The following is a 41,152-nucleotide window of genomic DNA, read 5'->3' as shown; positions in this document are numbered from 1 at the left end:
AGGGGTTGTCTCGACACCCTCATATCTTGCAGTTGAATTCGCCGAGAGAAACCCCTCATCCGGCGCTTCGCGCCACCCTCTCCCGCAAGGGGAGAGGGGAAGCACGCGCTCCGGGCTACGCATTCCCTACGCCTTCGGCATCGCGCCCACATATGATGAGCTCGGCCGGATCAGCCGCCCGGTCCGCTGCTGCTCGCGCGCATGCGCCGTCCAGCCGGCTGCGCGCGCCACCGCGAAGATCGGCGTGAAGGCCTGCCTCGGAATCGCCAGCGCATCGAGCAGGATCGCGGTGAAGAACTCCACATTGGTCTCCAGCGGCCGGTCCGGATTCTTCTTGCGCAGCGCGCTGCGGATGTAGGCCTCGACCTCGCCGGCAAAGGGCAGGGCGGCGCCGTCCGAAGCCAGCGCCTCGATCGCGGTCTTGAGCACGTCGGCGCGCGGATCGCGCACGCGATAGACGCGGTGACCAAAACCCATCATCCGCTCGCCGCGCGCGAGTGCCGCGTCCACCCAGGGCTGGATGCGCTCGCGCGAGCCGATCGCGTCGAGCATTTCCAGCACCGGTTCCGGCGCGCCGCCATGCAGCGGACCCGTCAGCGCGCAATAGCCGGCGGTGACGGCGGCAAACAGATCTGCGTGCGTTGAGGCCACCACGCGCGCGGTGAAGGTCGAGGCGTTCATGCCGTGGTCGCTGGCGGTGACGAGATAGGCGTCCAGCGCCCTGACCTCGCGTGGTTCGGGCGCGCGCCCGTGCAGCATGCGAAGCGTATCGGCAGCCTGGCTAACGTTCGGATCGGGCGCCACGGGATCGAGACCCCTAGCCCGGCGGACGAGCGCGCCCGCAATCACCGGGAATGCGCCGACGATCGTCGCCTCATGGGCGAGCCCGTGCTCGGCGCGAACTCCCGCGACCGCCGCGCGAAATCCGTCGATGATGCCCATGCCGCGCGTTGCCGGCAGCAGCTCATCCAGCCGCGCGAAGGCGCGCTCGCGTGCGGCGCCCAGGCTCGCGCGCACATCGGCTTCGCTCAGCGTGGTCGTGCTGGCGCCGTTCCAGAGCCGGGCGGTGACGCCCTCAAAGCTCGACTGGCTCGCCAGTCGGCCAACATGCTCGCCGGCGATGATCAACTCGCCGCGCTCGCCGTCGACATGGCTCAGCACGGTTTCGGCCGCGGGAACGCCGTCCAGCCCGATCTGGCTCTTGGTGAGGTGGATGTTCATGGCCCAAATCTCCTTTGCACCAGCCAAAGATCAGGCCTCTCGACAGATTGATCAATCTTGATTACATCAATCAATATGAAAAATTCGGAAGGTCTCTACCTCTCCGCCCGGGAAGCCGCCGCCGAGCTCGCGATCTCGCCGGCCACGCTCTACGCCTATGTCAGCCGCGGCCTGGTCCGCTCCGAGCCGACGCCCGACTCGCGCAAGAACCGCTATCGCGCCGAGGACGTCCGGGCGCTGAAGGAGCGTCGGGTGCCGTCGCCGGAGCCGCGCGGCCTGCGCAGCTTCGATGCCGATCTGCCGGTCATGGACACGGAGATCTCCACCATCACCGAGGAGGGCGCGATCTATCGCGGCGTCAATTGCGTCGATCTCGCGGAGAACGACACGCTGGAGCACACGGCGACGCTTCTGTGGGACGTCTCCGGCGTCGATCCCTTTGCGCCGGACAATTTTCCCGCGGTGTCCGATGAGATGCGCCTGATCGCGCAGGCCGCGCGGCGCGCCGCGCCGATCGATCGCGCCATTGCCGTGCTGGCGCTCGCATCGAGCGCCGATCCCCGCGCCTTCACCCGCGCGCATGATGGACGTGCGATGGTCGGTGCGCGCATCGTCCGGCTCCTGGTCGCGACCATGCTCAATACGGAGCCGTCCGCCGAGCCGCTGCACCAGCAGATCGCCAGTGCCTGGGCTCCCGACAACAAGCACGCGGCCGATCTCATACGCCGCGCGCTGGTTCTGCTCGCCGAGCATGAGTTGAACGCGTCCACCTTCACCGCGCGTTGCGCAGCCTCGACCGGTCTTAATCTTTATGATTCCGTCATCGCCGGCCTCGCCGCGCTGAAGGGACCGAAGCACGGCGGTGCCGGCGTGCTCGCCTCGCAGCTCGTCAAGGCGCTGGTCGATCGTGACGTCGAGCCAATGGTCCGCGAGCGTGTCGCGCTCGGCGAACGCTTTGCCGGCTTCGGTCACGGCGTCTACAAGCGGGGCGATCGGCGCGCGCAATCGCTGCTCAACGCGCTCTCTCGCGCAGGCGCACCGCGTAAATTCACCAAGGAGGTGCCCGAGCGGATCGCGGAGGCGACCGGCGAACTCGTCAATATCGACTACGCGCTTGCGGTGCTCGTGCACGCGCTGCGCCTGCCTGGCGGCAGCGAGCTCGCCCTGTTCGCGATGGCCCGCAGCGTCGGCTGGATCGCGCATGCGAGCGAGCAGTTGCAGTTCGGCAAGCTGATCAGGCCACGGGCGAGGTATGTGGGACCGGCGCCGGGGCGGAGGGGAGGCGCTGCTAGCTAGGATCGCTGCTGCGGTCGTCTTGGCGGAAGCCCGTGCTCGGGTACCTGATCAATCCGCAAGCCCTAACACGAACGCCAAAGCAATCCCGATCCGCGCCATATCCTGGCTGCCGAGGCGCCCGATCTTCTGTCCGATCCGTTCGCGTCTCACGGTGATCGGCTTGTCGGCCATCGCCTGCGATCTCAGTCGTAATCCATTTTCGCGGGTTGGCTCGATAGTCACCCGAAAATCCGGGGCGTGCGCCAGTTCGGAAGTCAACTGGCAGATCACGACGGAGGCATGAGTTTCAGGGAAAGCGTCGCTCTGCACGATGACCGCCGGGCGGGGTTTGCCATAGTCGCCCGTTGCAGCGACGGTCACGACGTCACCGCGTTGCATCTGCATCAAACTCGGAGACCGACTCGATCCACTGCAGCGCGTTGCGCTCGCGATCGGGGTCGAGGCTGGCAACTTGCTTCGCCACCCGTCGTCGAACTGACCGCGAGCGAGCATCAGCTACGACCAGGCGCAGTTCGCGCAAGCCCCGCAGCCGCCTCCGCTGGCGCATCATTTTCATTCTTTCAGCGGGTGCAGTCATTGGAAACGATCCCACGTAACGCGTTACAATGTAACGCGTTACGGCTTAGAGGCAAGGGCCGCCACGTTGCGAAGTCCCCAAACCGCAGTGCGCCGCTCGACGCTATCACCCTCGCGGCTTCGCCACCGCCACGCCGCCGCCGTTCCGGCGGCGATAGATCCAAACCGCCAAGCCTACGACGATTGCCACGCCGACCACGGTCAAAATCCACATATGCTTATACGGATGCCCATGGTGCGGCAGCCCGGCATATTCGTGCAGGGCCGACACCGCCAAAACGCCCGGCAGCACATGCGCCGGCGCCCAGACCAGGATCGCCGGGATGTTGATGGCGTAGAAGCGGGCCGGGGGCATGCCGAGCGCGCCCGCCGTGACCGGGACGAAGGCACGGATCGGCGGCACGAAGCGGGCGAAGAACACCGCCCAGATGCCGAAGCGGTGGAAGAAATTCTCGCTCTGTTCGACCACACGCGGATACTTGGTCAGCGGCCAGGTGTTGAGGATCTCCCGTTGTTGCCGGTGTCCGATCCAGTAGGCCGAACCATCGCCGAGCACTGCGCCGAGCGCCGCCGCCAGCAACACCCATTGCAGCTTGAGCTCGCCGCCTGGGACTAGGGCGCTCAGCGCCAGGATGATCGTCGAGCCGGGGATGACCGACCCCACCACCGGAACCGCCTCGAGCAGGGCCGCCAGGAACAGGGTCAGATAGGCCAGCCACGCATGGGCCGAGACGAATGAAATGAGGGGATCGAGAAAGGACGTCACATCGTCTCTGTGGTGGGATTGGGCCTTGGGGTTCGAACCCTATATCCAGACCCTACATAAGTAACGAGCGGCGGTAAAAGTGCCACCCGCGGGAGCAAGGACGGTGCCTTCGGCACGAAATTCAGGCGTGATTCGCAGGGCAGCCTTCCAAAAATCGCGTTCCTTGCCTATCTAGATGAAAAGACAACGGAACTTTGATCGGGGGGCGGGCTTCTGCCCGCCCGTTGTCTCTGATAGGTTCGCGATCGCACCCAGCCGCAGCCAACGTGCAATAACTGGTCTCGGGATCGCCCGGGACCTCGGAGGATTGATGACGACCGCCGCGATGTCCAAAGTTGAGGAAGTTTCCGGTTTGCCCGACATGAAGGTGTCGGTGCGCCAGGTGTTCGGGATCGACAGCGATCTCGAAGTCCCCGCTTATTCCGAAGTCGATCCTCACGTCCCCGAAGTCGATTCCGATTACCGCTTCGATCGTGCCACCACGCTCGCCATTCTCGCCGGCTTCGCCCACAACCGCCGCGTCATGGTCACGGGCTATCACGGCACCGGCAAATCCACCCATATTGAGCAGGTCGCCGCGCGACTGAACTGGCCCTGCGTGCGCGTCAACCTCGACAGCCACATCAGCCGTATCGACCTCGTCGGCAAGGACTCGATCGTGGTCCGCGACGGCAAGCAGGTCACCGAATTCCGCGACGGCATCCTGCCCTGGGCGCTCCAGCATAACGTCGCGCTGGTGTTCGACGAATACGACGCCGGCCGCCCGGACGTGATGTTCGTGATCCAGCGCGTGCTGGAAGTCTCCGGCCGCCTGACGCTGCTCGACCAGAACAAGGTGATCAAGCCGCATCCGGCATTCCGCATGTTCTCGACCGCCAACACCGTCGGCCTCGGCGACACCTCGGGCCTCTATCACGGCACCCAGCAGATCAACCAGGGTCAGATGGACCGCTGGTCGATCGTCACCACGTTGAACTATCTCAGCCATGACGAGGAAGTGGAGATCGTGCTGGCCAAGGCCAGGCACTATCGCACCACGGAAGGCCGCGACATCGTCAACAAGATGGTTCGCCTTGCCGACCTCACCCGCAACGCTTTCGCCAATGGCGATCTGTCGACGGTGATGAGCCCGCGCACGGTGATCACCTGGGCGGAGAACGCCGACATCTTCAGCGACATCGGCTTTGCGTTCCGGGTCACCTTCCTCAACAAGTGCGACGAGCTCGAACGTCCTCTCGTTGCCGAGTTCTACCAGCGCTGCTTCAACGCGGAGCTGCCGGAATCGTCGGTGAACGTGGCGCTCAGCTGATCTCTCTTGCGATATGTCGTCCCGACGAAAGCCGGGACCCATACCGCGAGGTCTCACGGTGAAGCGACGCTGCTAATTTCTCCTGACGCAATGATTGCCGGTGGTTATGGGTCCCGGCCTTCGCCGGGGACGACGGGTAAGGGCGAGATGAGCACCACCTCCAACTCCAAATTCCGCAACACCAAGGAAGCCCCGACCGAGCCGTTCAAGCGCTCGGTGGCCTCCTGCCTGAAGGCGATCGCCAAGGCGCCCGAGCTCGACGTCAGCTTCGCCGCCGAGCGTCCCGGGCTCGCGCCGGGCAAGGCGCGGCTGCCCGAGCCCGCGCGAAAGATGACCAGGCGTGATGCCGCCATCGTGCGCGGCCACGCCGATTCCATCGCGCTCAAGCTCGCCTGTCACGATCCGAAGGTGCATCGCAAGCTGATGCCGGGCAATCCGCAGGCGCGCGGCGTGTTCGAGGCGGTGGAGCAGGCCCGTGTCGAGGCGATCGGCGCGCGGCGCATGGCGGGCGTTGCGAAAAACCTCACCGCGATGCTCGACGACCATTTCCATCGCGGCAAGTTCGACGAGATCACCGATCGCGCCGACGCGCCGCTCGCCGACGCGCTGGCGATGCTGGTGCGCGAGCGCCTGACCGGCATGGCGCCGCCGACGGCCGCCAAGAAGATGGTCGATCTCTGGCGCCCTATTCTCGAAGACAAGATCGGCAGGCGGCTCGACCGGCTCGATACCGTGGTCGAGGACCAGACCAGGTTCGGCGATGCCGTGCATGATCTGCTGACGGCGCTCGAGATCGGCGACGAGCGCAGCGCCGACAGCGAAGACAATGACGAGAACGACGAGAACCAGGACGGCGACAACGATCAGTCCGGCGCCGAGGGCTCGCCCGATTCCGACGCCGCGCAGGAGATGAGCGCCGATCAGGCCCAGGCGTCGAGCGAGGAGATGAGCGAGAGCGCGATGGAAAGCGCGCAGGCCTCGACCTCCGACACCTTCGACGACGGCGAGCTCGGCGACGACGAGACGCCGGGCGAGGCGACGCGGCCGAATTCGCACGGCAAGAACGAGCCGCGCGGGCCGGAATATCACGCCTTCGCGCCGAAGTTCGACGAGGTCATCGCCGCCGAAGACCTCTGCGACCATGACGAGCTGGAGCGGCTGCGCGCCTATCTCGACAAGCAGCTCGCGCATCTGCAGGGCATCGTCGCCCGTCTCGCCAACCGGCTGCAGAGGCGCTTGATGGCGCAGCAGAACCGCGCCTGGGAGTTCGATCTCGAAGAGGGCATTCTCGACCCCGCGCGGCTGTCGCGCGTGGTGACGGATCCCTATCACCCGCTGTCCTTCATGCACGAGAAGGAGGCGACGTTCCGCGATACCGTGGTGACGCTGCTGCTCGACAATTCCGGCTCGATGCGCGGGCGGCCGATCACGGTCGCGGCGACCTGCGCCGACATCCTCGCCCGCACGCTGGAGCGTTGCGGCGTCAAGGTCGAGATTCTCGGCTTCACCACGCGCGCCTGGAAGGGCGGGCAATCGCGCGAGGCGTGGCTTGCCGCTGGCAAGCCGGCCAGCCCCGGCCGCCTCAACGATCTCCGCCACATCATCTACAAGTCGGCGGACGCCCCCTGGCGTCGTGCGCGGAAAAACCTCGGCCTGATGATGCGCGAAGGGCTGTTGAAGGAGAACATCGACGGCGAGGCGCTGGATTGGGCGCACAAGCGCCTGCTCGGCCGGCCCGAACAGCGCAAGATCCTGATGATGATCTCGGACGGCGCGCCGGTCGACGATTCCACGCTGTCGGTCAACCCCGGCAACTATCTCGAGCGGCACCTGCGCCACATCATCGAGGAGATCGAGACCCGCTCGCCGGTCGAGCTGATCGCGATCGGCATCGGCCATGACGTGACGCGCTATTATCGCCGCGCGGTGACGATCGTGGACGCCGAAGAGCTCGGCGGCGCCATCACCGAGAAGCTCGCCGAACTCTTCAGCGAGACCAACACCGCGCCCACGCAGCCGGCCAACCGCCCGCGCCGCAAACTGCATTCGTGAGCAACCATCGATCCCGCCGCAGCTTCATCGGCCACGCGGCGGCGGGATTTTCCACTCTCGTACTGTCTCGCCTGGCGCAGGCACAGCCCGGGCCGAAGCCGGCGCTGATCGAGCACGCCGTCGCCGCGCCCGTTGGCATCGAGGTCAACGCGCGGCCGATCCCCAATTTCGAGCCGCGCGACCGCGCGCGCACGCGGTTCGGTTCGCTGGACTATCGCGGCGGCCTGGTGCTGACCTCGCCGCATCGCGGCTTCGGCGGCCTGTCCGGCTTCCGCTTCCTCGACAGCAAAGGCGAGCGCTTCCTCGCGATCTCCGACCAGGGCACCTGGTTCACCGGTCGCATCCGTTATTCCGGGCGGAGCATGACGGGTCTCGACGACGTCGAGGCCGCGCCGGTGCTCAATGCGGAGGGGCGGCCGATCACGGAGAAGCGGCTGTGGTACGACACCGAGTCGCTCGCGCGTGACGGCGACCTCGTCTATGTAGGGCTCGAGCGCGTCAACCAGATCATGCGGTTCGATTTTGCGAAGGGCGGCACACGCGCGCGCGGCGAGGTGCTGCCGACCCCGCCGGCGGTGCGCAAGCTGCCCTACAACAAGGGGCTCGAGGCGCTGGTGTTCGTTCCAAAGGGGCAGCCGCTCGCGGGCACCTTGATCGCGCTGTCGGAGGGCGGCTTCGATGCCGACGGCAATCTGATCGGATTTTTGCTCGGCGGCCCCACACCGGGCCAATTCAGCATTCGCCGCACCGACCAGCAGCTCATCAGCGACGCCGTGCTGCTGCCCTCGGGCGATCTCCTGATCCTCGAACGCAAATTCTCCTGGTTCACCGGCATCGATATCCGCATCCGCGCGATCCCCCTGAAATCGATCGCGCCGGGCGCATTGGTCGACGGCCCCGTGCTGTTCAAGGCCGATCTCGGCCACGAGATCGACAACATGGAAGGCATCGACGCCCACGTCACGGCCGACGGCGAGACCGTGCTGACGCTGGTGTCCGACGACAATTTCTCGATGCTCCAGCGCACGCTGCTGCTGCAGTTCGCGCTGGTGGAGTAGGGCGGCGCGGCCGCAATGCATCCCCCGCGAGCCGCCATGCCCCCCGCGCGGCTGGCAATCGGCGCATCGCCCACTACACTCTCTCCATCTCCCTGCCCTCCATCCTTTTCGGAACTCCCCCGCATGAGCGCCCTGTTTTCCCCGATCAAGCTGCGCGGCCTGACTTTGAAGAACCGCGTCGTGGTGTCGCCGATGTGCCAATATTCGGCGGAGGACGGCGTTCCCACCGACTGGCACTTCACCCACATCAACAATCTCAGCCTGTCGGGCGCGGCGATGTTCTGCATCGAGGCGACCCATGTCGAGGCGATCGGCCGCATCACGCCGGGCTGCCTCGGGCTCTACAGCGATGCCGCCGAGGCCGCGCTGAAGCAGATCCTCACCTCGGTGCGGAAACATTCCTCGACCGCCGTCGCAATGCAGCTCGCGCATGCGGGCCGCAAAGCCAGCAGCGCGCGGCCGTGGGACGGCGGCCAGCTGATTCCGCAGGATGCGGGCGGCTGGCAGACCGTGGCGCCGTCGGCGCTGCCGCACAAGGAAGGCGAGGCCGCGCCGCTGGCGCTCGATGCCGCGGGCCTCAAGCGCATCCGCGAGGCCTTCGTCGATGCCGCCAAGCGCGCCGATCGCATCGGCATTGACGCGATCGAGCTGCACGGCGCGCACGGCTATCTCCTGCATCAATTCCTGTCGCCGATCTCGAACAGGCGCACCGACGAATATGGCGGCTCGCTCGAGAACCGCATGCGCTTCCCGCTGGAGGTCTACGACGCGGTCCGCGCCGTATTCCCGCACGACAAGCCGGTCGGCATGCGGGTGTCGTCGACCGACTGGGTCGAGGGCGGCTGGGATCTGGCGCAAACGCTTGAATTCGCCAACGCGCTGAAGGCGCGCGGCGTCGACTGGATCGATGCCTCCTCCGGCGGCGTCTCGCCGCTGCAGAAGATCGCGCTCGGCCCCGGCTATCAGGTGCAGTTTGCCGAGGCCATCAAGCGCGAGACGGGTTTGCCTACCATCGCCGTCGGCCTGATCACCGAGCCGAAGCAGGCCGAAGAGATCGTCGCATCCGGCAAGGCCGACATGGTCGCGCTCGCCCGCGGCTTGCTCTACGACCCGCGCTGGGCCTGGCACGCCGCAGCCGAGCTCGGCGGCGAGGTCGAAGCCCCGCCGCAATACTGGCGCTCGCAGCCCTCGACCCAGAAGGCGCTGTTCGGCAAGACGACGTTCGGGGCGCGGTGAGGGGGCGAGTGTGGCGCGAGGACCGCGCCGCAAACTCGTCATTGCGAGGAGCCCTTGCGACGAAGCAATCCAGGCTGTGTCCGCGGAAAGAGCCTGGATTGCTTCGCTGCGCTCGGCAGCCATGCGACACACGCCAAGGTCGTTGCTCCGCGTACCTTTTGGTCCCGTGCCGTTCCGCCTCACGCATCCGTAAACCCTCTCAGCTTCCACCCCACCCAAATCTGGCCTAACCTCGCGTGCGTCCAACGCCTCGCGGAGGCCCGCCATGCGATTTCGTGTTCGAAAAGTTGCCCACGTCATCGAGCGCGTGGGCCTTGCGATGGCGGGCGCGGCGTGCGGGCTGTTTGTCGGCGCTTATGTGGGATCGGCGATCCCCGCGCTCACCACCGAGGGGTTCCTGCTGCTGATGATGGTGCTGGGCTTCGTCGGCTTCTATCTCGGCATCGACACGCCGCAATTGCCGTTCGACGAGGCCCACGGCGACATCGACGCCGCGGAACTGTTGAGCGCCGCCGGCACGCTCTGCGCCACGCTCACCGCACTCGCCTCCGTCGCCATCATCGTGCTCCGCCTCGATCCGCACATCGCCTGGAGCTGGTTCGCCTTGTTCGGCTGGATCGCCGGCGTCGCGATGCAGATCGTCGCGGGCGCAAAGGCGCGGATGCGGAAGCCGTGAATTTGTTGTGTTGGGAGAGATCGCGCCGCAAGTACACTGCGTTCCCTCCCCCTTGTGGGGGAGGGCTAGGGAGAGGGGTAGCCACACGGCGTGCTCTGTCGAATGAAGCGACACTCTGTTGCCATCGCTTCGCACGTAACTAACACCTTTTGCTGGGCCACCCCTCTCCCCAACCCTCCCCCACAAGGCGGGAGGGAGCCGAGCGGAGTGTGGAGCGCGGCCTTGTTCAGCAGCTGGAAGGAGTCAAAACACCACGCCCACCTTCGAGCCGCGCTTCCACGCCACGCGGCAGCGTTTTTTCGTGTTCACATGCAGCAGCTCGAAGCGATCGGGAATCTTCACCTGGCCGCCGAGATCGACGCAGGCGCCGCCCGGCGAATAGTCGATCAGCGTGCAGGGGATCACCGGCGCGCGCGGGTCGGTGATGATCTTGGCCTGGCGGGACACGAGGCCCGCAGGCTTGACACGGGCATGTCGTCGCGGATGCATTGGCACTCTCCTCCAATTTCCGCGGATGGCGCGGGTGGTCTGGGAGATGATGCCAAGGAGTTGATTCGATCCGGCTAAGGCGGGCTGGAGAATTTTAATGAAAAGTGTCGGCGAGTGGAGAAAGCGGCGGTAGCGGGGTGGTCTGCTTTCCCCTCTCCCCTTGTGGGAGAGGGTGGATCGCCACGAAGTGGCGAGACGGGTGAGGGGTCTCGCACGGCATACGAAGCTTTCGCGTTCGCGGCGACAACGCCTCATCCGGCGCCATAGCCGATGCGAAGCATCGGCGTTTTCAAGAACGGCGGCCGAAGACCGCCTATGCCACCTTCTCCCACAGGGGGAGAAGGGAAGGCCCTCACCCCACCACGATCTCCCCCGACTCCGCCGCCATCCCCACACCCGGCGGCACCGGCATCGGCACCGTCACATACTCCTTCGGCAGATTCACCGGCCGATATCCCGGCTCCACCGCCATCCGCTTCAACACGCTCTCATGCACATGCGCGCCCTCGGGGATCAGGCGCGGCTCGCAATTGGGGATGTAGAGCCCGAGAAACACCTTCCGCGCCGGCCATTCCTTGTAGGTCGCGCTCTTCGGCAGATACTCCAGCACGCGCCAGGGCGCCGTCATCGAATCATGCAGCTCGCCGGTCTTGCCGGTGTAAGCCGGCGGCACGTATTGGAACGGCGAGGTCTTGCGCTGGATGCCCCAGGCGAGCTGGTTCACCGTGCGCGGGTTGAAGTTCAGCCCCGCCTTGGTCGCCTCCTCGATCATCCAGAGCAGCGGATACTTGGACTCGCCGCTCTCGACTTCCGGATAGCCGCCACCGACGTCGCAATGCACGCCGGCGAACCACACCTGCAAAATGTCCTGCGGCTCCTTCTTGTCGTCGGGCACGAAGCGGTTGCGCCAGTACTCCTGCGGCTCCTCATACTGCTTGAGGCGGAACATGCAGCGCCGCTCGTCGATCGCGATCGCCTGGCGGAAGATGTTGACGCTGGGATTGCGCAGCGTGAAGGCGAGCTCCTCGAAGCTCGGCAAATAGCCCCGGTCGGCGCGCGGCACGATCACGCTCGCCACCGTGTCCCAGACGCCGATGAAGTGGATGGTCGGCCAGCGCGACGAGGTGATGCGTGCGAACTGCGCGGCGAGATCGAACTTGTTTTTCGGCAGCGGCCCGCTGTCGTCAAAACCCTCATCGACGAGGTCGCTGACATCGTTGCCGCGCCCGGTGCCGGAATATTGCTTGTAGGCGACGAGGCCAGAGCCTGCGAGGTTGGCCTGCTCCGGCGAGATCAGGCCGATCTTGTGGATCAGCCCCGCCAGCACGCGAACCGTGTAGGCCCCGCGCGAGAAGCCGAACAGGTAGATCCTGTCGCCGGGCGCGTAGTGCTGGACCAGGAAGCAATAGGCCGACAGCGTGTTGTCATCGAGCCCGTAGCCGGTGGCGAGCCCCAGCACCAGATTGACGTTGGCTTTCCAGCGGTGCCACGTCGACGGCTCCGTCACCGTGCCGACCCCGGGATCGTAGAACACCAGCTGCCGCGGCCGCGTCTTGTCGGTCTTGCGCAGGCAGCGATAGAGCTTCAGGACGTTGGAGATGTTCTCCGAGATCTCGTTGCCGGTGCCGTCACAGCAGATGACGAGGTTCTTCGGCTCGGATGTATGCTCGGCGTTGCGCTCGTGATCCACAGGATGCCCCTCCCGCTGATGCTACCCGGGCGAGTATAGCGGAAAAGCGTGGGGAGAGGGAGATGACGCTTCTTCCCCTCCCCCCTTGTGGGAGAGGGTGGATCGCCGCGAAGGGGCGAGACGGGTGAGGGGTCACTCTCCGCGTGCGAATCTCTCGCGTCAGAACTCCCGGAGACAGACCCCTCATCCGGCGCCATAGCCGATGCGAAGCATCGGCGTTTTCAAGAACGGCGGCCGAAGGCCGCCTATGCCACCTTCTCCCACAAGGGGAGAAGGGAAAACAGCGCCCGCACCTCTACTTCTTTTTCTGGCCGATCTCCGGCTGCCACGCCGCGTCCTTGCGGCTCGGCGCTGCGGCGCTGGTCTTGATCTTGTCTTTCTTCGGCTTCTTGGTCTCGCGGTTGCTGCGTTGCTGTCCCTTGGCCATGACGTCGTCTCCTCCTGGGTTTCGAGTTCGTCCGCGTGCGAGATCGGCGCTGCAATGGTCGCTGGGCGGGGCTGTGAGATGCACCCGCCCGAACCAATGAAGATCGCCGCCGCGCACACGAGGCGCGAAAGATGCAGCGCAACATCGACGCGCGGCAATTGCGTGAGCTGCGCTGACGTGGTCGAGCGTACGCCCGCGCCCTGCCGATTGCGAGGACTAAAACGCCGCGTGCGAGCACCGCGCTTGCGCCTTAAGTCCCGGCCCACGCTGACATAATGCTGGCTATTGCCGGGCAACAAGCGCATGGTCCGTCATAGCTGGTGTCGGTTGGGGCCCCTTCTTTGCGAAAGGCAGGCGCGCATGACCATCCGCTCGCGGCGAGAAACCATCACCTTCAAGCATCCATTCCACATCCGCGGCCTCGAGCGCGAATTGCCGGCCGGCGCCTATGAGGTCGTCACCGACGAGGAGATGATCGAGGGCCTGTCCTTCGCATCCTATCGCCGTGTCGCCACCATGATCACGGTGCCCTCCGAAGGCGTGCGCGGTGCGACGGAGATGCTGTCGATCGGCTCGGTCGACCTGGCGGATGCCCAACGTATCGACGCGAGTGCCGCCAATGACTGAAATTCCGGTCGATCTCGACAGCCACCGCGGCATGGCCGCCCAGAAGGCAACCGATCTGCGCCGCGCGCTGGCCGATGTCGAGGCCCAAGTCAGGGAGCTGCGCGAGCGCGAGGCCGAGCTCGAAAACCGCATGATGTCGGTGCCCGCCACGTCCTGGCCCGAGGCCGCCGTGAAGGCCCGCCATCTGCTCAACCTCTATGCCGCCAGCCTGCCCTCCGAGGACACCCGCCACCGCGCGCTGGTGGCCGCGCTGTTCGACGATTTCGCAAGGCTCAACGGCGACGGCTGAAGGCGAACCAACGCGTGTCGCCATCGCGCAATGCTCGCAAACACAGGCGTCGTCCTGGCCGAGTGCGCAATTGCGCACGGAGCCAGGACCCATAACCACCGAAGCGACTTGTTGTGCACCCTCGTGCCACAGCGTGCTTCGATAACGCCGACCGGCGTCCCCCGTGCGCCATCGCGCACAAGGCCGGCACGACGCGCGGACGCAAAAGGAGTACCCCATGACACTCACCACCAGCCGCTTCATCGCCCACGACCAGGACCGCGGCATCGTCCAGTTCTCGATGCAGGACGGCGCGAAGGAGATCGCCTGCGCGATCTCGACCTCCGCCATGGACGACCTCGAGCGCGGCCCGCGCGCCAGGCCGAGCGAACGGGAAGAGCAGTTCACGCGCCTGCGCGAACGCATCGAAGCCTGCACCGGACGCAAATATCAGGCGACGGAGTTCGAAGGCACCCCGCCGGGGATCGTGCTGCGGAGCATTGATTTTCGGGGGTAGGGCTGCTGCCCAGGCAGCTGCTAAAGCGCCGAAACGCCGGAAAGCTGTAGCGGACTCCCATTTCGGACGTAAGTCTTCGTTTGACTTATGGCCCAAGTGGTTGTGATAATTCATGAGACACGTTTTAGACGAATGTGCAATATTGAGCCGGGTCGCTATTCGATAGGCTTTGCCAGCTTTGATCTAAGCCAACCATTTGATTGCCGTCCAAGATTGTATCTTTCAAAACAGCGCGATCTCGTTCTTTCATGGAAACCTTTGTATATCGCTTGGAAACTGATCCAGTAATCTTGCTGGAGCATGTGTCAAACATTCGCTCCTTGGCTGATCGAGAGAAAGAGGCCCTCGGATTTTTACCTGAAGCGGCCTACCGTGACGCGATTATGCAACGGCGGCTATTTTGCATGTTTGCGAGGGGGGCTGATGCGGTCGAGATCGCAGGCTTCATCCTGTTTAGCGGCGTATTTCCCAACGCGCGAGTTCAGCAGGTCGCAGTTTCTGCGTCTCATCGACGGAGCGGACTTGGATCGGCCCTGATCAATGCGCTCGTGTCACACCTCGAAAGTCGAGGGTATTTGAATGTGACGGCTGCGGTTGCGTCGGACTTGAGCGCGGCGCAATCGTTCTATGAGAAGCGAGGATTTATAGCGCGTCGCGTTCGCGACGGTGGAGCTGCGCGACAGCGCACCATAGTGTTGCGTTCCAAGGAACTGGATACAGCAAGTCTGTTCACGTTGATGGCTCCGCCTTCCGCCAGGGACGAACTAGCGCCAGACCTGAGGCTTCGGTCGCCCAGCGCTTTTGAAGCGCCGCTGTATGCAATCGATCTCAACGTGCTATTCGATCTCCTTAAGCAGCGCACCCGTTCGGGCATTGCCAATCGACTCTTTGGCGCTGCTTTAGCGCATCGCGTGCGGCTCGCGGTAGCACCAGAATTCATTGTAGAATTGGAACGTACCTCGCATGGTGATGCGCTCGATAGGCGCTGTCGTTCATCCCAATCAGGTGGATAAGTAGGCCACAAATCGTAGATGAGGCGAATCTTTGCGAGCGTTGCTTCGTGCTCGTCCCGAGCAACTCGTATCCGCTCAGCAAGATGCTGCTTTGCCGCAAGTAGCTCGATCTGTCGCGACCGAAAAAATATCATTGAGATGTTGTCGATGAATCCTAACGGCTTTCGAAGCTCGCTAAGAAGTCGTTGTTCTCGAAACTTGAAATCCTCAGCGTCTCGCTTGAGCCGTTCAAGGCAACGCTTATGAAATACCGAGCCATCGACGAGGACGCCATCGGTCATAACTCCGGTGGAGCAAATGCGACAAGTATCCACGCAATTGCCTTTCGCCGAAATGTTCGCGTTTACGCAACTTAGATAATGCAGACGTGGGACGCAACTTCAGGTCGAACGCTCCAAAACAAACGGCCGGATCTTCCGATCCGGCCGTAATGCAAACTCTATCCAGCTAAGCCTACGCCTCGCGACGCAAGCCCTCGCCCAATCCGAAAATTCTTAGCTCGCCTTCTTCTCCGGCGCCGGCGTCGGGCCGACCTTCTTCTGGATGGCGCGCTTCAGCTCGAGGGCGCGCGGTGACAGCACGGCGGCCTTGGCCTTGAGCAGGAAGGGATCGAGGCCGCCATTGTGATCGACGCTCTTGATCGCGTTGGTGGAGACGCGCAGGCGCACGTTGCGGCCCAGCGCTTCGCTGATGAAGGTCACGTTGACCAGGTTCGGCAGGAAGCGGCGCTTGGTCTTGATGTTGGAGTGGCTGACCGTGTGGCCGACCTGGGGGCCCTTGGCCGTCAATTCGCAGCGGCGAGACATGGCAAAATCCTCAATCTTTCCCAACGATGTGCGGCCGCCATTCGGGGCGCCACGGGCAAATCTCTGTCCTTGCAGGGAGCGGGCGGACGTATAGGGGGGAAGCGGCGGGACGTCAAGGTTTTGGGGCGGGTTTCGTGCCTCACGCGAGCTGTCATCGCCCGGCTCGCCGCCTTCGCTGAAGCTTCGGCGGGCCGAGCACCCGTGTGGGCCTCGGCGTAGCCTTGGCGGAGCCGGGACCGGGCGATCCAGTACGCCGAGACGGTGCGGCTGACCAGAGGGGCCGCGGCGTACTGGATGCCCCGGTCAAGCCGGGGCATGACGGCGGTGGAGGTGGCGCGGTGAGGTGCGCTTTTCAGTCCCACCCCGATCACCAAAACGGCAATGATTATCGCGCCTTACCATCACATAAAGGGCGTATTCGCGCCCGAAAAGTCCGGTGGAGTTCCGGACGCGGATAGGCCCGGACGCATTGCTTGGCGCGGTATTTGGCTTAAGTAACAACCGTTCGCGCCCCGATTGGATTGTTTCGTGCTCACAACGCCTCATCTTGCGCCCGGCCTGCGCTCAGCGGAGCGGCGCGCGAGGAATCCGCGCGCTGCCGGCCGCTGGGTCATGGCGGCCCTTGGCGGGCTGGTCTTGGCGTGGGCGGCGGAGCCCGCGGCGGCGCAGGGCAAGCTCGAGGCGCAATATGAGGCGACGCTGGCGGGCATTCCCGTCGGCAAGGGCGCCTGGAATATCGACATCCAGGACGACGTGTTCGCGGCCGCGGCCTCCGGCGGCACCTCGGGGCTTCTAAAATCCTTCGCGGGCGGGTCGGGCACCGGCGCCTCGCAAGGGCGCGTGGTCAACGGCGCGCTGGTCGCGACCGGCTACCAGGCCTCCACCACCACCTCGAAGAAGACCGAAGAGATCCGCATCACGCTCGACAAGGGCAATGTGAAGGATTTTGCCATCCTGCCGGAGCCGCCGGTCGATCCCGACCGCATCGTCGTCACCGATGCGCATCGCCGCGGCGTCTGGGACCCGATGACGGCCTCGCTGGTGCGCGTATCCGGCACCGGCGACGTGCTGTCGGCGGACGCCTGCCACGGCAGCGCCGCCGTGTTCGACGGCCGCATGCGCTATGAGCTCAAGCTCGATTTCAAGCGCATGGAGAACGTCAAGGCGGAGAAGGGCTATCACGGCCAGGTCGTGGTCTGCTCGCTGTATTTCGTGCCCATCGCCGGCTACATCCCCGACCGTCCCGTGATCAAATATCTCGCCGCCCAGCGCAACATCGAGGTCGCGTTCGCGCCGATCGCCGGCACGCGCATCCTGGTCCCGTTCTGGCTGAAAGTGCCGACGCCGCTCGGGCCGGCCATGCTGGAAGCGACCAGCTTCATCACCAGCGCCCAGCCGCCCAAGGTCGCGAAGACGCAGTAGGCCTGCCGTCCCTGCGCTGATCTCCCTTTTGGCGAAAATAAATGCGAGCGATGTCAATGACATGCCTACTGTGCATGGGGTTGTTTTCGCGCTTTTTGTTTGGAGCGGGTCGAGAACCGGGAATCCATTTGACTCCTCCCCGATTCTGATTCGACTCCGCGCCGTCCCCAGCTTTAACGAATCCGCCACCGAAACGTCGCTTGTGCGGCGGGCCAAAACTCCATCTAGTGCGACCCAACAAGCCTCCCGCGACATCTTGCGTGAACGGAACAGGACTCAAGGGGGAGTCAGCGATTCGGCCGCGATTCGTTCTCAACTCGTTCCGAAGCTTAAAGCCAACGGGAAAAGCGTCAAAGTGAGACAGTTGCGCTGGGTTCAGGGAGAGGCGCCGCATTCTCCGCCGTCATGCCCCGGCTTGACCGGCGCATCCAGTACGCCGCGCCCTCTCGGTTTGATCTGCGCCGCCTCTGGAATACTGGATCGCCCGGTCGAGCCGGGCGATGACACCAGCGCGTGAGGCGGGCCCTTCGCGCCACCGCCCCAAAACAGCACTGACATTCGCCCCAATCGCCATTACCTAATCCCCCAGATGCCTTTTTCCTCCTCTCCCTTCGCTTCCGAGCGGCTTCCCGGCGCCGGCGTCACTGCGGTGCTTGGTCCCACCAACACCGGCAAGACCCATCTCGCCATCGAGCGGATGCTCGCGCATCCCTCCGGCATGATCGGGCTGCCGCTGCGCCTGCTGGCGCGCGAGGTCTACAACAAGATCGCAGCAAGGCTCGGCCCCGATGCCGTCGCGCTCGTGACCGGCGAGGAGAAGATCAAGCCGAAAGCGCCGCGCTATTGGGTCTCGACCGTCGAGGCGATGCCGCGGGATCTCGACGTCTCGTTCCTCGCCGTCGACGAGGTGCAGATCGCATCTGATCTGGAACGCGGCCACGTCTTCACCGATCGCATCCTCAACCGCCGCGGCCGCGACGAGACGCTGCTGCTCGGCGCTGCGACCATGCGCCCGATCATCGAGCGGCTGCTGCCGGGCGTCTCCATGATCACGCGGCCGCGCCTGTCGCAGCTGGAATTCGCGGGTGATCGCAAGATCACGCGGCAGCCGCGCCGCACCGCCATCGTCGCCTTCTCGGCCGACGAGGTCTACGCCATCGCCGAGCTGATCCGCCGCCAGCATGGCGGCGCCGCCGTGGTGCTGGGTTCGCTGTCGCCGCGCACCCGCAACGCGCAGGTCGCGATGTTCCAGAACGGCGAGGTCGATTACCTCGTCGCCACCGACGCCGTCGGCATGGGCCTCAATCTCGACGTCGACCACGTCGCCTTTGCCTCCGACCGCAAGTACGACGGCTACCAGTTCCGCCGCCTGACGCCGTCCGAATTCGCCCAGATCGCCGGCCGCGCCGGCCGCGCCACCCGCAACGGCACCTTCGGCACCACCGGCCGCTGCGGCCCGTTCGAGCCCGAGCTCGTCAATGCGCTGCAGAACCACACCTTCGATCCCGTGAAGGTTTTGCAATGGCGCAATTCGAAGCTGGATTTTGCTTCCCTCGGCGCGCTCCAGGTCTCGCTGAACCTGGCCCCCGGCCACGAGGCGCTGACGCGCGCGCCGATTGCCGAGGACATGCGCGTGCTCGACCACGCCGCCCGCGACGCCGAGGTGCGCGATGTCGCGCATGGCAAGGACGCCGTGGAACGGCTGTGGGAGGCCTGCCAGGTCCCGGATTATCGAAAGCTGTCGCCGGCCGCCCATGCTGAGCTGGTGACGACGCTGTACGGCTTCCTGATGCGGAAGGGATGCATCCCCGACGCCTGGTTCAGGACCCAGATCGACCAGGCCGACCGCGTCGACGGCGATATCGACACGCTGTCGGCCCGGATCGCGCAGATTCGCACCTGGACCTTCGTCGCCAACCGCCCCGACTGGCTGAAAGACCCCGAACGCTGGCAGGGGATCGCCCGCGAGGTCGAAAATAAATTATCGGATGCGCTCCATGAACGCTTGACTGAGCGTTTCGTTGATCGCCGGACCAGTGTATTGATGCGCCGCCTGCGGGAGAACACGAGCTTGAATACGGAAATCGGCAAGACCGGCGAAGTCATCGTCGAAGGCCATGTCATCGGCCGCCTCGATGGCTTCACCTTTGCACCGGATGCGGCGGAAGCCGGCTCCGATGCGAAAGCGTTGCAGGCTGCAGCGCAGGCCGTGCTCGCCGGCGAGATCAACGCGCGCGCCGAAAAACTGAGCAATGCGCCGGACGAGCAGTTCGTGCTGACCTCGGAAGGCATCATCCGCTGGACCGGCGACGCCGTGGCGCGGCTGTCTGCCGCAGAGGAGGCGCTGCATCCGCGCATCCGCATCATCTCCGACGAACGCCTCACGGGCGCCCCCCGCGACAAGGTGCAGGCCCGGCTCGAGCTCTGGCTCAAGACGCATATCGAAAAGCTGCTCGGGCCGCTGTTCGAGCTCAGCAAGGCCGAGGACGTCACCGGCATCGCCCGCGGCATCGCCTATCAACTCGTCGAGGCGCTCGGCGTGCTGGAGCGCCCGAAGATCGCCAACGAGCTGAAGGATCTCGACCAGCCCTCGCGGGCGACCTTGCGCAAATACGGCGTCCGCTTCGGCGCCTATCACCTCTATTTCCCCGGCCTGCTCAAGCCGGCCGGGCGTGCGCTGGCCGCGCTGCTCTGGGCGCTGAAGCAGGACAATGTCGATCCCTCCGCGCTGTCGGGCGCGCAGCATCTGGCAAGCTCCGGCCGCACCTCGTTCCCGGTCGACAAGCAGCTGCCGCGCGATGCCTATCGCGTGCTCGGCTACAAGCAGGCCGGCGAGCGCGCCGTGCGCGTCGATATCCTCGAGCGCCTGGCCGATCTGATCCGTCCGGCGCTGGCCTGGCGCGAGAACGCGTCTGGCGAAAAGCCCGCCGGGGCATTCGACGGCCGCAGCTTTGTGGTGACGCAGGCGATGACCTCGCTCACCGGCTCCGCCGGCGAAGACTTTGCCTCCGTGCTGCGTGCGCTCGGCTATCGCATGGACAAGCGCCCGCCGCTGCCGGCGAAGCCGGCTGCGGCTGTTGCCGAGACGCCTATTGCTGACGCGCCTGTTGCTGAAGCCTCCAGCGAAGAGACGCCCGCAACCGAAACGCCGGTCGAGGACGCCGCAACCCCTGCGGATGCCGCGATCGAAGCCGCTGCCGAGCCTGTGACCGTCGAAGACGCGCCCGGGATGGAGCAGCACGACGAGCCCGCGCATGACGAGCCGGCGCTCGAAGCTTCCGTCACGCCGGAAGACGCTCCCGGCATCGCGCCACCTGCGGAAGAGCCTGTTGCCCCCGCTGAAGCTGTCGAAACCGCACCTGCCGAAACCGCGCCTGCAGAGACCGCTGCAACTGAAGCCGCTGCGTCGGCCGATGCGGCAGCGCCCGTGGAAGCCGCGGCGACGCCCGCCGAGCCCGAGCTCATTGAGGTCTGGCGTCCCGCGGGCCGTCACGATGATCGCAAGCCGCGCCACGAGCGCCATCGCAACCAGCGTCATCACCAGCCGCGTCCACAGGCGGCCGCTGAAGCCGGCGCTGCGCCTGCCGAAGGCGAAGCCCAGCCTGCCGCCGACGGCGAGAAGCGCGGTGAGCGCCATCGCCATGGCGGCGGTCATCGTCGAGATGGTGGCAGGGACTTCCGCAAGCCGCGAGAAGGTAGCGCCGAAGCTGCGCCGCGTCCCGAGGGCCGCGACGACAAGAACCGCCGCTTCGAGGGCAAAAATGGCGGCAACAAGGACCGCGACAACAAGGACCGCAACAAGGGCAAGTTCGGCGGCGATCGCGACAAGGGCCGCGATAACCGTGGCCGCGACCGCGACAAGGGCCGCGACCGCCAGGGCGGCCCGTCGCTGCGGCCCTACGCATCGAGCGCCACCCCGCGCGAGCGCGATCGTCCGGTCGATCCGAACTCGCCGTTCGCGAAGCTCGCTGCGCTGAAGGAGCAGCTGTCCGGGCGTAAGGAGTGAGCCCACGACCGAGCGGCAGCGCATCGACAAATGGCTGTGGCACGCGCGGGTGGTGAAGGCGCGCACCTCCGCGGCCGCGCTTGTCGAGTCCGGCCATGTTCGCGTCAACGGCGCACGCGAGAAATCGCCGGGGCATGCGATCAAGATCGGCGACGTGCTCACCATCGCGCTCGATCGCACCGTGCGCGTCTTGAAAGTCATCGCCTTCAACGAGCGCCGTGGCGATGCCGCCTCGGCCCGTGTGCTCTACGAAGAGCTCGGTGAAGGCCCGCCAAGTTCTCAGCGCAATTAATTGCGCTTTGAATTCATTTCTTGGTCGATCAAGCGCATAAAGCCGTCATGATCGGCCGTTCCTGAGCTTGCGGCGCCGGGCCATCCGCGCTACGCAAGCCGCGACTTTTAAAAGAGCTTTTCGGAGCGTTGGATGACTTACGTCGTCACTGAAGCGTGCATCAAGTGCAAGTACACCGACTGCGTCGAGGTCTGCCCGGTCGACTGTTTCTATGAGGGCGAGAACATGCTCGTCATCCATCCTGACGAGTGCATCGACTGCGGCGTGTGCGAGCCGGAATGCCCCGCCGATGCCATCAAGCCGGACACGGAACCGGGCCTGGAAAAGTGGCTCACGGTCAACGCCGACTACGCCAAGAGCTGGCCGAACATCACCCAGAAGAAAGAATCACCCGACGACGCCAAGGATTTCGACGGCATGGAGGGCAAGTTCGACAAGTATTTCTCGCCGAACCCCGGCTCCGGCGACTAATTCGGGTCAAACTTAACCCTATTAGCGGCCTTACCGCCGAAAACTAGGCCTTAACACCCCTAAATCATTGATTTTTGCGGGAAATGTGCTATATTGGGCACATTGAGCCGAACCCTGGTTAGCCCCGTCGGCCCCGTTGGGTTCCCGTGAAACCAAATGTCGAACAGGGGCGTGGCAGTTTCCGCGCGCAGGCTGTGTCACAGAAAACGCGTAAAAAGAGTACTTCAGCGAAGGCTTCCCATAAGGACGCCAAGAAAGTCGCCGCGGCCAGCCGTAGCGCATCCAAGGGTCGGACCGCGACGAAGGCGCCGGCTGCAAAGTCCTCGAAGAACAAAAGAAGCGCAATGCCTAACAAGACTGCCAAGCCGGCCGCGAAAGCGACCGTTGCCAAGCCTGTTGCCGCCAAGCCCGCCGCCAAGCCCGCTGTTGCCAAGGCTCCCGCTGCCAAGCCCGCCGCAAAGGCTCCTGTTGCTGCTGCTCCTGCCAAGGCCCCTGTTGCTGCCGCCAAGCCGGCCATGAAGCCCGCGGCTGTTGCGCCGAAGGTCGAGGAAAAGAAGGTTGTGACCCAGCGTCAGGGCTTCAAGGCCAACGAATTCGTCGTCTATCCCGCTCACGGCGTCGGCCAGATTCTGGCCATCGAGGAGCAGGAGATCGCCGGCGCGAAGCTCGAGCTGTTCGTCATCAACTTCATCAAGGACAAGATGACGCTGCGCGTGCCGACCGCCAAGGTCGCCAATGTCGGCATGCGCAAGCTCTCCGACCCCGCGCTGGTGAAGCGTGCGCTCGAGACCCTCAAGGGCCGTGCCCGCGTCAAGCGCACCATGTGGTCGCGCCGCGCCCAGGAATACGAAGCGAAGATCAATTCGGGCGACATCGTCGCTATCGCGGAAGTCGTGCGCGACCTCTATCGCTCCGAGTCGCAGCCCGAGCAGTCCTACAGCGAACGCCAGCTCTATGAAGCAGCGCTCGACCGTCTCTCCCGCGAGATCGCGGTGGTGCAGCACTCGACCGAGACCGAAGCGGTCAAGGAGATCGAGGCCCAGCTCGCCAAGAGCCCGCGCCGCACTGGCGCCAAGTCCGAAGCCGCCGAAGGCGAGGCCGATGCGGACGCCGAGGGCGATAGCGACGAGACCGAGGGCGGCGCCACGGTCGCCGACGAGGCCGCGTAAGCGTCTCGCGCGTCGAACGCAACAGATCAAAGCCCGGTCTTACGGCCGGGCTTTTTGTTTTGGAGACGCTGACCGCCCCGGTTCGGGGACGTCAGCGGGCGGAATTGCTTTGAGCCTATGCGGTCCTGAGCAGGATCAAACCCGCGATGCGCTTCCCGAAGCGCCGCGCCCGGTCTCGCGGTCGTCTCCGCGCGCGTCAGTCGCAACCGTCGACCACCAGGCGCCCAACGCATCGATCAACGGCACCAAGGTGTGGCCGGCGGCGGTCAGATCGTACTCGACCCTCAACGGGTATCCGTCGAATTCCGTGCGAGTCACGATACCGGCGTCCTCCAGCTTGCGAAGCTCGAGGGCGAGCATCCTGTGCGAGATGGTCGGATTGTCCCGACGCAAGTCGCTGAACCGTTTGGTGCCCTGTTTCAAATAGTAGATCAGAAGCGTAGGCCACCGGCCGCTCAGGATCTGCATCACTTCCTCGATGGGACATCTCGAAACGAGATCTTTCATCGGCGGGCTCCAGGTTACAAAAATGTTCGCAATTTACTTGATGGAGCGAGCGACTAGGGTTCGGGACCGCTGCGCAGCGTGATCATCAGAAATCACGGAGAATAGATCGATGGATCCAATCCTACTTTACGGCTTCCCGATGGGAAGCTCCATGGGACTCGTTGCAGCTCTTGAATGGTTTGGCAGGCCATATCGCCTGTGTCGCGTCGACATGCTGGGCGAGATGCTGAGCCCGTCATACGCCAGGATCAATCCGCGACACGAGACGCCTGCACTTATAACGGACCAGGGCGATGTGCTGACGGAAACCATGGCGATCGCGGCTTGGCTCGAAGCCAGGGATACCGAACGGCGCATCAGCTTTGATCCGTTGTCGCCGCAAGCCGATCGCATGCACCAGCTGATGGCGTTCGTGAATACCGGCTTTACCGGCGCCTTCGCGCCGCTTTGGGTCGCAATGGAAGGCGTGGCGATGGACGACGCCATGCGTTCGGCCTTGCGGGAGTTCGGAAGGAGAAAGGTGATCGAACGTCACGACAAGCTCGAAGGCATGATCGAGCCGGCAAGGTTCCTGCTCGCCGACCGGCCGACCCTCGCGGACGCCTTGCTGGCAGGTGTGGCGCGCTGGCTCGACTTCCACGCTGTCGCGGACAGGAGCCGCTGGCCAAAGCTGGCCGCGCTGCGCCAACAACTCGAGGCCGATCCCGGGGTCATCTACGCCACCGCCGTGGAGAGCGGCAGCAATGATCCGGGAACAGGATCCTGCGCAGGCCACACCGCCCTGGCCGACGTCATCGCGCGATATGGCAAGCAAGCCTAACCAGTGGAGAGGAGGAGCGGCTTCGATCCGCTCCTCCTCACTTCACCGGCCGCTTCTCGAGCTTCCGCGCCAGCGTCCGCCGATGCATCCCGAGCCGCCTTGCGGCTTCCGAGATGTTGAAATCGGTTTCGATCAGGGTCTGGTGGATGCGTTCCCACTCCAGCGTCTTAATCGATGTCGGCCGGGCGTCGAGCGCGACCTCGGCATTGCCTGCGGCCTTGTTGAAGGCGGCCTCGATGTCGTCGGTGTTCGACGGCTTTGCCAGATAGTGGCATGCGCCGAGCTTGATGGCCTCGACGGCGGTGGAGATGCTGGCAAAGCCCGTCAGCACCACGATCAGCATCTCCGGATCGTGCGTGTGCAAGAGCTCCACGCAGGCCAGTCCCGAGGCGCCGCCGAGCTTGAGGTCGACGACGGCATAGCCAAACGATCGCTCCTCCAGGACTTTCCGCACATCCTCGATCGAGGCGGCGAGCACGACCTCGTAGTCGCGGCGCTCGAACGAACGCTTCAGGGTGCGGGCGAAGCCGGCATCGTCCTCGACGACGACGAGCGAACGATCAGGCGTCAAAGCTGCCTCCGATCGCGAGCGTTGCGAGCGGCAGCGTGAGGCGGACCGTAGCGCCGCGCTTCCTGTGGTTCTCGGCGGTCACGCTGCCCCCTAACTTGCGCACCACGTTCACCACCAGGAACAGGCCGAGCCCGCCGCCGGCGCGGCCCTTGCTCGATTGATAGGGCTTTCCGAGCTGTGCCAGCATCTCCGGCGCAAAGCCGGGGCCGCGATCGCTGATCGACAGCACGAGATGATCGCCCTCGCGCCCGGCAACGAGCTCGACCCAGTCGCGCGAGACCTCGTAGGCGTTGTCGAGCACGTTGAAGATCACCTGCTTCAGCGCGACGTCCGAGACGATTGCGACGTCTTCGCCGAAAGTGTTGACGAAATACAACGTGCGCGCCGAGCGCGCGTCGCGCCACTCTTCCACGAGCGCGGTGACGAAAGCCGCCACCGTCGTCGGCGACGATCCCTCGCCGCGGGCTTCGCCCGCCGACACCAGAATGCCTGTCACGATCGACTTGCAGCGTTGCAGCGAGGTCTCCATCTCCTCGAGGTCCTCGGCCAGCTCCTGATCGGCGGCGAGGTCGGGCATGCGGCGCCAGTCGCCGAGGATGACCGAGAGCGAGGCGAGCGGCGTGCCGAGCTCGTGAGCCGCGCCGGAGGCGAGCAGGCCCATGCGCACGATATGATCCTGCTCGGCGGCATGCTGGCGCAGCGCCGCCAGATGCGCGTCGCGCTCGCGCAAATTCCTGTTGATGCGGGTGACGAACACCACCAGCAGCACGGCGTTGAGCACGAAGCCCAGCAGCATGCCGGCAACCGTGAGGGTGTAGGTCTCGCTCAGCGGGTTCGGCGGCAGATCGAGCGGTCGGTAGGCGACGGTCAGCCAGACGAAGCTCGCGCAGGTCAAGGCGACCAGCGACCAGGTCGAGCGGCCATCGAGCAGCACCGCGCCCAGCGTCACCTGGAGCAGGAACAGCGAGGTGAAGGGATTGGTGGCGCCGCCGCTGAGGTAAAGCTGCGCGGTCAGCGCGGCGACGTCCAGCATCAGGGCGACCAGCAACTCATTGTTGGTGATCGCGGCGCGATGGCGCACCCAGACCAGGCTGGAGATGTTGAGAAATATCAGGGCGCCGATTACCGCGCCCATGCGGGTGAGGGGCAGGGGAATGCCGAGCCACACATGCACGCCGCCGATGGTCACGATCTGGCCGACCACTGCGGTCCAGCGCAGCTGGATCAGCAGCGCCATGTTCTTGCGGTTGGTCTCGTCGTCGGTTGGCGCTGTGCCGATCAGCTCGCTGCGCGCGTCCGCCTGCGATTGCAGCGTGACGGCGCTGTGCGTTCTTCCGTTGTCAGGTGGGCTCGCCGATCGTTCCAGCATCTGATCCCGTCCTGCGGGCGACAGCATCGAGGCCGCCGGCCGCTTCGTGGGCGAAGCCGCTCCAGGGCTCCTTGCGGCGGAACAGCCCGCCGCCGAATGTGACGAAAAGTCTGCCGGCCAGCATGAACGCCAGAGCAAACCACGTCAGCGCGTAGATCAGGTGGTTATTGGGAAAGCTGATCACGGTCAATCCGCCGATTGGGCCGCTGCCGGATTGTGATCGAGCGTCGGCATCGATGAAAAAGGGCGCGACGTGGTCGAGGCCGCGTGCCGTCGCAATCGCTGCGACATCCCGCGAGTACCAGCGATTGTGCTCCGACACGTTGTTTCTGAGGAATCCGCCTTTTGGCTCCGTCACGCGCAACAGGCCGGTGATCTCGACCTGGCCTTGCGGGTTGCCGTCCCAGCGCGTCGACGCATCGCGCCGGTCGGACGGCACGAAGCCGCGGTTGACCAGGACCAGCGTGCCGTCGTCGCGCCTGAGCGGTGTCAGCACCCAATAGCCCGGGCCTTCTTCGGTGACGGCCTGAGCCAGGGTCTCGCGGTCATGCAGGAACCGGCCGGAGACGCTGACGTGTCTGTATTCGTCGTTTGCGGCGGAGACGGTCGGCCATGCCGCCGGGGAGGGGATCGGCTGGGCCGGGGCATGAACGCGCTGCTCGACGCGATCGATCAGCGCCAGCTTCCAGGCGCGGCGCTCGATCTGCCAGACGCCGAGCGCGATCAGAAGTCCAATGGCCGTGAGCGAGAGGATCGTGAGCCACAAGGGCGGGCGCGCTGCGTTGCTGCGCGTCCCGTTTGCCTCGCTCGTCACGGTCCGGGTCTCGTTCATTTCATCCCGGTCATCTGGTGGATCGGCATCATGTTGCTGTTGAGGTGGTTCATCACCCACAGCGAACCCGACAGGGCGATCACCACCATGACGATGGTGAAGATCAGCGCCATCATGCTCCAGCCGTTCTCTGACGTCGTGTTCATGTGCAGGAAGTAGATCATGTGCACGACGATCTGCACGACCGCGAAGGCCATGATCACCAGCGCGGTGATCTGCTTGCTCGGAAGCGCGCCGCTCATCACCAGCCAGAACGGGATCGCGGTGAGCACGACCGAGAGCACGAAGCCGAGCATATAGGTCGAGAACGAGCCGTGGGCATTGGCGTGGCTGTCGCCGTGATGATGATCGTCCGCGTGGGCGGCGTGAGTATCGGTGTTCATCGCAGAACTCCCAGGAGATAGACGAAGGTGAAGACGCCGATCCAGACCACGTCCAGGAAGTGCCAGAACATCGACAGGCACATCAGGCGGCGGCGATTGGCGTCGATCAGGCCGAACTTCCAGACCTGCACCATCAGGGTCACCAGCCAGATCAGGCCACAGCTGACGTGCAGGCCATGGGTGCCGACCAGGGTGAAGAAGGCGGACAGGAAAGCACTACGCTGCGGCGTCGCGCCCTCATGGATCATGTGGGCGAACTCGGACAGCTCGATGCCGATGAATGCGGCTCCGAACAGGCCGGTGATCGCCAGCCAGATCTGGGTCTGCGCGATCTTGTTCTGCTGCATCGTCAGCATGGCAAAACCATACGTGATCGACGACAGCAGTAGCATCGAGGTGTTGACCGCGACCAGCGGCAGCTCGAACAGATCCTTCGGCGCCGGGCCGGCGGCGTAATTGCCGCCGAGCACGCCGAAAGTGGCGAACAGGATCGCGAAGATGAGACAGTCGCTCATCAGATAGATCCAGAAGCCGAGCGAGGTGCTGTAGCCTTCCGGATGCGGGTGTTCGTCGGCGAGGTAGAAGACCGGCTCGCCGGTTTGCGTGGGATTGACAGCGACAGTCATTTACTTGGCTCCGGCGAGCAGCTTGGTGCGCGCGTCTTCGGCCCGGATGACGTCCTCGGCCGGAATATCGAAATCGCGGTGATAGTTGAAGGTGTGACCGATGCCGACGGCGAGCATCGCGATGAAGCTCGCGGCCGCCAGCCACCAGATGTACCAGATCAGGCCGAATCCCATCGCGGTGGCGAAGCCGGCGAGGATGATGCCGGTGCCGGTGCTGCTCGGCATGTGGATCGGCTTGAACCCGGTGAGCGGGCGCTGATAACCGCGCTTCTTCATGTCCCACCACGCGTCGTTGTCGTGAGCGACGGGGGTGAAGGCGAAGTTGTAGGCCGGCGGCGGCGAGGAGGTCGCCCATTCCAGCGTGCGCGCGTCCCAGGGATCGCCGGTGACGTCCTTGAGCTGCTCGCGCCTGAGGAAGCTGACGGCGAACTGCATCAGCATCGAGAGGATGCCAAGGAAGACCAGGAAGGCGCCAATGCCGGCGACGATGAACCAGATCTGCAGGCTCGGGTCGTCGAACACACGGAGCCGGCGGGTCACGCCCATCAGTCCGAGCACATAGAGCGGCATGAAAGCGAGGTAGAAGCCCGTGACCCAGAACCAGAACGACAGCTTGCCCCAGAACGGGTCGAGCTTGAAGCCGAACGCCTTCGGGAACCAGTAGCCGATACCGGCGAACGCGCCGAACACGACGCCGCCGATGATTACGTTGTGGAAGTGCGCGATCAGGAACAGGCTGTTGTGCAGGACGAAGTCGGCCGGCGGCACCGCGAGCAGCACGCCGGTCATGCCGCCGAGCACGAAGGTCAGCATGAACGCGATCGTCCACATCATCGGCAGCTCGAAGCGGATGCGGCCGCGATACATCGTGAATAGCCAGTTGAACATCTTCGCGCCCGTCGGGATCGAGATGATCATCGTGGTGATGCCGAAGAAGGAGTTGACGCTGGCGCCCGACCCCATCGTGAAGAAGTGGTGCAGCCAGACCAGGTACGACAGGATGGTGATGACCACCGTGGCGTAGACCATCGAGGTGTAGCCGAACAGCCGCTTGCCCGAGAAGGTCGAGGTCACTTCCGAGAAGATGCCGAAGGCGGGGAGAACCAGGATGTAGACCTCGGGATGACCCCAGATCCAGATCAGGTTCACGTACATCATCGGGCTGCCGCCGAAATCGTTCGTGAAGAAGTTGGTGCCGACGTAGCGATCGAGCGAGAGCAGCGCGAGCACGACGGTCAGAACCGGGAAGGAAGCGACGATCAGCACGTTGGTGCAGAGCGCGGTCCAGGTGAACACCGGCATCCGCATCATGGTCATGCCGGGGCACCGCAGCTTGACGATGGTGCAGATCAGGTTGATGCCGGACAGTGTCGTTCCGACGCCCGCGACCTGTAGCCCCCATATGTAATAGTCGACGCCGACATCCGGACTGTAGCCGATGTTCGACAGCGGCGGATAAGCGAGCCAGCCGGTGCGGGCGAATTCGCCGATGAACAGCGAGGCCATCACCAGCACCGCGCCGCCGACCGTCATCCAGAAGCTGAAATTGTTCAGGAACGGGAACGACACGTCGCGCGCGCCGATCTGGAGCGGCACGACGAAGTTCATCAGGCCGGTGACCAGCGGCATCGCCACGAAGAAGATCATGATCACGCCGTGGGCGGTGAAGACCTGGTCGTAGTGATGGGCGTTGAGATAGCCCTCCGAGCCGCCGAAGGCGAGCGCCTGCTGCAACCGCATCATCAGCGCGTCGGCGAAGCCGCGCAGCAGCATCACGATGCCGAGGATCATGTACATGATGCCGATGCGCTTGTGGTCGACGCTGGTGAACCACTCGCTCCAGAGATAACCCCAGACGCGGAAATAGGTCAGGCCGGCGAGCATGATGAGGCCGCCGGTCGCCACCACGGCAAACGTGCCGACGACGATCGGCTCGTGCAGCGGCAGCGATTCGAAGGTGAGCCGGCCGAAGATGAGCTTGAGAAGATCAGGAGACATGCGGGATCTCTTTACGAATCTGACTTCGGACGTTGTCCGAGGAAGAAGGACGAGGACTTCAGCGGCGTGAAACTCGGCCGCTTCAGGCCGGCGCCGAGCAGCGGCGCGGTGTCGACAGGTGCCGTGATGGAAGCGGTGGTCCTGCCCTGCGGCGCATCGGGCGTGCAGGTGCCGGCGACGAAAGTCGGCTCCGGCCCAAGCGCGGTGCCGCGGCGGGCGTACTTGTCGTAGGCCAGCGGCAGGGTGTTGTTCAGGCCCTCATGGCCGAGGCCGCCCTTGGCGTCGATCGCCATCATCTCGCTCTGGCACATCTTGCCGGTCTCGACGCACATGTTGAGGATCAGGCGGTAGAGATCGGAATCCACGGTACCGTAGCGCCGCACCGGCTCGTTCTGGCTGGGCTTTTCGAGCTGGAGATATTCGGCGCGGCCGAGCGAGCCGCCGCCGGACTTGGCGCTGGCGATCCAGGCGTCAAAGCCCTTGTCGTCGAGACCCTGGAAGTTGAAGTGCATGCCGGAGAAGCCGGCCCCGCTGTAGTTCGCCGAAAAGCCCCGATAGCTGCCGGCGTGGTTCACGACGGCGTGGAGCTTGGTCTCCATGCCCGGCATTGCGTAGATCTGGCCGGCCAGCGCGGGGATGTAGAACGAGTTCATCACCGAGGACGCGGTGATGCGGAAGTTGATCGGACGATCGACGGGAGCTGCCAGATCGTTGACGGTGGCGATGCCGTAATCCGGATAGATAAAGAGCCACTTCCAGTCGAGCGCGACGACGTCGACCTCGAGCGGGGCCTTGGACTGGTCGACTGCGCGGTCGGCATGGATGCGGCCGAGCGTGCGATAGGGGTCGAGCAGGTGCGTGCCCATCCAGGTCAGCGCGCCAAGGCAAACAATGATCAGAAGCGGCGCCGACCAGATCACCAGCTCGAGGCTGGTCGAGTGGTCCCATTCCGGCTCGTAGCGGGCGTCGGTGTTGGACTGCCGGTAGCGCCAGGCGAACAGCACCGTCAGGGCCATCACGGGGACGACAATCAGGAGCATCAGGACGGTGGAGATGATGACAAGGTCGCGCTGCTGCGCCGCGATATCGCCGGCCGGCGCCAGCACGACGTAGTTGCAGCCACTTAGCATAACCGCCAAGGGTAGCATCGCCAGGATCTTGAAACGGGACACGGGCCGAGCCTTATGAGAATGAGTTTCTTTTGCGGGGCCAAGGGGTAGCTGCGGCGCAGCAATCCCAACATTGGACAATTTGTCCAATGTTGCAGTGCGGGATGTTGCGCCAGACAGGATTCGATTGCCTGGCGCCTCGCCGGGCAGTCGGCTTTGGTTTCAGAACGTTAAGGGCGCGCGAATGGCGATGGCACAGACCCCCGCAATGGCAGACCACTCGGGCGAGCACGGCCACGACCAGGCCAGTCCCGGCGAGATCGCCATCGGCGTGATCATCGGCCGCACCTCGGAATTCTTCGACTTCTTCGTTTTCGCGATCGCCTCGGTGATCGTGTTCCCGCGCCTGGTCTTCCCGTTCACGAGCGAACTGACCGGCACCCTCTATTCCTTCATGATCTTCGCGCTGGCCTTCATGGCGCGGCCGATCGGCACCGTCATTTTCATGACGGTCGACCGCGAGTACGGCAAGACGGCCAAGCTGATCTCGGCGCTGTTCCTGCTCGGCACCGCCACCGTCGCGATCGCGTTCCTGCCCGGCTATCACGAGATCGGCGCTGCCGCGATCTGGCTGCTGGCGCTGGCGCGCATCGCACAGGGTCTGGCCTGGGGCGGCGCCTGGGACGGCATGGCCTCGCTGCTGGCGCTGAACGCGCCGCCTTCAAAGCGCGGCTGGTACGCGATGGTGCCGCAGCTTGGTGCGCCGCTTGGTCTGATCGTGGCGAGCGGGCTGTTCGCCTATTTCGCCGGGAATCTGTCGGCCGACGATTTCTTCGATTGGGGCTGGCGCTATCCGTTCTTCGTCGCCTTCGCCATCAACGTCGTAGCGCTGTTCGCGCGCCTGCGCATGGTGACGACGGAAGAATATGCCTCGCTGTTCGAGACCCGCGAATTGCAACCCTCGCGCATCTCCGAGACCGTGGCGCGCGAAGGCCAGAACATCATGCTCGGTGCGTTTGCGCCGCTGGCGAGCTTCGCGCTGTTCCACATGGTCACGGTGTTTCCGCTGTCCTGGGTGTTCCTGTTCACCCGCGAAAGCCCGGTGCGCTTCCTGATCATCGAGATCGTCGCCGCCGTGTTCGGCGTCGGCGCGATCGTGCTCTCCGGCGTCATCGCCGATCGCGTCGGCCGCAAGTCGCTGCTGATGGGATCGGCGATCGCGATCGCGATCTACAGCGGCTTTGCCCCGCAGCTGCTCGATGCCGGCGCGTTCGGCGAGACCATCTACATGGTGATCGGCTTCATCCTGCTCGGCCTCTCGTTCGGCCAGTCCTCGGGTGCGATCGCCTCGAACTTCAAGCAGGCGTATCGCTACACGGCCTCGGCGCTGACCTCCGACATGGCCTGGCTGTTCGGCGCAGGCTTTGCACCGCTGGTCGCTCTGTTGCTGGCGACCAATCTCGGCGTCATCGCCTCGGGTGCGTACCTGCTGTCAGGCGCGTTCTGGACCTTGCTCGCGCTCTGGCTCAGCGGCCAGCGCGAGGCCGGCGATATGGACGCGGGCGGTTAGGGCGTGAGCTGCAGCTACAAGCGAATGTCGTCCCGGCCTAGTGCGCAATTGCGCACGGGGGCCGGGACCCATACCGCGTGATCTATCGAACGCGGGTGTTCTTAATCCCGAACGACCAGCGCCCGCCAAATTGCTCCCTGGGGTTATGGGTCCCGGCCGACGCCGGGACGACAGCGGAGTTTGCGGAACCACCGCGCGTCAATCCGCCACGACCTTCACACGATCGCGCACCTTCACCTGCGCGTTGCGATCGAGCCCGTTGAGCACGCGAAAACGCTCGGCCGGGTGGTCGACGCCGGCCATGCGGTGGGAGAGCGATTCCACGGTGTCGCCAGGCTGTACGGTGATGACCTTGATGCGCAGCGGGCGCGCGGCCTGGATCTCGTCGAGCGTCAGGCGGCGGAATGAACCGACGGTCTCGCGCGCATTGCGCTCGCTCTCGGTCGACTTCTGCCGTGCCGCGAAGATGAAGCGGTAGACGTCGCTGCCGAAGCGCAGCGCATAGACCTTGAACTGCCACTGGTCGCCCTTGGCGGTGGCGGACGCAGCCGGAAAACCGTTGATGGTGATGTCCTCGGTGGAGGCCTTCTCGACGCCCTCCATCCAGCCGGAATTCAGGTAATCGCCCAGCGACTGTTCGGCCGGCACCCGCACGACGTCGAAGCGCATCGCCTGCGAGCCGCCGTCGCGCACGCCGATCACGGCCTGCGCGGTGTTGTCGAGCGTAAAATTGTCCGGCGCCTGGAAGGTGAAACCGAGCTTCGGATGCAGGAAGCGCCGGCCACGGACAAAACCTTCGCTGGGGTCTTCGCCGTAGACGAGATTGTCGATCGCGGCGAGATAGGTCTCGCGGTCGCGTTCGCCGCCCTCTGGCGCTGCGTATTGCCGCGCGATGGTCTGCGCGTTCTGCACGCGCTCGGGCGTTGCCGGATGCGACGAGGTGAAATCCTGCGCCCGCGGATCGAGCGAGGTCTTGCCGACCTTCAGCTCGGCATTGCGCTCCATCGCCGAGAGAAAGCGTGCAGCACCATAAGGATCGAAATGGGCCTTGGCGGAGATGCCGACGCCGACGCCGTCGGCCTCGAACTCCTGATTGCGCGAAAAGCTCGCCATGGTCAGCTTGGTCTTGGCGAGCGCCAGCGCGGTGAGATCGGGATCGTTGCTCATGTCGGTGACGACGCGGGTGACGATCGCGGCCTGGCGGGCCTGGTCCTCGCGCATCGCGGCGTGCTTGGACAGCACATGCGCCATCTCGTGGCTGAGCACGGAAGACAATTCCGACGTATCGCTCGCCAGCGCAAGAAGACCGCGCGTGACATAGAGCTGGCCGTTCGGCAGCGCGAAGGCGTTCACCGCGCCGGAATTGAGGATCGTGACCCTGTAACCCTGATCGGGGCGGTCGGACGCTGCGACCAGGCGGTCGACGGTCTTGGTGACGAGCGATTCGAGCCTGGGGTCGTCATATGTGCCGCCGTAGCTCGCCAGGATGCGCTCGTGCTCCTTTTCGGTGGCGGGGGTCTGCGCGACGGCCGGCTTCGGCTTGGGCATTGCGACGGTCGGGGGCGCCGCCGCGGTCTGGAACCGGCCCATATCGCCGCAACCGGCGAGGGCTGAACCCAGCACGAGGCATAGCGCAGCCGGCGCTGCCCGCAGGCGGCGGCGTTCACCTCGTCCGTGCCGTCCTAGCACCCCATTCACGTCGCTTAACCCGTGCCTGGCCCTTTTTAGGGCCTTACCCCTGTCGGCTCGTTTGCGCCCAGCAACTCGATTTGTCCCACGAGGCGTACATCGATACGCGGCCCCGTATTCCCCTCAGCCCAGCCCCTGACACGAATACGCTTATTTTCCAGAGACTTAAGGGCGATCCCGGCGCTTTCGAACGCGGGTATCATGCGCTTTGAAATAGTCACGGCGAAGCCGCGTGTCCAGTTTCGTCCGAAGTTGAGGTAGGTCATTGCCCCAGCTTGCCGGACCGACAGGACTTTGCCCTCGACCACCACAAAACGCCCGATCCCCGCCAAAATATCGTCCGGACTTTCCGCGTTTTTTATGGCCGACAGGTCAGCCCAGCTGCCCTTTTTTTGGCGCCTTGCCTCGGCCTCCGCCGCCATCAGGGCGGCCGCGCAGTCCTTATCGGCGATCTCGGCGGAGACGATGGCGTCGCCCTCGGCGAGGAGCGTCGCCTGCACGGAGATGTCGCTCTCGCCGACAAAGACCAGCGCGCCCTGGCGGCCATAGCGGTCGGGCGTGTCGTCGGCGCTGCGCAAAATAACGTCGCGACCGACGAGCAGCGTCGTCAGCGCCTGCTTCGTGGTTGCGGTCGGCTCGATGCCGGTCAAGCGGATTTCCCGGCCGTCATCGAGACGCAGACTGCGCGCATCGATCGCGGTGACGCGGCCTTCGCCCTGGGACTCGAACTGGCACGGCGTGGCGGACGCACCGCGAGCCGCGACCAGAAGACATGCGACGATGAGATGAAGCAGTCGCGTCACGTTGCCCGGAAAGGTTGCGTTGCGCTCCAACCATAACTCAAGCGCGGTGGGGCGCGAAGACTGTTTGTTCATACTCCGTCATTGCGAGCGCAGGGAAGCAATCCAGAGTCCCTCCGAGGAAAGATCCTGGATTGCTTCGCTGCGCTCGCAATGACGGCGGAGGCACTCTTCCGCATCTCGTCATTCCGCTTTGCGGAAAGCGCGTGTTGATCGTTCATCTGCATCGTCCCGTGCGCTTGCTGCGCTGTCGCGCATGCGGCATGATTGCGGTAACAGCAATAACCAAGCCGCCATCAGAGTACGGCGCGATAAGGGAGGTCTTTTCGATGAAGCATGTTTTGTCGGGCATTTTTGCCGCTGCGTTGGCGCTGAGCGCGAGCGCCGTGCAGGCCCAGGACAAGCCGCCACTGAAGATCGGCGGCATCCTCGACATGTCGAGCCTTTATGCCGACATCACCGGCCCCGGCAGCGAGACCGCGGCCAAGATGGCCGTGGAGGACTTTGGCGGTGAGGTGCTCGGCCGCAAGATCCAGGTGCTGGCTGCCGACCATCAGAACAAGGCCGATCTCTCCGCCAATATCGCCCGCGACATGCTCGACAATCAGGGCGTCGAAATGATCTATGACGTCGCGGCCTCCGCGACCGCGCTCGCCGCCGGCGAGATCGCGAAAGCGCGCAACAAGATCATCATGTTCAACGGCCCGGGCTCGATCCGCCTCACCAACGAGGCCTGCGGTCCCTATACCATTCACTACGTGTTCGACACCTACGGTCAGGCCAATGTGACCGGCCTTGCGGCCGTGAAGTCGGGCCTCGACACTTGGTACTTCCTCACCGCCGACTACGCCTTCGGCCAGGATCTGGAAAAGGACACCAGCGCCGTCGTGACCAAGACCGGCGGCAAGGTGCTCGGCAGCGTGCGCCATCCGCTCAACACGTCGGATTTCTCGTCGTTCCTGCTCCAGGCCCAAGCCTCGAAAGCCAAGGTGATCGGGCTTGCGAATGCCGGCGGCGACACCGTCAACGCCATCAAGCAGGCGGCCGAGTTCGGCATCACCAAGGGCGGCCAGAAGGTCTCGCCGCTGCTCGCCTTCGTGACCGATATCGACTCCATCGGACTCGAGACCGCGCAGGGCCTGTTGCTGGCGGAAGCCTTCTACTGGGATCTCAACGATGACACCCGCGCGTTCTCGAAGCGCTTCCAGGAGCGTATGAAGCGGCCGCCGACCTCGGCGCAAGCTGGTGTCTATTCGTCCGTGACTCACTATCTGAAAGCGGTGAAGGCAGCCGGCACGACCGACGCTGCGACGGTGATGAAAGTGATGAAGGAGACGCCGATCAACGACTTCTTCGCCAAGAACGGCAAGATCCGCGAGGACGGCCGCATGCTGCACGACATGTACCTGTTCGAGGTCAAGAAGCCGTCGGAATCCAAGGGCCGCTGGGACGACTACAAGCTGCTCGCCACCGTGCCCGGCAGCGAGGCGTTCCAGTCGCTGGAGCAGTCGCGCTGCCCGTTGGTGAAGAAATAAACACCGTCATTGCGAGGAACGAAGCGACGAAGCAATCCAGACTGTCTCCGCGGAAACATCTCTGGATTGCTTCGCTTCGCTCGCAATGACGAGCGTCGATAGACCGAAGCAAACAACAACAAGGGAGACGTCCCATGAGCAACGACATGGTCCTGCAGAAGCTCGAAGGCGGGCTGCTCACCATCACCATGAACCGGCCCGAGCGCAAGAACGCGCTCAACCCGGACATGGTGGCCGGGCTGGTCGTGGCGGCACGGCGCGCGGCGGATGATCCGGAGGTGCGCGCGGTCTTGTTCAAGGGCGCGGGCGGCTCCTTCTGCGTCGGCGGCGACGTCAAGTCGATGGCGGAGGGCCGGGCGCCGCTGCCGTTCGAAGTGAAAATGGCGAACCTGCGCCGCGGCATGGAAGTGTCGCGTATCCTGCACCAGATGCCAAAGCCCGTGGTGGCACAGCTCGATGGAGCTGCCGCCGGCGCGGGTCTGTCGATGGCGCTGTCGTGTGACCTCCGCGTCGCTTCCGAATCCTGCAAGATCACCACCGCCTTCGCAAAAGTCGGCTTCTCCGGCGATTACGGCGGCACCTATTTCCTCACCCAGCTGCTCGGCAGTGCGCGGGCGCGCGAGCTCTATCTGACCTCGCCGGTGCTGACCGCGAAGGAAGCACATGCGATCGGCATGGTGACCAAGGTTGTTCCCGACGCCGAGATCGATACGGCCGCGCACGAGCTCGCACTGTCGCTGGCGCAGGGCCCGTCGATCGCGCTTGGCTTCATCAAGCGCAACATCAACAATGCCGAGCATCTCGCGCTGGAGGATTGCTTCGACGGCGAGGCGATCCATCACACCCGCTGCAGCGATACCGAGGATCACAAGGAGGCCGCAAAGGCGTTCGTCGAGAAGCGCAAGCCGACCTTCAAGGGCGCATGACGATGGCGCCCTATATGCGGTTGCGGCAGATCTGCCTGGTCGCGCCGCAGCTCGCGCCCGTGATCGCGGATATCGCTGACATCATGGGCCTCGCTGTCTGCTACCGCGACGGCAACGTCGCGAAATACGGCCTGGAGAACGCGCTGCTGCCGGTCGACACGATCCTGCTGGAGGTGGTCGCGCCGTTCAAGGAGGGCACCACGGCCGGCCGCTTCATCGAGAAGAGCGGCGGCCGCGGCGGCTACATGGCGATCTTCTGCTGCAACGATCCCGACGAGCGCGGCCGTAACGCCAACGCTCTGGGCGTGCGCACCGCCAACGTGATCGACCACGCGCCCTATCACGGCGTGCAGCTCCATCCCCGCGACTGTCGCGCCGCCTTCATCGAGTTCAACCACACCGAAGGCAGCGACGACATTTTGGGGCCTTATCCGCCAGCGGGGCCAGACTGGCATAAATTCATCCGCAAGGACGTGACGCAGGCGTTGACGAGCGTGGAAATACAGAGCCCGGACCCGCAAGGGCTGGCCGAGCATTGGGGCAAGCTCATCGGCGTGGCGCCGAGTGGCGATGTCGAACTGAAGCTGACCAACGCGACCTTCCGGTTCGTGAAGGGCGCCAGCGAAATCATGAGCGCGCTGGAGTTTCAGGTGACAGATGTGGCCCAGGTGCTGCATGCCGCCAAGGCCAAGGGGCTCGCGGTGGCGGGCAATGAGTTTCTGCTGAGCGGCGTGACATTTCGGCTCGCTGCTTGACCACTTGCGCTAGTTCTCGTTGTGTCGTCAGGCCCGGCCATGACGGGGGTAGCGCCAGACCGACAATTGGAATCTGCACATGCCGCATCCGCTCGACAGCTTCTTTGCACCCGCCAGCATCGCGCTGATCGGTGCTTCGCGCGATCACGAGAAGATTCCGGGGCGCCTGCTGTCGATGTTGCGCAAGAACGAGTATCCCGGAAAAATCTATCCGGTGAACCCGAACTACGCCGAGATCGACGGCCTCATTTGCTACAAATCGATCACCGACATCGGCGCGCCGGTCGATCTCGCAATCATCCTCATCCCCGCCCGCGCGGTGCTCGCCGCGCTCGAACAATGCGCCGCCGCCGGCGTGAAGAACGCTGTTATCATCTCCTCCGGCTTCGCCGAGGAGGGCGGGGAGAGCGCGGCGATGCAGGACGCGATCGCGGCGCTGGCGAGGCGCACCGGCATGCGGATTTCCGGTCCGAATGCCGAAGGCTTTTTCAGCCAGAAGCAGCGCGTGGCGGCGACGTTCAGTCCCGCCGTGGACGTCAAGCCGAGCGTGGTGCCGCTGGTCGCCACGACGAAGCGGATCGGCATCGTGGCGCAGAGCGGCGGCATCGGCTTTGCGTATTATCACCGCGCCAGTGCGCTCGGCATTGCCGTGAGCTATGTCGTCAGTGCCGGCAACGAATCCGATCTCGGGGCCGGCGAGTTTCTGGATTACATGGTGCAGGACGCTTCAACGGACGTGATCCTGCTGTTCATCGAAGGCATTCGCGACGTCGACAAGTTTCTCGCGGCAGCGCGGCGCGCCGCCGAACTGAAAAAGCCTGTCATCGTCACGAAGGTCGGCCGCTCCGGCGCCGGGATGCGCGCGGCCGCCTCGCACACCGCGAGCATGGCCGGATGGTCGGCGGCCTACGACGCGGTGTTCGCCAAATATGGCTTCATCGTCTCCAACGATCTCGACGAGGCGCTGACGATCGCAGCTGTGCTTGCGACCAATCCGTTGCCGAAAGGCGATCGCGTCGCCGTGGTCACCGTCTCCGGCGGCGCCGGCATCTGGGGCGCCGATGCCGTGGCGCTGCAAGGCTTGCAGGTGCCGGAGCTCTCCGAAAAAGTCCAGGCGGAGATCAGCGCGCTGATGCCGTCCTACGGCACCGCGCGCAACCCGATCGACGTCACGGCGCAGGGCGTGACCTCGGGCGGCTTGCAAAAGAGCGTCGATGTGCTCACCGCGTCGGACGAGATCGACGCAATCCTGATCGTGCTGTCGCTGTCGAGCGACGTCCGGAAGCCCTTCAAGGAAGCCGAGCTGACGCCGGTGCTGGCCGCGCAGCACAAGCCGGTGGTGTTCTATTCCTACACGGTACCGTCCGATTTCGCGCGGCGCGAGCTTGCCAAATCCGGCGTCGTGGTGCTCTCCGGCCTCACTTATGTCGGCGTCGCGATGCGGCAGCTCGTCGATTATGCCACCTTCGAGCTGCGGAAGCCCGCGGACGGGGCGCAAGTCCCCGCGCGAGACATCTCAGCACAGCTGAAATCGCCTGCGCTCTCGGAAGCCGACAGCAAGACATTGCTCCGCGCCGCCGGCATCGCGCTGCCGGATGAAGTGCTGGTGAAGGACAAGGGCGAGCTCGATGATGCCGTCGCCCGCGTCGGCTTTCCGCTGGTGCTGAAGATCCAGTCGCCGGACATCGCGCACAAGAGCGAGGTCGGCGGCGTGCGCGTCAATATCACCACAAAGGGCGAAGCGTTTCTGGCGTTCGAGGCGCTGCTCAACAATGTGCGCCAGCACAGGCCTGAGGCGGCCATTCAGGGCGTGCTGGTCTGCCCGATGGCGAAGCAGGGTGTCGAGATCATCATCGGCACCATGACAGACGCGACGTTCGGGCCGATGGTGATGGTGGGCCTTGGCGGCATCACGACCGAATTGTTCCGCGACGTCGTCTACCGCCCGGCGCCGGTCAGCGCAGAAGAAGCCGGCACGATGCTGGCGCGCTTGAAAGCCGCGCCGCTGCTGACGGGATTTCGCGGGGCGGCGATGGCGGATGTTGCGGCGGTGTCGCAGTTGATCGCGGACATTTCCGTGCTTGCCGCGCAACATGCAGAGGAGATCGCGGAGATCGAGCTCAACCCGGTGCTGGTGCACGCGGAAGGGCAGGGCGTGACGATCGTGGACGCGCTGGTGGTGGGGCGGAGATCATCCCTCTCCCCTTGTGGGAGAAGGTGGCGCGAAGCGCCGGATGAGGGGTTGTCTCCGCAAGCCATTCTCTTGCGCTTGTGG

39 protein-coding genes are annotated in these 41,152 nt (G+C 64.7%); 21 read left to right on the top strand and 18 right to left on the bottom strand.

Going from position 1 to position 41,152, the window contains the following annotated elements; all coding sequences use genetic code 11:
* Positions 1-126 precede the first annotated feature (126 nt).
* Positions 127-1,221 carry a citrate synthase/methylcitrate synthase gene (locus tag AC0L23_RS35575; RefSeq protein WP_085358853.1) on the bottom strand — a complete coding sequence of 365 codons (1,095 nt, stop codon included), beginning with the start codon at positions 1,219-1,221 and terminating at the stop codon, positions 127-129.
* A 75-nt stretch (positions 1,222-1,296) separates the two neighbouring features.
* Here AC0L23_RS35575 and AC0L23_RS35570 point away from each other — a divergent pair, with 75 nt between their 5' ends.
* Entirely contained in the window at positions 1,297-2,517 is a 1,221-nt protein-coding gene (locus AC0L23_RS35570; protein ID WP_085358851.1) for a citrate/2-methylcitrate synthase, read from the top strand.
* 48 nt (positions 2,518-2,565) lie between these two features.
* Here AC0L23_RS35570 and AC0L23_RS35565 read toward each other — a convergent pair whose 3' ends face one another.
* The 3 genes from AC0L23_RS35565 to AC0L23_RS35555 form a co-directional block, all read right to left on the bottom strand.
* Positions 2,566-2,895, bottom strand: coding sequence for a type II toxin-antitoxin system PemK/MazF family toxin (locus tag AC0L23_RS35565; RefSeq protein WP_026232424.1), 330 nt, complete (start codon positions 2,893-2,895; stop codon positions 2,566-2,568).
* Entirely contained in the window at positions 2,882-3,094 is a 213-nt protein-coding gene (locus tag AC0L23_RS35560; protein WP_143273843.1) for an antitoxin MazE-like protein, read from the bottom strand. Before AC0L23_RS35560 ends, AC0L23_RS35565 begins: the two co-directional genes overlap by 14 nt.
* Positions 3,095-3,199: 105 nt before the next feature.
* Positions 3,200-3,859: a DedA family protein gene (locus tag AC0L23_RS35555; protein WP_085358849.1), complete on the bottom strand. Its 660-nt coding sequence runs from the start codon at positions 3,857-3,859 to the stop codon at positions 3,200-3,202.
* A 310-nt stretch (positions 3,860-4,169) separates the two neighbouring features.
* Here AC0L23_RS35555 and cobS point away from each other — a divergent pair, with 310 nt between their 5' ends.
* The 5 genes from cobS to AC0L23_RS35530 all read left to right on the top strand — a co-directional run bounded on the left by cobS (position 4,170) and on the right by AC0L23_RS35530 (position 10,190).
* Entirely contained in the window at positions 4,170-5,168 is a 999-nt protein-coding gene (gene cobS, locus AC0L23_RS35550) for a cobaltochelatase subunit CobS (RefSeq protein WP_473358090.1), read from the top strand.
* 147 nt (positions 5,169-5,315) lie between these two features.
* Positions 5,316-7,220, top strand: a complete 1,905-nt coding sequence (cobT, locus tag AC0L23_RS35545) for a cobaltochelatase subunit CobT (protein ID WP_018452934.1) — start codon at positions 5,316-5,318, stop codon at positions 7,218-7,220.
* A complete protein-coding gene (locus AC0L23_RS35540) occupies positions 7,217-8,278 on the top strand; it encodes an esterase-like activity of phytase family protein (protein ID WP_085358847.1) in 1,062 nt (353 codons plus the stop codon). The genes cobT and AC0L23_RS35540 overlap by 4 nt, the downstream gene beginning before the upstream one ends.
* Before the next feature lie 123 nt (positions 8,279-8,401).
* On the top strand, positions 8,402-9,514 hold the full coding sequence (locus AC0L23_RS35535; protein WP_085351643.1) for an NADH:flavin oxidoreductase/NADH oxidase: 1,113 nt from the start codon (positions 8,402-8,404) through the stop codon (positions 9,512-9,514).
* Between the two features lie 265 nt (positions 9,515-9,779).
* Positions 9,780-10,190, top strand: a complete 411-nt coding sequence (locus AC0L23_RS35530) for a hypothetical protein (protein WP_473358089.1) — start codon at positions 9,780-9,782, stop codon at positions 10,188-10,190.
* A gap of 243 nt (positions 10,191-10,433) precedes the next feature.
* Here AC0L23_RS35530 and AC0L23_RS35525 read toward each other — a convergent pair whose 3' ends face one another.
* The 3 genes from AC0L23_RS35525 to AC0L23_RS35515 all read right to left on the bottom strand — a co-directional run bounded on the left by AC0L23_RS35525 (position 10,434) and on the right by AC0L23_RS35515 (position 12,796).
* Entirely contained in the window at positions 10,434-10,679 is a 246-nt protein-coding gene (locus AC0L23_RS35525; protein WP_027515169.1) for a PilZ domain-containing protein, read from the bottom strand.
* A 352-nt stretch (positions 10,680-11,031) separates the two neighbouring features.
* Complete coding sequence (locus tag AC0L23_RS35520) at positions 11,032-12,369, bottom strand: DUF2235 domain-containing protein (RefSeq protein ID WP_473358088.1); 1,338 nt, start codon at positions 12,367-12,369, stop codon at positions 11,032-11,034.
* A gap of 295 nt (positions 12,370-12,664) precedes the next feature.
* Entirely contained in the window at positions 12,665-12,796 is a 132-nt protein-coding gene (locus tag AC0L23_RS35515) for a hypothetical protein (RefSeq protein WP_007599247.1), read from the bottom strand.
* A 360-nt stretch (positions 12,797-13,156) separates the two neighbouring features.
* On the opposite strand from AC0L23_RS35515, the gene AC0L23_RS35510 reads away from it, so the two are divergent.
* The 4 genes from AC0L23_RS35510 (at position 13,157) to AC0L23_RS35495 (ending at position 15,221) form a co-directional block, all read left to right on the top strand.
* Entirely contained in the window at positions 13,157-13,423 is a 267-nt protein-coding gene (locus AC0L23_RS35510; RefSeq protein WP_085351640.1) for a hypothetical protein, read from the top strand.
* Positions 13,416-13,712: a hypothetical protein gene (locus AC0L23_RS35505; protein WP_085351639.1), complete on the top strand. Its 297-nt coding sequence runs from the start codon at positions 13,416-13,418 to the stop codon at positions 13,710-13,712. Before AC0L23_RS35510 ends, AC0L23_RS35505 begins: the two co-directional genes overlap by 8 nt.
* Before the next feature lie 217 nt (positions 13,713-13,929).
* On the top strand, positions 13,930-14,208 hold the full coding sequence (locus AC0L23_RS35500) for a DUF1488 family protein (RefSeq protein ID WP_085351675.1): 279 nt from the start codon (positions 13,930-13,932) through the stop codon (positions 14,206-14,208).
* 248 nt (positions 14,209-14,456) lie between these two features.
* Positions 14,457-15,221, top strand: a complete 765-nt coding sequence (locus AC0L23_RS35495; protein ID WP_473358087.1) for a GNAT family N-acetyltransferase — start codon at positions 14,457-14,459, stop codon at positions 15,219-15,221.
* 494 nt (positions 15,222-15,715) lie between these two features.
* Here AC0L23_RS35495 and rpmB read toward each other — a convergent pair whose 3' ends face one another.
* A complete protein-coding gene (rpmB, locus tag AC0L23_RS35490) occupies positions 15,716-16,027 on the bottom strand; it encodes a 50S ribosomal protein L28 (protein ID WP_026232426.1) in 312 nt (103 codons plus the stop codon).
* 612 nt (positions 16,028-16,639) lie between these two features.
* Here rpmB and AC0L23_RS35485 point away from each other — a divergent pair.
* The 5 genes from AC0L23_RS35485 (at position 16,640) to AC0L23_RS35465 (ending at position 23,387) form a co-directional block, all read left to right on the top strand.
* A complete protein-coding gene (locus AC0L23_RS35485; RefSeq protein ID WP_085384094.1) occupies positions 16,640-17,449 on the top strand; it encodes a DUF3108 domain-containing protein in 810 nt (269 codons plus the stop codon).
* Positions 17,450-18,038: 589 nt separating this feature from the next.
* Entirely contained in the window at positions 18,039-21,455 is a 3,417-nt protein-coding gene (locus AC0L23_RS35480) for a helicase-related protein (RefSeq protein WP_085358843.1), read from the top strand.
* 22 nt (positions 21,456-21,477) lie between these two features.
* The gene (locus AC0L23_RS35475; protein WP_083926310.1) at positions 21,478-21,747 is read left to right on the top strand and encodes an RNA-binding S4 domain-containing protein; all 270 of its coding nucleotides are present in this window, start codon (positions 21,478-21,480) and stop codon (positions 21,745-21,747) included.
* 132 nt (positions 21,748-21,879) lie between these two features.
* Positions 21,880-22,218, top strand: a complete 339-nt coding sequence (fdxA, locus tag AC0L23_RS35470; protein ID WP_018452948.1) for a ferredoxin FdxA — start codon at positions 21,880-21,882, stop codon at positions 22,216-22,218.
* Between the two features lie 344 nt (positions 22,219-22,562).
* The gene (locus AC0L23_RS35465) at positions 22,563-23,387 is read left to right on the top strand and encodes a CarD family transcriptional regulator (RefSeq protein WP_085384092.1); all 825 of its coding nucleotides are present in this window, start codon (positions 22,563-22,565) and stop codon (positions 23,385-23,387) included.
* A gap of 135 nt (positions 23,388-23,522) precedes the next feature.
* Here the strand turns inward: AC0L23_RS35465 and AC0L23_RS35460 are convergent, their stop codons facing one another.
* Positions 23,523-23,894, bottom strand: coding sequence for a winged helix-turn-helix transcriptional regulator (locus AC0L23_RS35460; protein WP_018452950.1), 372 nt, complete (start codon positions 23,892-23,894; stop codon positions 23,523-23,525).
* Between the two features lie 109 nt (positions 23,895-24,003).
* On the opposite strand from AC0L23_RS35460, the gene AC0L23_RS35455 reads away from it, so the two are divergent.
* Positions 24,004-24,714 (top strand): glutathione S-transferase family protein, encoded by a 711-nt coding sequence (locus AC0L23_RS35455; RefSeq protein ID WP_026232428.1) that lies wholly within the window; start codon positions 24,004-24,006, stop codon positions 24,712-24,714.
* A 37-nt stretch (positions 24,715-24,751) separates the two neighbouring features.
* Here the strand turns inward: AC0L23_RS35455 and AC0L23_RS35450 are convergent, their stop codons facing one another.
* From AC0L23_RS35450 to cyoA, 7 genes are read right to left on the bottom strand one after another with little or no spacing between them, the layout of a single operon-like run.
* Positions 24,752-25,285, bottom strand: coding sequence for a response regulator transcription factor (locus AC0L23_RS35450; RefSeq protein ID WP_018452952.1), 534 nt, complete (start codon positions 25,283-25,285; stop codon positions 24,752-24,754).
* Positions 25,275-26,654: an ATP-binding protein gene (locus AC0L23_RS35445; RefSeq protein ID WP_018452953.1), complete on the bottom strand. Its 1,380-nt coding sequence runs from the start codon at positions 26,652-26,654 to the stop codon at positions 25,275-25,277. The genes AC0L23_RS35450 and AC0L23_RS35445 overlap by 11 nt, the downstream gene beginning before the upstream one ends.
* The gene (locus AC0L23_RS35440; RefSeq protein ID WP_473358086.1) at positions 26,626-27,486 is read right to left on the bottom strand and encodes an SURF1 family protein; all 861 of its coding nucleotides are present in this window, start codon (positions 27,484-27,486) and stop codon (positions 26,626-26,628) included. The genes AC0L23_RS35445 and AC0L23_RS35440 overlap by 29 nt, the downstream gene beginning before the upstream one ends.
* A complete protein-coding gene (gene cyoD / locus AC0L23_RS35435; RefSeq protein WP_018452955.1) occupies positions 27,483-27,869 on the bottom strand; it encodes a cytochrome o ubiquinol oxidase subunit IV in 387 nt (128 codons plus the stop codon). Before cyoD ends, AC0L23_RS35440 begins: the two co-directional genes overlap by 4 nt.
* Entirely contained in the window at positions 27,866-28,495 is a 630-nt protein-coding gene (cyoC, locus tag AC0L23_RS35430; RefSeq protein ID WP_085358837.1) for a cytochrome o ubiquinol oxidase subunit III, read from the bottom strand. The genes cyoD and cyoC overlap by 4 nt, the downstream gene beginning before the upstream one ends.
* Positions 28,496-30,493 (bottom strand): cytochrome o ubiquinol oxidase subunit I, encoded by a 1,998-nt coding sequence (gene cyoB, locus AC0L23_RS35425; protein WP_018452957.1) that lies wholly within the window; start codon positions 30,491-30,493, stop codon positions 28,496-28,498.
* 11 nt (positions 30,494-30,504) lie between these two features.
* On the bottom strand, positions 30,505-31,665 hold the full coding sequence (cyoA, locus tag AC0L23_RS35420) for a ubiquinol oxidase subunit II (protein ID WP_026232429.1): 1,161 nt from the start codon (positions 31,663-31,665) through the stop codon (positions 30,505-30,507).
* Positions 31,666-31,846: 181 nt separating this feature from the next.
* On the opposite strand from cyoA, the gene AC0L23_RS35415 reads away from it, so the two are divergent.
* A complete protein-coding gene (locus AC0L23_RS35415; RefSeq protein ID WP_007604615.1) occupies positions 31,847-33,172 on the top strand; it encodes an MFS transporter in 1,326 nt (441 codons plus the stop codon).
* A 198-nt stretch (positions 33,173-33,370) separates the two neighbouring features.
* Here AC0L23_RS35415 and AC0L23_RS35410 read toward each other — a convergent pair whose 3' ends face one another.
* Both AC0L23_RS35410 and AC0L23_RS35405 read right to left on the bottom strand, forming a co-directional pair.
* Positions 33,371-34,762, bottom strand: coding sequence for a M48 family metalloprotease (locus tag AC0L23_RS35410; protein ID WP_018452960.1), 1,392 nt, complete (start codon positions 34,760-34,762; stop codon positions 33,371-33,373).
* Between the two features lie 134 nt (positions 34,763-34,896).
* A complete protein-coding gene (locus AC0L23_RS35405) occupies positions 34,897-35,736 on the bottom strand; it encodes a thermonuclease family protein (protein WP_018452961.1) in 840 nt (279 codons plus the stop codon).
* Positions 35,737-35,990: 254 nt separating this feature from the next.
* On the opposite strand from AC0L23_RS35405, the gene AC0L23_RS35400 reads away from it, so the two are divergent.
* From AC0L23_RS35400 to AC0L23_RS35385, 4 genes are all read left to right on the top strand, one after another.
* Entirely contained in the window at positions 35,991-37,196 is a 1,206-nt protein-coding gene (locus tag AC0L23_RS35400) for an ABC transporter substrate-binding protein (protein WP_018452962.1), read from the top strand.
* Positions 37,197-37,330: 134 nt separating this feature from the next.
* Positions 37,331-38,122 (top strand): enoyl-CoA hydratase, encoded by a 792-nt coding sequence (locus tag AC0L23_RS35395; RefSeq protein ID WP_085351625.1) that lies wholly within the window; start codon positions 37,331-37,333, stop codon positions 38,120-38,122.
* 2 nt (positions 38,123-38,124) lie between these two features.
* Positions 38,125-38,877, top strand: coding sequence for a VOC family protein (locus tag AC0L23_RS35390; RefSeq protein ID WP_026232430.1), 753 nt, complete (start codon positions 38,125-38,127; stop codon positions 38,875-38,877).
* Positions 38,878-38,956: 79 nt separating this feature from the next.
* Positions 38,957-41,152, top strand: a 2,196-nt coding sequence (locus AC0L23_RS35385) for an acetate--CoA ligase family protein (RefSeq protein ID WP_473358085.1), incomplete at its 3' end; no start/stop codon positions are given.

The sequence above is a fragment of the Bradyrhizobium sp. MI1.4 genome (genome assembly GCF_055811315.1).
This window is presented reverse-complemented; position numbering and strand designations above follow the sequence as displayed.

What these genes read in the sequence shown, in the direction of transcription:
- cobS (WP_473358090.1), top strand. Translation starts at nt 4,170, where the DNA reads ATGACGACCGCCGCGATGTCCAAAGTTGAGGAAGTTTCCGGTTTGCCC.
- AC0L23_RS35575 (WP_085358853.1), bottom strand. Translation starts at nt 1,221, where the DNA reads ATGAACATCCACCTCACCAAGAGCCAGATCGGGCTGGACGGCGTTCCC.
- AC0L23_RS35395 (WP_085351625.1), top strand. Translation starts at nt 37,331, where the DNA reads ATGAGCAACGACATGGTCCTGCAGAAGCTCGAAGGCGGGCTGCTCACC.
- AC0L23_RS35410 (WP_018452960.1), bottom strand. Translation starts at nt 34,762, where the DNA reads ATGGGCCGGTTCCAGACCGCGGCGGCGCCCCCGACCGTCGCAATGCCC.
- AC0L23_RS35510 (WP_085351640.1), top strand. Translation starts at nt 13,157, where the DNA reads ATGACCATCCGCTCGCGGCGAGAAACCATCACCTTCAAGCATCCATTC.
- cyoB (WP_018452957.1), bottom strand. Translation starts at nt 30,493, where the DNA reads ATGTCTCCTGATCTTCTCAAGCTCATCTTCGGCCGGCTCACCTTCGAA.
- AC0L23_RS35415 (WP_007604615.1), top strand. Translation starts at nt 31,847, where the DNA reads ATGGCGATGGCACAGACCCCCGCAATGGCAGACCACTCGGGCGAGCAC.
- AC0L23_RS35560 (WP_143273843.1), bottom strand. Translation starts at nt 3,094, where the DNA reads ATGACTGCACCCGCTGAAAGAATGAAAATGATGCGCCAGCGGAGGCGG.
- AC0L23_RS35465 (WP_085384092.1), top strand. Translation starts at nt 22,563, where the DNA reads ATGCCTAACAAGACTGCCAAGCCGGCCGCGAAAGCGACCGTTGCCAAG.
- AC0L23_RS35455 (WP_026232428.1), top strand. Translation starts at nt 24,004, where the DNA reads ATGGATCCAATCCTACTTTACGGCTTCCCGATGGGAAGCTCCATGGGA.
- AC0L23_RS35390 (WP_026232430.1), top strand. Translation starts at nt 38,125, where the DNA reads ATGGCGCCCTATATGCGGTTGCGGCAGATCTGCCTGGTCGCGCCGCAG.
- AC0L23_RS35495 (WP_473358087.1), top strand. Translation starts at nt 14,457, where the DNA reads ATGGAAACCTTTGTATATCGCTTGGAAACTGATCCAGTAATCTTGCTG.
- AC0L23_RS35515 (WP_007599247.1), bottom strand. Translation starts at nt 12,796, where the DNA reads ATGGCCAAGGGACAGCAACGCAGCAACCGCGAGACCAAGAAGCCGAAG.
- AC0L23_RS35505 (WP_085351639.1), top strand. Translation starts at nt 13,416, where the DNA reads ATGACTGAAATTCCGGTCGATCTCGACAGCCACCGCGGCATGGCCGCC.
- rpmB (WP_026232426.1), bottom strand. Translation starts at nt 16,027, where the DNA reads ATGTCTCGCCGCTGCGAATTGACGGCCAAGGGCCCCCAGGTCGGCCAC.
- AC0L23_RS35530 (WP_473358089.1), top strand. Translation starts at nt 9,780, where the DNA reads ATGCGATTTCGTGTTCGAAAAGTTGCCCACGTCATCGAGCGCGTGGGC.
- cyoD (WP_018452955.1), bottom strand. Translation starts at nt 27,869, where the DNA reads ATGAACACCGATACTCACGCCGCCCACGCGGACGATCATCATCACGGC.
- AC0L23_RS35405 (WP_018452961.1), bottom strand. Translation starts at nt 35,736, where the DNA reads ATGAACAAACAGTCTTCGCGCCCCACCGCGCTTGAGTTATGGTTGGAG.
- cobT (WP_018452934.1), top strand. Translation starts at nt 5,316, where the DNA reads ATGAGCACCACCTCCAACTCCAAATTCCGCAACACCAAGGAAGCCCCG.
- fdxA (WP_018452948.1), top strand. Translation starts at nt 21,880, where the DNA reads ATGACTTACGTCGTCACTGAAGCGTGCATCAAGTGCAAGTACACCGAC.
- AC0L23_RS35570 (WP_085358851.1), top strand. Translation starts at nt 1,297, where the DNA reads ATGAAAAATTCGGAAGGTCTCTACCTCTCCGCCCGGGAAGCCGCCGCC.
- AC0L23_RS35565 (WP_026232424.1), bottom strand. Translation starts at nt 2,895, where the DNA reads ATGCAACGCGGTGACGTCGTGACCGTCGCTGCAACGGGCGACTATGGC.
- AC0L23_RS35445 (WP_018452953.1), bottom strand. Translation starts at nt 26,654, where the DNA reads ATGCTGGAACGATCGGCGAGCCCACCTGACAACGGAAGAACGCACAGC.
- AC0L23_RS35400 (WP_018452962.1), top strand. Translation starts at nt 35,991, where the DNA reads ATGAAGCATGTTTTGTCGGGCATTTTTGCCGCTGCGTTGGCGCTGAGC.
- AC0L23_RS35460 (WP_018452950.1), bottom strand. Translation starts at nt 23,894, where the DNA reads ATGAAAGATCTCGTTTCGAGATGTCCCATCGAGGAAGTGATGCAGATC.
- AC0L23_RS35525 (WP_027515169.1), bottom strand. Translation starts at nt 10,679, where the DNA reads ATGCATCCGCGACGACATGCCCGTGTCAAGCCTGCGGGCCTCGTGTCC.
- AC0L23_RS35440 (WP_473358086.1), bottom strand. Translation starts at nt 27,486, where the DNA reads ATGAACGAGACCCGGACCGTGACGAGCGAGGCAAACGGGACGCGCAGC.
- AC0L23_RS35500 (WP_085351675.1), top strand. Translation starts at nt 13,930, where the DNA reads ATGACACTCACCACCAGCCGCTTCATCGCCCACGACCAGGACCGCGGC.
- AC0L23_RS35485 (WP_085384094.1), top strand. Translation starts at nt 16,640, where the DNA reads ATGGCGGCCCTTGGCGGGCTGGTCTTGGCGTGGGCGGCGGAGCCCGCG.
- AC0L23_RS35480 (WP_085358843.1), top strand. Translation starts at nt 18,039, where the DNA reads ATGCCTTTTTCCTCCTCTCCCTTCGCTTCCGAGCGGCTTCCCGGCGCC.
- cyoC (WP_085358837.1), bottom strand. Translation starts at nt 28,495, where the DNA reads ATGACTGTCGCTGTCAATCCCACGCAAACCGGCGAGCCGGTCTTCTAC.
- AC0L23_RS35535 (WP_085351643.1), top strand. Translation starts at nt 8,402, where the DNA reads ATGAGCGCCCTGTTTTCCCCGATCAAGCTGCGCGGCCTGACTTTGAAG.